Raw genomic sequence first — 56924 nt, 5'->3', positions numbered from 1 at the left:
GCGAGCCGCTGAAGGATCCGGCGACGCTCGGCGAAGGCACCGGCTTCGGGTTGCGCAAGGGCGACAAGGCGCTGCAGGCGAAGATCGTCGGCGCGCTCGACGCGCTGAAGAAGGACGGCACGCTGGGCGCGCTGTCGCAGAAGTACTTCAAGCGCGACATCGTCGCGAAGTAAGCACGGCCGCGCGCCGGCCGCGGGGCCGGCGCGCGTCGCATCGAATCTCGACGCTGGGCGGGGAAGCATGGATTTCGACGTCATCGTTCTGGGGGCCGGCATCGTCGGCGTGTCGTCGGCGCTGCATCTGCAGGATCGCGGGTTGCGCGTCGCGCTCGTCGACCGGCGCGCGCCCGGCGAGGAAACGAGCCACGGCAATGCCGGGTTGATCGAGCGCTCGTCGGTCGTGCCGTATGCGTTTCCGCGCCGGCTCGGCACGCTGCTGCGCTATGCGCGCAATCGCTCGGTCGATCTCTATTGGGACTATCGTGCGCTGCCCGCGTATGCGGGCTGGCTCGCGCGCTTCTGGCGCGAATCGTCGCCGCAGCGGCTCGCGGCCGCCGCGCGCGACATGCTGCCGCTCGTCGCGGCGAGCGTCGTCGAGCACGATGCGCTGCTCGCGCGCACCGACGCGCAGCCGCTCGTGCACGACGGCGGGTGGATCGAGGCATTCCGTTCGCCCGCGCTGTTCGACGCGGAAACGCGCGCGCAGCAGCGCGTGGCCGACGCGCACGGGCTGCGGATGACCGTGCTCGACAAGCGCGCGCTGCGCGAACGCGAGCCCGGCGTCGGCGACGCATTCTGCGGCGCGTTCCATTGGCAGGACCCGAAGACCGTGTCGAGCCCGGGCGGGCTGACCAAGGCCTACGCGCGGCTGTTCGAACGCGACGGCGGCACGTTCGTGCTCGGCGACGCGAAGACGCTCGCGCAGGTGGATGGCGGCTGGCGGGTCGACACCGAGCGTGGGGCGATTTCGGCGCGCTCGGCCGTGGTCGCGCTCGGGCCGTGGTCCGATCACGTGTTCGCGCCGCTCGGCTACCGGATTCCGCTGCGCGCGAAGCGCGGCTACCACATGCACTACCTGCCGACGCGCACGCTGCTGAACGTGCCGGTGTGCGATACCGAGGAAGGCTTCGTCGTCGCGCCGATGGAAGGCGGCCGCCTGCGGCTCACGACCGGCGTCGAGATCGCGCTGCGCGGTGCGCCGCCGACCGGCGTGCAGCTCGCGCGCGCCGAGCCGCTGGCGCGCGACGCGTTCGGCATCGGCGAACGGCTCGATCGCGAGCCGTGGCTCGGGATGCGGCCGTGCACGCCCGACATGCGTCCGGTGATCGGGCCCGCGCCGCGCCATCGCCATCTGTGGTTCGCGTTCGGCCATTGCCACCACGGGCTCACGCTCGGCCCCGCGACCGGGCGCCTGCTCGCCGAAATGATGACGGGCGCGCCGACCTATATCGATCCCCGTCCGTACCGGCCTGCGCGCTTCGGTTGAACCGGCGATGCGGCGATGCGGCGCAGGTCCGCGCCGCCGCCGCGCGCGATGCATCGCATTCTCCGGCCGCGACGCGGCCGCAACAATTTTTCATTTGGCTATCCGAATTATCAAAATCCGGGTAATCGGAAATGATCTGCGTAATCGCCGGGAAAGAAATCGCGAAATAAAGAAAATCAGCAAATTCGCGATTTATCGATGCATTTTCATTTCGCTGAAATGCACATTGGGTAGTCGGTCATGACGCTGCATGGCAGCGTCGCAGCCGCACGTTCCGGCATTACGTGAATGTACCGGAACACGTTACTACGGGGCTCGCAAACGTTACGTTACATCCGCGTTCCGCCTGCCTTTTTCATCAGACGATTCTGGCTCCGCAGCCCGTTTATTTCGCCTGAAATCCATAAAAAAGCGCTATTGCTTGGAAATAGGCTGGTGATTCAATCCGCTTTTTGAATTGGCACGCTTCGTGCAATCCGTCCCCATGCTTTATCAACGTAGTGCCAACCGAGATGGGGTAAATAAGAATGGGACAGAATTTCAAATTGACGGGTGTGGCGCTGTCGGTTGCGACGGTGTTCGGGGTACTGGCTTCGGGTTCCGCGCTGGCGGGGGCCCTCGATTCGCTGCCGATCCCGCAAGTGATCGTCAATCCGCCGACGAACAGCGTGTCGGTCGGGCTGGTCGCGACGGGCACGTCGCCGCTGGGCTCGGTCACCGTGACGGCAGGCGGCTCGGGCGCGATCCAGACGTCGCTCGGCAATCCAGGCCAGGTGCTGTCGGGCGCCGTGGGGGCGGCGACGGGCGCACTCGGCGGTGGCGGCGGCACGGTGCAGCCGCTGGCGCCGGTTCAAGGCGTCGTGAATCAGGTGACGAGTGCGCTGAGTGGCGGCAACCCGGCTGGCGCGCTAACCGGCGCATTGAATACGGCGACGGGGACGCTGAGCAATGCGGTTGGTACGGTTACGGGTGCACTGGGTAACGTCGGCGGCGGTGCGAATCCGCTGGCGCCGGTCCAGGGTGTCGTGAATCAAGTGACGGGTGCGGTCGGTGGCGGCAATCCAGCCAGTGTACTGACTGGCGCGCTTGGCACGGTGACGGGGGCGTTGGGTGGTGTCGGTGGTGGGGCGAATCCGTTGGCGCCGGTGCAAGGCGTCGTGAATCAAGTGACGGGCGCGCTCGGCGGCGACAACCCGGCAGGCGCACTGACCGGCGCGCTGAATACCGCGACGGGGACGCTGAGCAACGCCCTCGGCACCGCAACGGGCGCCCTGGGTGGTATCGGCGGCGGTGCGAATCCGCTGGCGCCGGTTCAGGGTGTGGTGAATCAAGTGACGGGCGCGCTCGGTGGCGGCAACCCGGCCAGTGCACTGACTGGCGCGCTTGGCACGGTGACGGGGGCGCTGGGTGGTGTCGGTGGCGGCTCGAATCCGTTGGCGCCGGTCCAAGGTGTCGTGAACCAGGTCACGGGCGCGCTCGGCAACGGCAACCCGGCAAGCGCATTGACCGGCGCCCTCGGCACGGTAACGGGCGCCCTAGGCAACATCGGCGGCGGCTCGAACCCGCTGGCACCGATCCAGAACGTCGTCGACCAGGTGACGGGCACGCTCGGCAGCGGCAACCCGGCCGGTTCGCTGAGCAACGCGGTCAACACGATCACGAGCACGCTCGGCAACGTCGGTGGTGCGGGGAGCCCGCTCGCGCCGGTGCAAGGCGTCGTCACGCAGCTCGCCGGCACGCTCGGCAACGACAATCCGGCCGGTGCACTGACGAACGCGCTGAACTCGGTGACGGGTGCCCTCGGCAACCTCGGCGGGTCGAACCCGCTCGCGCCGGTGCAGGGCGTCGTGAACCAGGTCGTCGGCACGCTGTCCGGCGCGGGAGGCGGCAGCCCGATCACGCCGATCACGAACCTCGTCAACGGCCTGCAGAACGCGCTGCCGACCGGCGGCAACGCTGCCGGCGTACTGAACGGTGCACTCGGCTCGGTGACGGGTGCGCTCGGCAACCTCGGCGGGTCGAATCCACTGGCGCCGGTGCAAGGCGTCGTCAACCAGGTCGTCGGCACGCTCGGCGGCAACAATCCGGCTGCGACGCTGAGCAACGCGGTCGGCACGGCCACGGGCGCACTCGGCAATGCAGTCGGCTCCGTCGCGGGCGCGCTCGGCGCGCTGGGCGGCACGAGCCCGCTGGCGCCGGTGCAGGGTGTCGTCAACCAGGTCGTCGGCACGCTCGGCAGCGGCAATCCGGCAGGTGCACTGACGGGCGCGCTGAACTCGGTGACGGGTGCCCTCGGCAACCTCGGCGGCACGAACCCGCTGGCGCCGGTGCAAGGCGTCGTCAACCAGGTCGTCGGCACGCTGACGGGCGCGGCGGGCAACAGCCCGATCGCACCGATCACGAACCTCGTGAATGGCCTGACTGGCGGCAGCAACCCGGCCGGCGCGCTGTCGGGTGCGGCCGGTTCGACGGCAGCGGCAGGCGGCAGCCTGCTCGGTTCGGGCTCGAACGCGGCCGGCGGCACGGCGGGCGCGGTCGGCTCGCTGTTGACGACGGGTGCCAACTCGACGGTGACGGTCGTCAATGCGGTCGGCACGTCGGCGGGCACGGCGCTCGGTTCCGCGCCGGGCCTGTCGGTGACGCCGCATTCGGGCAACGGCTCGCCGAACAACCCGCTCGCACCGGTGACGACGCTGCTGCAATCGCTGACCGGCGCACTGCCGAGATAACGAGCCGGAAACGCACGGCGGCGCCGTATCGGCCGCCATGCGAAACGGCCGTGCAACATGGGTCGCGCAACGCGGCATGACAGGGATGTCATGCCGCGTTGTCCTTTGGGTTTCCCGCTTTCTTTCGTCGTATGAATGGCCGATGCCGGGCCGCCGCCGATCGTCGCAGGGCGGCATGGAATAACCGGCCGCTTTCGTCCGTTTACATACCGAGTCCCGGCACGACCGGCCGGCGGGATAATGGTCTCGACGAAGCCGATCGTCCCGTCCGGCGCCGCCGTGTCGCGATGCCATGTCAAAAGGAGAACGGGAATGAAACGGATGCTTTTCGCCGCCGCGCTGATGGCGGCGATCGTGCGGCCGGCGGCCGCGGAACCGCCACAGGTCGGCGACGGGAAACTGGTCGACGAAGATCACATGACGCTGTACGTGTTCGATCGCGACGCGCCCGGCAAGAGCGCGTGCGACAGCGCGTGCGCGGCCAACTGGCCGCCCGCGATCGCCGACTCGTACGACAAGGCGTCGGGCGCGTGGAGCCTCGTCACGCGCAGCGACGGCAAGAAGCAATGGGCGTACCACGGGCGCCCGCTGTATCGCTGGAAGATGGACCACAAGGCCGGCGACGCGGGCGGCGACGGGATCGGCGGCATGTGGCACGTTGCACGTCCGTAACGGCGCGGCGACGCGCGACGCATCGATGAGCTACGAATCGGACCTGCTGGTGTGGCTGCCCCATCTCACGCGCTATGCGCGTGCGCTGACGGGCGACCGGGCCTGGGCGGACGATCTCGTGCAGGACACGCTCGAGCGTGCGCTGAACCGGCCGCCGCGCGACGGCGGCAACCTGCGTGCGTGGCTGCTGACGCTGCTGCGGCACCGCTTCATCGACCAGTTGCGGGCGCGGCACGAGATCGCGGTCGACGATGCGACGGCGCCGTGGCAGACGATGGCCGCGCCGTCCGGCGAGATCGGCGGGCTGGTGCTGCGCGACGTGCAGCGCGCGCTGTACCGGCTGCCCGTCGAACAGCGCGAGGTGCTGCTGCTGGTCGCGCTCGAGGAGTTGAGCTATCGCGACGCCGCGCAGGTGCTCGGCGTACCGGTGGGAACGGTGATGTCGCGGCTCGCGCGGGCGCGCGGGCAGATGCGCGCACTGCTGTCGGACGAGCCGTCGGCGCACGGCACGGCCGCGTTACGGGTAATCGGGAAGACATGATGGACGAACCGCACAAGCCTTCGAACGATCGGGACGACGATGCGTCGGCGCAACTGCTGTCCGCGTTGCTGGACGGCGAGCTGTCCGGGCACGAGCAGCGCGAGATGCTCGAGCGCCTGCAGTCCGATCCGAAGGAGGCCGAACGATTCGCGCATTACCGTGCCCAGCGCGACGCGCTGCAGGCGCTGTTTCCGTTGCCGGGCGCCGCGCCCGCGCTGTTCGTGCAGCGCCGCGCGCCGCGCCGGCGCGCTATCGCGTATGCGTTCGCGGGGCTGGCGGCCGGGCTGCTGATCGGCGTCGCGCTGCATGCGGGCTGGGCCGCGTTCGGCAGCGAACCGGCGTTCGCCGCGCGCGCCGATGTCGCGTATGCGGTGTACGCAGCCGATCGCGAGCATCCGGTCGAGGTCGGCGCGGGCGATCCCGAGCACCTTGCCGCGTGGCTGTCGGCGCGTGTCGGGCGGCCCGTGCGCGCGCCGTCGCTCGACGAATACGGCTACGCGCTGCTGGGCGGCCGCTTGCTGCCCGGCGACGCGGGGCCGGCCGCGCAGTTCATGTACCAGCGTGCGGACGGCAAGCGCGTGACGCTGTACATGACCGCGTACGACGCGCGGCGCCTCGCGCCGCGGGCGATGTCGGCCGACGGCCGCTACACGTATTTCTGGTCGGATCGCGGCATGGGCTATGCGCTGTCCGGCCGCGGCGACGAACGGCGCCTGCGCGAGCTCGCGATCGAAGCGTGCGGCGCGCTAGGCGGCTCGACCGACGCGTGGAAAGGATGACGTGCGCGGCGCCGGCAGGGAGCAGGCGATGAAGATGAAGAAGACGATGACGAAGGCACTCGTGCTGATGCCCATGCTCGCGGCACTCGCCGCGGGCGCCACGCTCGCGCGTGCCGACGGCGATGCGCCGGTGCGCGTGCCGGTGGACGCAGACGGCGTGCAGCGGGTGACGATCGTAGGCGGCAGCTATTTCTTCCGCCCGAGCCACGTGATCGTGCGCGCGCACGTGCCGGTCGAGCTGACCGTGTCGGCCGAGCCCGGCGTGGCGCCGCACAGTTTCGAAATCGATGCGCCGCAGGCCGGCATCGCGGTCCACACCGAACTGGCCACGACGCCGAAGAAACTGCGCTTCACACCGGCGCAGCCGGGCCGGTTCGCCTACTATTGCACGCATCGGCTGCTGTTTTTCAGGAGCCATCGCGAGCGCGGGATGGAAGGCGTGCTCGACGTCGAGGCGGCGCCGTGATCGCCGCGTTGCTGGCCGCGAGCCTGATAGGAGCGAGCATGACAGCCGATCCCGTGACCGTTGCGCAGGCACATTTCGACCACGTCCGCTCGTACCGCGCGACGATCCGCTCGTCGGCGCGGAGCGGCGAACACGCCGAAATCCGCTACGCGTACCTGAAACCGGGCTTCGTCCGGATGGATTTCGTGTCGCCTCATCACGGCGCGGTGCTCGCATACGATCCCGGCGACGGCAAGGTGCGGCTGCGCCCGTTCGGCGCACACGCGCCGCCCGCGTTGACGCTGTCGCCGTCCAATCCGCTCGTGCGCGACCGCAGCGGCCACCGGGTCGACCGGTCGGACGTCGGCGAACTGCTGCGCAACGTTCATGCGCTGCAGCAGGGCGGCGCGACGGTGACCGAAGGCGAGGAAGCCGTCGGCGGCCGGACCGCGCTGCGCGTGTCGGTCACGGGCGCGCCCGCGCATGCGGTCGGCGGCGTGCATCGCTACCGGCTATGGCTGGACGCCGAGGACGGCTTTCCGCTGAAGGTCGTCAGCTTCGCGAACGATGACGACGTGCCGCTCGAAACCGTGACGCTCGACGATATCGAGATCGACGTCGCGTTTCCCGAGCGCTTCTTCGTGCCCTGATCGGTGCGCTGATTCATTGCCCCTGACGCGCATGCCGGAGGCTGCATGGCGGAATACCGGTTCTCGACGACCTGGCGCGTGGACGCCCCGCTCGCGGCGGTCTGGGACGCGATCTACCAGGTCGACCGCTGGCCCGACTGGTGGAAGGGCGCCGTGCGCACCGTCGAGATCGAGCCGGGCGACGCGCGCGGCGTCGGTGCGCTGCACCGGTATACGTGGAAGGGCGCGCTGCCGTACCGGCTGACCTTCGACATGCGCGTACGGCGCGTCGAGCCCGGGCATGCGCTGGAAGGCCGCGCGAGCGGCGCGATCGAAGGCGACGGATGCTGGTCGTTCGCCGGCGACGGCGCATGCACCGTCGTGCGCTACGACTGGCACATCCGCACGCAACTGAAGTGGATGAACTGGCTGGAGCCGATCGCGCGCCCGTTGTTCAAATGGAATCACGACGTCGTGATGCGCGAAGGCGCGAAAGGGCTCGCGCGGCTGCTGGGCGCGGCGGTCGAGACGGAGGGCCGGACCTTCCGGCCGCTGTCGGGCGCGGGCTGCGCCGATACGTGACGACGTGTGACGGTGCGTGACGGCGATCCGCGCCGCTCAGCACGCGTACGCCATCACCGCATTTTCGACAACGAGCGCAACGTGTTCGCCGACTGCCGGACACCGGTGTCCCGGCCCGCGTACCCGCACGAACACGTTGGCATCGGCATCGATGCATCGGCGGGGAGGGTGCGCAAGGGGCGTCCGGCGTACGCGAAGGCGGCGCTGCAGCATGCCGGATCGGCGCCGGCGCAGTTTTTTTGATGCGATGTCGCCGGCCTCAGGAACTCCGTGCTTACCCGGTGTCCAAACGGGGCTGGATGGGATTCACGGGCCCCTCGGGCCCGCCGGTCGGGCCGGAAACGTTCGTCATGGTTTTGTTTCTAAAGGGTTTTTTGTTGTTTTCGAGCGTTTTTCCCGCTGCCGCGCCGTTCGAAAAATTCGTCCGGTTTCCCTTCTTGAATTTGTCAAAACCCGTCCATATAATTAGCACTCGCTGCACGAGAGTGCTAACAATTCTCTGCCGGGCGTTCCGCCGGGCAGATTCCCCAAGCGTTCTTCAATCTCAGTCAAGAGAGGAGTGAATATGAACCTTCGTCCTTTGCACGATCGCGTGATCGTCAAGCGTCTGGATCAAGAAACCAAGACCGCCTCGGGCATCGTCATCCCCGAAGCCGCTGCTGAAAAGCCGGATCAAGGCGAGATCCTCGCGGTCGGCCCGGGCAAGCGTGACGACAAGGGCGCCCCGATCGCGCTCGACGTGAAGGTCGGCGATCGCGTCCTGTTCGGCAAGTACGCAGGCCAGACCGTGAAGGTCGACGGCCAGGAACTGCTGGTCATGCGCGAAGAAGACATCATGGCCGTGGTCAACGCTAACTAAGCGTCCTTCGACGGTACATATTCCCAAGAATTCAAGGAGTTAGAAGATGGCAGCTAAAGACGTCGTATTCGGCGATTCCGCCCGTTCGAAGATGGTCGAAGGCGTGAACATTCTCGCCAACGCAGTCAAGGTCACGCTGGGTCCGAAGGGCCGCAACGTGGTGCTCGAGCGCAGCTTCGGCGGCCCGACGGTCACCAAGGACGGTGTGTCGGTCGCGAAGGAAATCGAGCTGAAGGACAAGCTCCAGAACATGGGCGCGCAAATGGTCAAGGAAGTTGCTTCCAAGACCAGCGACAACGCAGGCGACGGCACGACGACGGCAACCGTCCTCGCGCAATCGATCGTCCGCGAAGGCATGAAGTACGTCGCATCGGGCATGAACCCGATGGACCTGAAGCGCGGCATCGACAAGGCAGTCGCAGCGGCTGTCGAAGAGCTGAAGAAGATCAGCAAGCCGTGCACGACGAACAAGGAAATCGCACAGGTCGGCTCGATCTCGGCGAACAGCGATTCGTCGATCGGCGATCGCATCGCTGAAGCGATGGACAAGGTCGGCAAGGAAGGCGTGATCACCGTCGAAGACGGCAAGTCGCTGGCCGACGAACTCGACGTCGTCGAAGGCATGCAGTTCGACCGCGGCTACCTGTCGCCGTACTTCATCAACAACCCGGACAAGCAAGTCGCCGTCCTCGACAACCCGTTCGTGCTGCTGCACGACAAGAAGGTGTCGAACATCCGTGATCTGCTGCCGGTGCTCGAGCAAGTCGCGAAGGCTGGCCGTCCGCTGCTGATCATCGCTGAAGACGTCGAAGGCGAAGCGCTCGCAACGCTGGTCGTCAACAACATCCGCGGCATCCTGAAGACCGTCGCGGTCAAGGCACCGGGCTTCGGCGATCGTCGCAAGGCGATGCTGGAAGACATCGCGATCCTGACCGGCGGTCAGGTCGTCGCGGAAGAAACCGGCCTGACGCTCGAGAAGGCAACGCTGGCAGAACTGGGCCAGGCGAAGCGCATCGAAGTGGGCAAGGAAAACACGACGATCATCGACGGCGCAGGCGAAGCCGTGAACATCGAAGCACGCGTGAAGCAAGTGCGCGCGCAGATCGAAGAAGCGACGTCGGACTACGACCGTGAAAAGCTGCAAGAGCGCGTGGCCAAGCTGGCCGGCGGCGTGGCAGTGATCAAGGTCGGTGCTGCGACCGAAGTCGAAATGAAGGAAAAGAAGGCACGTGTCGAAGACGCACTGCACGCAACGCGCGCAGCTGTGGAAGAAGGCATCGTGGCAGGCGGCGGCGTCGCGCTGATCCGCGCTCGCACCGCGATCGCGGGCCTGACCGGCCTGAACGCCGACCAGAACGCCGGCATCAAGATCGTGCTGCGCGCAATGGAAGAGCCGCTGCGCCAGATCGTCACGAACGGCGGCGAAGAAGCCAGCGTCGTGGTGGCGGCAGTTGCTGCAGGCAAGGGCAACTACGGCTACAACGCAGCGACGGGCGAGTACGTCGACATGGTCGAAGCCGGCGTCGTCGACCCGACCAAGGTCACGCGCACCGCACTGCAGAACGCAGCTTCGGTTGCAGGCCTGCTGCTGACGACGGACGCAGCCGTTGCAGAACTGCCGAAGGAAGATGCACCGATGCCGGGCGGCATGCCGGGCGGCATGGGCGGCATGGGCATGGACATGTAATCGACTTCGGTCGATGGTGTCCGGAACGCGCAGCGATGCGCGTTCCAGCCAAAAGAAAAGACCCGCAGCGATGCGGGTCTTTTTTTATTTGCGCGCCGGATTCGCATGCGCGCGCCGGCCGGCGTTCACGCCCGCCGCGCGCGTTTCAATGCCGGTGCGACGTCCTCGGCACCGGTTCGACCTTCGTGGCCGGCGGCGTGTCCGCATCGTCGTTGCTGCGCGCCCAGAAGAACCGGTCGGGCAGGTATGCGCCCATGCCGGGCCGGAACGCGTCGCGCACGGCCTGGTACAGGTACTCCTGCGCCTCGCGGACCGCCTCGGGCGGCTCCTGGCCGTTCGCGAGCAGCGCCGCGATGGCCGCGCCGAGCGTATCGGTGATGCCCATCAGCCGGTGCGGCGAGCGATCCCACATGTCCTCGCGGAGCTGGCCTTCCTCGCCGTACAGCGTGTTGACGAGCCGGTGCGAGCCCGTCTCGGACGACAGGATGTACTCGCAGCCCTGCGACAGCAGGTGCGACACGGCCGCGTCGAGATTCGGCGCCTCGGCGTCGCCGTCCGGCTGCGCGAGCGCGATCAGCGTCGCGTAGTCGGCGACCAGCAGCGTCGTCTGAGGCGCCAGCAGGTCGGCGATCGATTCGCGCAGGTCGTCGGCCGCGAGCACGTGCTCGTCGTCGAGCGTGAAGTCCGGTGCGAGCACGAGCGGCACGCCGTCGTAGTCGGCGACGACCTCGGCGATCGCGCTGACGACTTCCGCGCGCGTCGCCGCGCCGATCTTGAACGCGGCGACCGGCATGTCCTCGAGCAGCATGCGCGCCTGGGCGGCGACGACGTCGGGGTCGAGGCCGGTCACTTCGTCGCAGGCGGCCGAGTCGCGCACGGTGTAGCCCGTCAGGACGGACACGCCGTGGCAGCCCATGCTCGCCAGGGTCATCAGATCGGCTTGGAGGCCGGAGCCGCCGGTGGGATCGGACAGGCCGAAGGTGAGGACGATCGGAGGGGCGTTGCTGGACATGTAAAAATGGGGCAAGAGAAAAACGGGAAAGCGACGGAGATGCGGACGGCGAGGCGAAATGGGCTTTTTCGGCCCTGTGTTGCCCGGCAGGCCGCACTTTTCAGCCATTATGCGGCGGAATCCGGCCCGCACGACGGATTTTTTAGCGCAGCGCAACGTAGTCGCCGGACTCCAGCGCGATTGCTAGGCAGTCCGGCCCCGACACGGTACCATCATGGCTCCCGAATTTACCGACTTTCCCGACGCGGCTTAAGATGGAATACAAGAGCTGGATGTGCCTGATTTGTGGCTGGATTTACGACGAAGAAGCCGGGCTGCCGGAAGAGGGCATTGCCCCCGGCACGCGCTGGGAAGACGTCCCGATCAACTGGACGTGTCCCGAATGCGGCGCCCGCAAGGAAGACTTCGAGATGGTCCAGATCTGACCGGACCTTCAGCCCACGGACACCCCGCTCCGGCCTCGCATCGGCCCGGCGCTCGCGCGCCGGGGTTCGTGCGAGCGGCTTGACGATGACAGGCGCGCGTGTCCATGACGTCCGATCCGGCGAACTTTCCCCTCCCTGACGCACTGCCCAATCCGCGCGGCGGGGCCGTGCGCGCGGCCGACGCGTGGCTTGCGGCGGCCGCCGACGCATTCGAGCGGCACGACGACGCGGCCGCGCCGCTGTCCGCTGCCGCGGCCGTGCTGGCGGAAGCCGGCTGGCTGCCGGCCGCGCGTTTCGCCGGGCAATTGTCGGCCGCCGTGCCGCTCGTCGCCGTCGAGCCGACTTCGGCCGGCTGGCGTGCCGCGCTGCGCGATTTCCGCGCGGCCGTCGGGCGCCACAACCTGCGCGAGCTCGCCTGCTCGCCGGTTCTTTTCGAGCATTTCCGTGCATTGCGCGCACAAAGCGCCGCCGACCTGCGCGCGAACACGCCGCTCGACGCGCTCGCGCTCGTCGGCCGCGCGGTGCCGCCGGCCACGCTGCGCGCGCTGCCCGATGCGTTCGCGACCCGGATACGCGCCCGCTACGAGCAGGCGCTGCTCGGCGTACTGCGCGCGCAGCACGCCGCGCCCGACGCGGCGCTCGACGAACTCGATGCGATGCAGGCCACGCTGGCCGATGATGGCCCGTACGATTTCTGGCGGCTCGCGGCCGCGTGCCTGCGCGCGCTGCGCGCGAGCGGCGCGCCCGAACTGAAGCGCTTTCTCGCGCGGACGAACCTGCTGCTCGGCGAGCAGGCACAGGGCCTGCGCAGCGCGCCGCCCGAACTCGTGCGCGAGACGGTTGCGCTGTTGTGGCGCGATTTCGCGCTGTTCGGCGCCGCGGCCGAGGACGTCGCGCTCGTCGACGTACTGCACGATTACGGGCTGACGGTCGACTGGCACGTCGCCGGCACGCCGGCGTCCGAAGCGCTGTGGGAGGCCGATGCCGCGCGGGCCGAGCACGACGCGGTCGCCGTCGCGCCGACCCGCGCGCTCGGCGTCGTGACCGTCAATGCACATGCGTATGAGGATTTCCTGCAGACCGCCGATGCGTCGATGGCCGACCTCGCGGCCGATCCGGCCGTGGCCGACACGCGTGCCGCGTGGCGCGCGTCCGGCGCCGCCTACCGGGTCGGTACGGCCGCGTGCGCGCTCGGGCTCGGCCACGCGGCGCTGCTGGCCGATACGCTCGGCCTCGCGTGGCGCCGTGCCGCGCACGGCGTACCGCTCGCCGGCGGCGGCCTCGACGCGCACGGTCACGCGTCCGACATGTTGCGCGCGGCGCTGCTGAAGATCGCGGCCGGCGTCGCGCCGCCGGACCTGACCGCGGCGTCCGAAGCGCTCGGTACGGCGCTCGGCCGGACCTGACGAACAAGGGGACGGACACGCGGTGGCGACCCTTGCCGCACGGGCCCTCAACACGCTGCCGACAGTGCCCGCGCGCGTGTTAGAGTGCCGTGTGATCCGCGCGCGCCGTTGCCAGCGTGGCGCGGCGTTGCTTGTTGATCGCGGCCCGGTCAGGTCGCGGCGTCTTTGCTAAAATTCAAACCATGTCAAAGCCTTCCGATCGCATCAATCTCACCAACCAGTTCCTGATCGCCATGCCGAACATGGCGGATCCGACGTTTTCGGGAACGGTGGTCTACCTTTGCGATCACAGCGAGCGCGGTGCGCTCGGCCTCGTCATCAACCGTCCCACCGACATCGACCTCGAATCGCTGTTCAACCGCATCGACCTGAAGCTCGACATCGAGCCGCTGCTGCACATTCCCGTGTACTTCGGCGGCCCGGTCCAGACCGAGCGCGGTTTCGTGCTGCACGAGCCGGTCGAGGGCGCGAGCTACAACTCGTCGATGTCCGTCGACGGCGGGCTGGAGATGACGACGTCGAAGGACGTGCTCGAGGCGGTCGCGACGGGCACCGGTCCGAAGCGCTTCCTGCTGACGCTCGGCCACGCAGGCTGGGGCGCAGGGCAGCTCGAGGAAGAAATTTCCCGCAACGGCTGGCTAACGGTCGCCGCCGATCCGCGCATCGTGTTCGACACGCCGGCCGAGGAGCGCTTCGAAGCCGCGCTCGGCCTGCTCGGCGTCAGCTCGTCGATGCTGTCCGGCGAAGCAGGGCACGCATGAGTGGCGCGAGCGCGCGCGATGCGACGCTCCTGGCGTTCGACTATGGCGAAAAGCGAATCGGGGTCGCGATCGGCAATGCGCTGACGCGCTCGGCCCGCGCGCTCGTCGTGATCCAGAACCTGAACCGCGAACACCGTTTCAAGGCGGTCGGCGACCTGCTGGCCGAATGGCGGCCGGACGCGCTCGTCGTCGGCCTGCCGATGCATCCGGACGGCACGCCGCACGACATGACGCAGCAGGCCAAGCGCTTCGGCAACCAGCTGAACGGCCGCTTCGGGCTGCCCGTCACGTGGGTCGACGAGCGCTATTCGTCGGTCGAGGCCGAGGCCGGGCTGCGCGAGCGCAACGTGCGCGGCCGCGCACGCGCCGAGATGCTCGATGCCGAGGCCGCGCGCGTCATCCTTCAACAGTATCTCGATCAATTGTCCGACCATGAGCACCATTGACGCCGAGGCGCTTTACCGCGCTCTGCTCGACCAGATCCGCGCCGCTTACGGCGCGGCTTTCGCCGAACCGGGCGGCCCGCGGCTCGCCGGCATCTACAGCGGCGGCGCGTGGCTCGCCGAACGCCTCGCGCGCGATCTCGGCGCGCCGGCGTTCGGCGTCGTGAACGTCGCGCTGCATCGCGACGACTACGCGAAGAAGGGGCTGCACAGCCAGGCCAGCCCGACGTCGCTGCCGTTCGATGTCAACGGCGCGCGCATCGTGCTCGTCGACGACGTGCTGTACACCGGGCGCACCGTGCGCGCGGCGCTCAACGAGCTGTTCGACTACGGCCGTCCGGCCGCGGTCGAGCTCGCGGTGCTCGCCGACCGCGGCGGCCGCGAGCTGCCGGTCGCCGCGCGCTTCGCGGGCGGTGCGCTCGACGTGCCGGCCGGCGCGACGCTCGTGCTCGCGCGCGACGATGCCGCGCAGTTCACGCTGCGCGTCGAGGCGCACGGCGCCTGAACGACACGCGAAACCGTATCCCGGGCCGCTGGTTTTCACCGCGGCCCGTTTGCATAGTTGGAATCACGCACACCATGACCACCGACACCACTGGCCGCACCGGCAATCCCGCGGCGGCCGCGAGCCCCGACCGGTTCCGCTACGGTTTCCTGAAGGGCAACCCGCAGCTCACGAAAAACGGCGAGCTGAAGCACCTGCTGTCGATCGAGGGCCTGCCGCGCTCGATCGTCAACCACATCCTCGATACGGCCGAGCAGTTCGTCAGCGTGACGGACCGTGAAGTGAAGAAGGTGCCGCTGCTGCGCGGCAAGTCCGTCTTCAACCTGTTCTTCGAGAACTCGACGCGCACGCGCACGACCTTCGAGATCGCCGCGACGCGCCTGTCGGCCGACGTGCTGAACCTGAACATCAATGCATCGTCGACGAGCAAGGGCGAATCGCTGCTCGACACGATCAACAACCTGTCGGCGATGCATGCCGACCTGTTCGTCGTGCGCCACGCGTCGAGCGGCGCGCCGTACCTGATCGCCGAGCACTGCGCGCCGCACGTGCACGTGATCAACGCCGGCGACGGCCGCCATGCGCACCCGACGCAGGGCCTGCTCGACATGTACACGATCCGTCATTACAAGCGCGACTTCACGAAGCTGCGCGTGGCGATCGTCGGCGACATCCTGCATTCGCGCGTCGCGCGCTCCGACATCCACGCGCTCACCACGCTCGGCGTGCCGGAAGTGCGTGCGATCGGCCCGCGCACGCTGCTGCCGGGCGGCCTCGAGCAGATGGGCGTGAAGGTGTACCACAACCTCGACGAAGGGCTGAAGGGCGTCGACGTGATCATCATGCTGCGCCTGCAGAACGAGCGGATGAGCGGCGCGCTGCTGCCATCCGCGCAGGAGTACTTCAAGACCTGGGGCCTGACGCCCGAGCGCCTCGCGCTCGCCGCGCCCGACGCGATCGTGATGCACCCGGGCCCGATGAACCGCGGCGTCGAGATCGATTCGCAGGTCGCCGACGGTCCGCAGTCGGTGATCCTCAACCAGGTCACGTTCGGCATCGCCGTGCGGATGGCGGTGATGGGCATCGTCGCCGGCAACAACGGCTGAGCCCGCTTTCGCGCATCCTTATTCACGCAATCAACGCATTTACAGACAGCGCATGAAGATTCATATCAAAGGCGGCACGCTGATCGACCCGGTCGCCGGCACCGAACGGCAGGCCGACGTATTCGTCGCGGCCGGCAAGATCGCAGCGATCGCCGAGGCGGGCGCGGCGGCGCCGGCCGATTTCAACGCCGCGAAGACCATCGACGCGTCGGGCCTGATCGTCGCGCCCGGCCTCGTCGACCTGTGCGCGCGGCTGCGCGAGCCCGGCTACGAGCACAAGGCGACGCTCGCATCCGAGATGGCCGCGGCCGTCGCGGGCGGCGTCACGACCCTCGTGTGCCCGCCGGACACCGATCCCGTGCTCGACGAGCCGGGCCTCGTCGAGATGCTCAAGTTCCGCGCGAGCAACCTGCGCCAGGCGAACGTCCATCCGCTCGGCGCGCTGACCGTCGGCCTCAAGGGCGAAGTGATCACCGAGATGGTCGCGCTGACCGAATCCGGCTGCGTCGGCTTCACGCATGCCAACGTGCCGGTGCGCGACACGCAGGTGCTGCTGCGCGCGTTGCAGTACGCGAGCACCTACGGCTACACCACGTGGCTGCGCCCGCTCGATGCGTTCATCGGCCGCGGCGGCGTTGCCGCGAGCGGCGCGCTCGCGTCGCGGCTCGGGCTGTCCGGCGTGCCGGTCGCGGCCGAGACGATCGCGCTGCACACGATCTTCGAACTGATGCGCGTGACCGGCGCGCGCGTGCACCTCGCGCGGCTGTCGTCGGCGGCCGGCCTCGCGCTCGTGCGTGAGGCGAAGGCCGAGGGGCTGCCCGTGACCTGCGATGTCGGCGTGAACCACCTGCACCTGATCGACGTCGACATCGGCTATTTCGATTCGCAGTTCCGGCTCGACCCGCCGCTGCGCAGCGAACGCGATCGCGAAGCGATCCGCGTGGCGCTTGCAGACGGCACGATCGACGCGATCTGCTCCGACCACACGCCCGTCGACGACGACGAGAAGCTGCTGCCGTTCGGCGAAGCGACGCCTGGTGCGACGGGGCTCGAGCTGCTGCTGTCGCTGACGCTGAAGTGGGCGGACGAGACGCGCACGCCGCTCGCGCAGGCGCTGCGCCGTATCACGTCCGCGCCGGCCGACGTGCTGAAGCTGCCGGCGGGCCGCCTGGCCGAAGGCGGCACGGCCGACCTGTGCGTGTTCGACCCGCGTGCGCACTGGCGCGTCGAGCCGCGTGCGCTGAAGAGCCAGGGCCACAACTCGCCGTTCCTCGGCTACGAACTGCCCGCCTGCGTGCGTACGACGCTCGTCGCCGGACAGATCGCGTTCGAGCGCCACTGAACCACGCCGGACCCTCGCCATGATTGCTCTTCGCAAGCTGCGTCTCGTCTTTCACCTGTTGCGCGGCATGGCGATCGTCGCGCTGCGTTTTTCGCACGTCACGCCCGCGCGCCGTGCCGAGATGACGCGCCGCTGGTCGCTCAAGATGCTGCGGATCTGCGGGATGCGCGTCGTCGTCCACAACGACGGCGCGCGGCTCGACGCGAGCGCGCTCGTGGTCGGCAACCACGTGTCGTGGCTCGACATCTATGCGGTCAATGCGTGGCGGCCGACGCCGTTCGTGTCGAAGGCCGAGGTGCGGCAGTGGCCGGTCGTCGGCTGGCTCGCCGAGAAGCTCGACACCGTGTTCCTGCAGCGCGAGAAGCGCACCGAGGCGATGCGGATCATGCACGAGATGGCCGAGCGCCTGCGCAACGGCGGGCTGATGTGCGTGTTTCCGGAAGGGACGACGTCCGACGGGCAGGACCTGCTGCCGTTCCATGCGAACCTGTTCCAGGCCGCGGTATCGGCCGGCTGCGCGGTGCAACCGATCTGCCTGATGTACGAGGACGCGCAGCGGCGGCAGTCGGTCGCGCCGGCCTACACGGGCGAGTTGTCGCTCGGCAAGTCGCTCGACATGGTGCTGCGCGGCGGCCCGCTCGTCGCGCATCTGTACGTGTGCGAACCGATCGCGCCGGGCGGCGACCGGCGGGCGACTTCCGCGGCGGCGCGCGACGCGATCGCGGCCGCGCTCGCGTCGCTGCAGGAGAAGGTCGGCAAGCCGTCGGCCGAGTCGCTCGCGGAGCTGGCGAAGCATGCGTATCCGGCGACCGAGCTCGGCGCCGGAGCGTCAGGCGATGGGGCGGCCGACGAGCCGGTGCCGGGGCGCGAGGGGTGAGGCGCTTTCTGGTCGGACGACTCAGCGCGTAATCATTCGCCGCCCGGCGCGCCGCACGCTTCGCACTGCACCTGCGTGACCGTGCGCTGCGCCGGATCGGCCGTCAGCCGCACGGCCGACAGCTGGTTCCCCCACACGCATCCCGAATCGAGCGCGACGACGTTCTCGCGCAGCATCAGGCCGAGCGCGGCCCAGTGTCCGAACACGACCGTCACGTCCTCCGTGCGGCGCCCCGACACGTCGAACCACGGCAGGTAGCCGGGCGGCGCGCTGGCGGGGCCGCCGTTCGCCTTGAATTCCATCGCGCCGTCGGGTGTGCAGAAGCGCAGGCGCGTGAACGCGTTGAACGCGACGCGCATGCGGTCGCGTTTCTTCAGGTTCGGGTTCCACTGGTTCGGCTCGTTGCCGTACAGGCCTTGCAGTGTTTCGCGCCAGTCGGGCGCACGCAGCGCGCGCTGGAGTTCGTCGGCGAGTTCGAGTGCCAGCGTGGCGTCCCATTGCGGCAGCACGCCCGCGTGTACGAGCAGCATCCCGTTCTCGGCATGCACGAACGGGCGGTGGCGGACCCAGTCGAGCAGCGCGTCGGCGTCCGGCGCGTCGAGGATCTCGCCGATGGTGTCGCCGGGGCGTTCGGTGCGCAGGCCGGCGGAGACGGCGAGCAGGTGGAGGTCGTGATTGCCGAGCACGGCCGTCACGCGCGGGCCGAGGTCGACCAGCGCGCGCAGCGCGGCGAGGGAGGCAGGCCCGCGGTTGACGACGTCGCCGGCGATCCAGAGCGGCGTGTCGGCGGCGGGCGAAAGCTGGTCGAGCAGCGACTGGAAAGCTGAATGACAGCCTTGGATGTCGCCGATGGCGATGGGGGGGCGGATCATGAAGAGGCGAATATTACAAGGCTCGGATGAAAGGGGATGGAAATCTTATATCTCTTTGATTGTGAAATTCTAATTCCCCTAAATGGTAGAGAAATGGCATGAAATTTCATGGCGAACCCGGGGCCGTAGCGCTGTATCAAGTTGTTAGCGGCATGGCCTTTGCGGTGACCGGCTCTCTATAATTGTCGCCTTCCCCAATAAAATTAGCATTTCATGACTTTGGAGACCATGTCGACCGGTTAAAATTCCCGGTTGGACGCGGCGGTCATATCGATTCGCTACGAATCTGATGCAGCAGGCACTTTGCGATGCCTGCCGCGCATTACTAAAGGGAGCCTCATGATCCTGGTTACGGGCGGCGCGGGTTTTATCGGTGCCAATTTTGTACTCGACTGGCTGCGCGCTTCCGACGAAGCCGTGCTCAACGTCGACAAGCTGACGTATGCGGGGAACCTCCGCACGCTGCAGTCGCTCGACGGGAACCCGAAGCATGTGTTTGCACGCGTCGACATCTGCGACCGTGACGCGCTTGATGCGCTGTTCGCCGAGAACAAGCCCCGTGCCGTGCTGCACTTCGCAGCGGAAAGCCACGTCGATCGCTCGATCCATGGTCCTGCGGACTTCGTGCAGACCAATGTGGTCGGCACGTTCACGCTGCTCGAGGCCACCCGTCAATACTGGAACGGCCTGAACGACGCTGACAAGGCGGCGTTCCGCTTCCTGCACGTGTCGACCGACGAGGTGTTCGGTTCGCTGTCGGCGACCGATCCGCAATTCTCCGAGACGACGCCGTACGCGCCGAACAGCCCGTATTCCGCGACGAAGGCGGGCTCCGACCATCTGGTGCGCGCGTACCACCACACGTACGGCCTGCCGACGCTGACGACGAACTGTTCGAACAACTACGGCCCGTACCAGTTCCCCGAGAAGCTGATCCCGCTGATGATTGCGAATGCACTCGCGGGCAAGCCGCTGCCGGTATATGGCGACGGCCAGAACGTGCGCGACTGGCTGTACGTCGGCGATCACTGCAGCGCGATTCGCGAAGTGCTCGCACGTGGCACCCCCGGCGAGACTTACAACGTCGGCGGCTGGAACGAGAAGAAGAACCTCGAAGTCGTGCATACGCTGTGCGATCTGCTCGACAACGCACGTCCGAAGGCGGCGGGTTCGTACCGCGACCAGATCACCTATGTGACGGATCGCCCCGGCCACGACCGCCGCTATGCGATCGATGCGCGCAAGCTCGAACGCGAACTTGGCTGGAAGCCCGCCGAAACGTTCGAAACCGGTCTGGCGAAGACGGTCGACTGGTATCTCGACAATCAGGTCTGGGCCGACGAAGTTGCGTCGGGCGAGTATCGCAAGTGGGTCGAGACCAATTACGCAAAACGCGCTTGAGGAGAGATGCAATGGCACGTAAAGGCATTATCCTCGCCGGCGGTTCCGGCACGCGGCTCTATCCGATCACGCACGTCGTGTCGAAGCAGCTGCTGCCGGTGTACGACAAGCCGATGATCTACTATCCGCTGTCGACGCTGATGGTCGCCGGCATCCGCGACGTGCTGATCATCTCGACACCGCAGGACACGCCGCGTTTCGAGGCGATGCTCGGCGACGGCAGTCAATGGGGCATGAACATTCAATATGCGGTGCAGCCGTCGCCGGACGGTCTCGCCCAGGCGTTCATCATCGGCAAGGATTTCGTCGGCAACGATCCGTCGGCGTTGATCCTCGGCGACAACATCTTCTACGGGCACGATCTCGCGAAGCAGCTCGAGCGGGCCAGCGCGAAGGATGCGGGCGCCACCGTGTTTGCGTATCACGTTCAGGATCCCGAGCGATATGGCGTCGTCGAGTTCGACCGCGAATTCCGTGCGATCTCGATCGAGGAGAAGCCGGCACGGCCGCGCTCGAGCTACGCGGTGACGGGGCTCTATTTCTACGACAGGCAGGTGTGCGACATCGCCGCCGACATCAAACCCTCGGCGCGTGGCGAACTCGAGATCACGGACGTCAATTCGCGCTATCTGGCGGCCGGCCAGCTCGACGTCGAAATCATGGGGCGCGGTTACGCGTGGCTCGACACGGGCACACACGATTCGCTGATCGAGGCGGCGACCTTCATCGCGACGCTGCAAAAGCGGCAGGGGCTGGTCGTCGCATGCCCTGAGGAAATCGCCTATCGCCAGCGCTGGATCGACGCGGAGCAGCTTCTGACGCTCGCGCGACCGCTTGCGAAGAACGGCTACGGAAAATACCTGCAACACATTCTCGAAGATCAAGTGGCATGGCCATCCAAGTAACCGAAACGGCGCTGCCGGAAATCAAGATCATCGAGCCGAAGGTGTTTGGCGACGCTCGCGGATACTTCTACGAGAGCTTCAACGCACGCGAATTCGACGAGATGGTCGCGCCGGGCGTGACGTTCGTGCAGGACAATCATTCGCGTTCGGCGAAGGGCGTGCTGCGCGGGCTGCATTACCAGATCCAGCATGCGCAGGGCAAGCTCGTGCGCGTGGTGGAAGGCGAGGTGCTGGACGTCGCGGTCGATATCCGGCGTGCGTCGCCGAATTTCGGCAAGTGGGTCGGTGTGCGGCTGTCTGAGCAGAACCATCGGCAACTCTGGGTGCCGCCGGGTTTCGCGCATGGTTTCGTGGTGCTGTCCGAGTCTGCGCAGTTCTTGTACAAGACGACCGATTACTGGTATCCCGAATACGAACGCAGCCTGCTGTGGAGCGACCCGACGGTGGGGATCGACTGGCAGCTCGACTGCGAACCGGTGCTTGCGGCAAAGGATGCTGCCGGCAAACCCCTGTCGGAGGCCGACGTCTATGAGTGACGCGAAGCGGATTCTCGTAACGGGTATTGGCGGTCAGGTCGGTTTCGAACTGGCGCGCTCGCTGCAGGGCCTTGGCAATGTCGTCGCGGTCGATCGCGCCACGCTCGACCTGGCCGATCCGGACCGGATTCGCGCTGTCGTGCGGGACGTGCGGCCCGCGCTGATCGTCAACCCTGCCGCGTACACGGCGGTCGACCAGGCCGAAAGCGACGAAGATATGGCGACGCGCATCAACGCCACCGCCCCCGGCGTGCTGGCGGAGGAGGCGAAAGCGCTTGGCGCCGCCCTGATCCATTATTCGACCGACTACGTGTTCGACGGTACGAAGGCATCGCCGTATGTGGAGACCGACGCGCCGGCACCGCAGAACGTCTACGGCCGATCGAAACTCGAGGGCGAGCGTGCGATCGCGGCGGTCGGTGGGGCCGCGATCGTGTTCCGTACGAGTTGGGTGTACGGCGCACGCGGGCGCAACTTCTTGTTGACGATGTTGCGGCTGGCGGCCGAACGCCGGGAGCTCAAGATCGTCGCCGACCAGATCGGTGCGCCGACGTGGGCGAACACGATTGCGACGATGACCGCGCATGTCGCCGCCCAGGCGTTCGCCGCGCACGATGCGGCCGCATGGTGGGCGGCGCGTTCCGGTGTTTACCACCTGACCGCCGGCGGCGAGACGTCGTGGCACGGTTTCGCGAGTGCGATCATCGAGCGCGCGTCGCTTGCAACGCGCCCATCGGTTCTCCCGATTCCGTCGTCGGATTACCCGACGCCGGCCAAGCGCCCCGCGAATTCGTGCCTGTCGAACGACAAGCTCGCGCGGACTTTCGGCCTTGCGGCTCCGGATTGGCGCGACGCACTGGAACTTTGCCTGGCCGGAATTCGGCAGGGCTGACGACGTGCCGCCGGCCGGCGGTTCCGGCATGCGGCATCATTGATTTGGTCGGTAACTTGGAATGACGACGCCAGCGGGCGACGTCTCGGATCATTTCGAGAATCGCCCCGTTACCGGTTGTGAAATAGAGAGGCTGTTGTGAATTTGCTACCCATCATCCTGTGCGGCGGTGCCGGATCCCGCCTGTGGCCCGTTTCCCGCGAAACGCATCCGAAGCCGTTCATCCGTCTCGCGGACGGCGAGAGCCTGCTGCAGAAGGCATTCCTGCGCGCGGCCGCGTTGCCGGGCGTGGATGAAGTGTTGACGGTCACCAACCGCGAACTGTTCTTCAAGACCGAGGACGAATACCGCGAAATCAATCGCGCGAAGCTGACGACCTCGTTCATTCTCGAGCCGTTCGGCCGCAACACGGCGGCGGCGATCGCGGCAGCGACGCTGCACGCAGTGCGGGCACACGGCGAGCAGGTGACGCTGCTCGTGTTGGCCGCCGATCACCTGATTTCCGATCAGGCGGCGTTCGTCGATGCGGTCGCGAAGGCGGCCGCATTGGCGGCGGCAGGTCGGATCGCGACGTTCGGCGTGACGCCCGACGTCCCGGAAACCGCGTACGGTTATATCGAAGCGGACGGCGACAAGGTCGTGCGATTCGTCGAAAAGCCGGATCTCGAGCGTGCGCGCGAGTATGTCGCGTCCGGCCGCTTCCTGTGGAATTCCGGCATGTTCTGTTTCACCGCCGGCACGATGCTGCGCGAACTCGACGCGCATTGCCCGGACGTGCTTCGCACGGTCAAGGCGTGCATCGACGCTTCGCCTTCGTCGGAAGGCAGCGGCGGCGCGCAGATCCGTCTCGAACCGAATACGTTCGGTGCGGTGCCGGACATTTCGGTCGACTATGCGGTGATGGAGAAATGCCGCGATGCGGCGGTGGTGCCGTGCAGCATCGGCTGGAGCGACGTTGGCTCGTGGACCGCGCTCGGCGATCTCGCGACGCCTGACGAGCACGGCAACCGCGTGCAGGGCGAGGCGCTGCTGATCGACGTGAAGGATACGTATGTGCAGAGCGACGACCGGCTGATCGGTGCGGTAGGCGTCGAGAACCTGATCGTCATCGATACGCCCGATGCGCTGCTTGTCGCCTCGCGCGATCGTGCACAGGACGTGAAGCATATCTATTCGGAGCTCAAGGCGACCGGCCACGAGGCATACAAGCTGCACCGTACGGTGCATCGTCCGTGGGGCACATACACCGTGCTGGAGGAGGGGCCGCGCTTCAAGATCAAGCGGATCGAGGTGAAGCCCGGTGCGAGCCTGAGCCTTCAGATGCACCACCACCGCAGCGAGCACTGGATCGTCGTGAGCGGGATGGCGAAGGTCGTCAACGGCGATCGCGAGTTCTACGTGTCGACGAACGAGTCGACCTATATTCCGGCCGGCCACAAGCACCGCCTCGAAAACCCGGGCGTCGTCGATCTCGTGATGATCGAGGTGCAGAGCGGCGAATATCTCGGCGAGGACGACATTGTTCGTTTCGAGGACAACTACGGACGTGCGTGACATGAATGCTACCTTCGTCAACGATGATGCCGAGCTCGGCAACCATACCGGCAGCGATGACCTGATCGTCGGCGTGATGGCGACACGCGTATGGGGCACGCTCGGATGGCACGACATCCGGCAACGTTACCGCCGTTCGGTGATCGGCCCGTTCTGGTTCACGCTGAGCACGATCGTGATGGTGGCGGTGCTGGGTGCGCTGTATTCTCAGCTGCTCAATCAGGAAATTTCCGACTACCTGCCGTATCTGTCGATCGGCCTCGTCGTGTGGGCCTATATCGCATCGGTGGCCAACGAAGGCTGTACGGCGTTCATCAGTGCAGCCTATCTGATCAAGCAGATCAGGTTGCCGTTGACCGTGCACGTCTGCCGCATCGCGTGGCGCAACTTCGTCATCCTGCTGCACAGCCTGCCGGTCGTGATCATCCTGTTCGTGATCTTCGGCCACATGCCGTCGTGGGAGTTTCTGCTCGTCCCGCTGGCGCTGGCCGTCCTGCTGCTGCACGGGGTATGGCTCGGCGTCACGCTCGGCATCCTGTGCGCGCGCTTTCGCGATATTCCGCCGATCGTGACGAACCTGATCCAGGTCGTGTTCTTCTTCACGCCGGTCATGTGGTCGCCGGAAATCCTGAAGAATCGTGCATGGGTTGCCGAGTACAACCCCCTCTATCATCTGATCGAGACGGTTCGGGCTCCGCTGACGGGGCGGCCGATCCTTTGGGAATCGTGGGCCTGGTCGATCGGCTTGCTGATCGTCGGGTTCGCGTTCGCCCAATACCTGATGAAGCGTTTCCGTAACCGTGTTCCTTACTGGCTTTGATTACCGTGAGTTCCTCATCGATTGTCGCTCGTAACGTATTCGTCGAATTCCCGATCTACGAGAATTCACACCGCTCGCTTAAAAAGGCGGTGCTGAACCTCACGACGGGCGGGCGGATCGGCCACGACGCAGGCCGTCACACGGTCGTCCGCGCCCTCGACGATCTGAACTTCACTTTTTCGGATGGAGAGCGTATCGGTCTGGTCGGCCATAACGGGTCCGGCAAGACGACGCTCCTGCGTACGCTGTCGGGCGTCTATGCGCCGGTGCGCGGCGACCTCAAGGTAACCGGCAAGATCGCGTCGCTGCTCGATGTATCGATGGGACTCGATCCCGACGCGACGGGCTTCGAGAACATCTATCTGCGCGGCATTCTCGATGGCCTGAAGCCGGCGCGCATCCGCAGCAAGATCGACGAGATCGCCGATTTCAGCGAGCTCGGCGATTACCTGAACCTGCCGGTGCGGACCTACTCGAGCGGGATGATGCTCCGGCTCGCGTTCGCCATCTCGACGAGCGTCGAGGCCGACATCCTGATCATGGACGAATGGCTGAGCGTCGGCGATGCGGAGTTCAGCCTGAAGGCCGCCGAGCGGCTGGAACATCTGGTCGGCAAGGCTTCGCTGCTCGTTGTCGCGTCGCACGATCCCCAGCTCATCGCACGCGTGTGCACGCGCAAGATCTCGATGGAGCATGGCAAGATCATTGCCGACGAGCCGGTCGCCGCACCGCCGCTCGAGTCGGATTTTCCCGCGATCGAACTGCCGCCGACCGGAGATTCGGCGGGACTGTTGCATTGAACGCGGCAGCCGTGCGGCGGGGATGCTCGCCCCGCTGCCGGCTGCGCGACAAGGCCCCCATACATTGCCGGCCTACCGGCATTCGCATCTGTCATGCACGGATGCCACGAGGTTGAATTTCCATGCGAGCTGATCATCCATTTCTTCGCCATTCAGGAGCCTTGTTCGGGCGGCAGCCGTTCCGCACGCTGAAGGGGTTCGCCGGCGGTTATATCGCCTACCCGATCGCGGAAGGCCGGGAAAAGCGCAGCGTGCGCCCCAAGATCGCCGAACTGCGTCAGTACTACGCGCTGCCGCTCGAGGCGCGACGCCGTATCGCGATCGATCGCCTCGTCGAGACGCTCGAATTCGCCGGCGCGCGCGTGCCGTATTACCGCGATCTGTTTGCTGAACGGCAGTTCGATCCGCAACGCGTGCGCCAGGACGTGCGCCATCTCGACGCGCTGCCGTATCTGACGAAGGACATCATTCGCGAGCAGGGCGACCGGCTGCTGTCGGCGCCGCTTGACAGCGTCCGGCATCATGTCTGCAAGACCGGCGGCTCGACCGGGCTGTCCTGCACGATCTTCTACGACCAGGAAGGCGCGGACTATTCGTCGGCCGTGACGTTCTATGCGCGTGAGCGCATCGGCAAGCTGCGTCATCGCTTCGAGCTGCATTTCGCGTGCCGTTTTCCCGACGACGTCGTGCCGGAATGGCCGTCGCGCGAGGATTTCAAGTGCTTCGCGATGAACCGCAGCAACATCTTCTTCGATCGCATCGACGACGCCGGGCTCGAGGAGATGTGGCGCACGCTGAAGAGCCGCAGGCCGTATCTCGCCCACTCGCATCCGTCGACCATGTACGCACTCGCATGCTATGTGCAGCGCAAGTACGGCGGCGGCAACGCGTTCGAGGTGTTCGAGTCGAGCGGCGAGCTGCTCGAACCGCATGCACGCGAGGTTATCGCGTCCGCGCTGCGCTGCCGCGTGATCGACCGCTATGGCCTCGCCGAGCTCGGCGTGATGGCGTACGAGCTCGAAGGCCATGAAGGCGGCTTTCGCGTGATGGATTCCGAAGGCTGGCCGGAAAGCCGTCTCGTCGACGGCGGCGCGGACGGCGCGCACGAACTCGTGTTTACCGGCTTTCGGAACCGGTTGATGCCGCTGATCCGTTACGCGACCGGCGACCTGGCCCGCGTGCAGGACGATCCGGTGCAAGGGTTCGTGCTGACCGACGTCGTCGGGCGGATTCACGACGTCGTACCGATCAACGGCATCGCGCATCCGACGCACCATATCCAGGACATGCTCGATCACCGTGTCGGCGGCATCCAGGAGTTCCAGATCGATCTGCGGACCTCCCCGCCGACGTTGCGGATCGTGCTGGAGCCGTGGGCCAACGCCGACGATACGACCGCGAAGCTGCGGCATTTCTGGGGTGATGCCTTTACGATTTCCTATGTCGGCCATGACGATCTCGTACGCGTCGGCCGGCGGGCCAAATTCCGCCACGTGGTGACCGCATGATTGGTGTCCTTTTCAATGAGGCTGCCGCGCAAGCGGGGCAACTCGTCCTCGCAGCGCTTCGGCGCTCCGTGACGTTGACGCAGGCGCGCCCGATCTCACGCGGCGCGCTGCGCGCCGCGGCCGACAGCGTGATCGTGGCCGTCGACATTCCCGATGCCTGGGGCGAAGACCTGTTGGCATGGCTGCGTGTGCAGCCGCGCAAGCTGCTCGTGTTCGGGCGGATGCCGACGGCGCTTGCCGCGCAACTCGGCTTGCGCGTGGACGCGGCGTTCGCCGGCGAACTGGCTGCGGCGAGCCGCAGCGAACCGGCGCCGACCGGAGACATGCGGGCGAGCCGGGCGGCAGTCGACTATACGGCCATCGCAGCGACGCTGGGCGGCGATGCGTGGCATCGCCCGTTCGAGCGTTTCGATTTCACCGACGAATGGAACAACCTCGGCAACGGCGCGATTCGCTGCGACGGATCGATCTGGTCGATCTCGCAACCCGCCCATGCCGGGGGCGGTGCGGAACTCGCGAGCGTGCGGATCGACGGCGTGTCGATCGGTTCGTATGCGGCGCTGTGGGACGGCGACGCCTCGAGCGTACTGTGGTTCAACCGCGCGGTCGGGCCGATCGATTCGTTCGAGTGGCGGATCGTCGAACGCTTTCTGTCGACGCATCGGGCAGACACGCTGCCGATTCATGCGGTACTGAGCGAGTTGCCGTGGGGGTATGACGCGGCAATCACGTCGCGTCTCGATTGCGATGAGGATGTCGAAGCATCGCGGCTGCTGTGGGACGCGTATCGGCGCATGAACGTACCGTTTTCGCTTGCCGTTCATACTCAGAACCTGCGCGACTCGAGGCACTATCCGATCCTTCGCGAACTGCTGGGCGACGGCGGCGCCGTGTTGTCGCATACCGCGACGCATGCGCCGAACTGGGGCGGCAGCTACGACGCCGCGCTCGCCGAGGGCCTGCAATCGGCCGAGTTGATTCGCGAGGTGACCGGCCAGGCGGTGCGCTACGCGGTGTCGCCGTTCCACCAGTCGCCGCCATACGCACTGCGTGCGCTTGCGGATGCCGGCTACGAAGGGTGCATCGGCGGCATCATCCGCAACGATCCGGAGTTCCTGATCGCGCGCGGCGGCGAGCTGGCGGGGTTGCCGGCCGGCTTCGTCGGCCACAGCCAGCAGTGCATGCTGCACGGCGATTGCATGCTTGCGACGGGCGATCCGCTCGCCGTCTACAAGCAGGCATTCGATCTTGCGTACCAGACGCGCACGCTCTTCGGCTATCTTGACCATCCGTTCTCCGAACGTTATCAATACGGCTGGCGTGACGAACCGCAGCGTATCGATGCGCACGAGCAGCTGGTCGCCTACATTCGTGCGAAGGCGCGCAACCCGCTCTTCATGACGGAAGAGAGTGCACTGGACTTTCTCGCGGCGCGCGCCGATGTCCGCATCCTGAAGGATGCCGGCGGCGTACGCGCATGCGTGCCGTCAGGCGCGCGCAGCCCGCTCGCGATGAGTGTCGAATGGCGCGGCGAGCATGTTGAACTCGTCCCGGGGATGATGTTGTCATGAAAGTGATGGTCGTTATGGGCACGCGCCCGGAGGCGATCAAGCTCGCTCCCGTGATCGCCGCGTTGCGCACCGAAGTGGAGACGGTCGTGTGTTCGAGCGGCCAGCACCGCGAGATGCTCGCGCAGGCATTGGGCTTTTTCGGCATCGCACCCGATCTCGAGCTCGATGTGATGCAGACGAGGCAGACGCTCAACGGGCTGTCGGCGCGTTTGCTGATGGGGCTCGACGCGGCGCTGGACGATATCCGGCCCGACTGGGTGCTCGTGCAGGGCGACACGACGACTGCAATGTGCGGCGGCCTTGCCGCGTTCCATCGCGGGATCGCGGTCGGGCACATCGAAGCGGGGCTCAGGACCGGTGATTTGGCGAGCCCGTTTCCGGAAGAGGCGAATCGCAGCCTGCTGGGCCGCATCTCGACGCTGCATTTTGCGCCGACCGATGCCGCCGCGCGCAACCTGATCGCCGAAGGCGTTCCGGAGTCGCGCGTGCTGGTCACGGGCAATACGGTCGTCGACGCGATTTCGCTCGTCCGCGATGGCTGGCAGGCGGGCGGCCTGGCTGCCACACTGCCGGAATGGATGCGTGACGGCCGTCCGCAGGTTCTCGTGACCTGCCATCGCCGTGAAAATTTCGGCGACGTGCTCGAGAGCATCTGCAAGATGCTGCGCGACCTGTGCGGTCGCTACGACGCGTACCGCTGGGTATTTCCCGTTCACCTGAATCCGGCCGTGCGCGAACCTGTCCATCGCGAACTGGCGGGCATTCCGAATCTCGCGCTGATCGAGCCTGTCGACTATCCGACGAGCCTGTATTTGATCAGCCGCAGTACGCTCGTCGTCAGCGATTCCGGCGGTATCCAGGAAGAGGCGCCGTCGTTTGGCGTGCCGGTCGTCGTCATGCGCAATCATACGGAGCGCCACGAGGGCGTCGATGCCGGTTTCGCGACGCTTGCCGGCCAGTCCGCGGAGCGGATCGAGCAGGCTGTCGTCGAGTGGCTCGATGATCCGATGCGGCGTGCGGAGCTGGCGGCACGCACGAATCCGTACGGCGACAGTCGCGCGTCGCAACGCATTCTCGCGAGTCTCCTGGGGCGTCAAGTCGAGGTCTTCCGTGGATGACCGTGTGCCGGACAGCCTGTTGCCGCGCGATTGCGTGATGTTTTCGACTGCGGACTGGGATGAGCCGTACTGGACGAACAAGCAGCACACGGCGAGTTTGCTTGCGTCGCGCGGATGGCGCGTGCTTTATGTCGAAAGCGTCGGATTCCGTTCGCCGAAAGTCGGCAGCGGGCGTGACTGGGCGCGCCTGTGGCGCCGGCTGTGGCGCGGCGTGCAATCGCTCGTGCTCGGGCCGCCGCGGCGCGCGCAGAACGTCTGGGTGCTGTCGCCGCTGATGATTCCCGCGAAACATCACTGGCCGCTCGTGCGTGCGTTGAACCAGTTCCTGCTGCGCGCGACGGTCAGCCGGTTCGCACGCAGCAAGCGTTTCGCGACGCCGGTTGTGTGGACCTATCATCCATTCATGCTCGACGCGATCCGCGGCCTGCAGCGCGGGCCGCTCGTCTACCATTGCGTGGACGATATCGGCGCGGTGCCGGGCGTCGATGTCGACGCATTCGGTCACGCCCAGCGCCTTCTGCTGGGCACGAGCGACGCGGTGTTCACGACGGCGCCTGCCTTGCAGTCGCAATGCGCACCGCACAATCCGAACACGCATTATTTCGGCAACGTCGTCGATGCCCTGCATTTCGGCACGGCGCTCGATGAAGGGCCGCTGCCGCCGGAGCTCGCGGCGATTCCCGAGCCGCGCCTCGTTTATCACGGCGTGCTGTCGGACTTCAAGATCGACATGCCGCTGCTGCTGGCTGTCGCGAAGGCCCGGCAAGAATGGCACTGGGTGATCATCGGCGAGGAGCGCGAAGGGCAGCGCAGCCCGTTGCTCGCGGAATTCGCGCGGCTGCCGAACGCGCACCTGCTCGGCTACCGGAATTACCGCGACCTGCCCGCCTATTTGCGCGGGATGCGCGTCGGCGTGCTGCCGACGCTGCTGAACGACTATACGCGCTCGATGTTCCCGATGAAGTTCTACGAATACCTCGCGGCCGGTCTGCCGGTCGTGTCGACACCGCTCGACTTCGCGCGAGAACCGCGCCCGGGGCTCGAAGTCGGCGGCGACCTGCCGTCGTTCGTCGCGGCGATCGAGCGCCAGCTCGCGCGCGGGAAGCTCGACCGGCGCGATGTCCAGGCCGCGGTCGGCGACAACACGTGGGACCGCCGGCTCGACAAGATGCTCGCGATCACGTTTGATGATGGGCGGAAGCCGTCGGCGCAGCGGCTCGTGGCGGCCAGGGAGCGCGCATGAACGTCGTGCACGTCTACCGAACCTATTTTCCGGATCCCCCGGGCGGGCTACAGGAGGCGATCCGCCAGATCGCGATGGCGTCGCGTCGCTACGGTGTCGAGCCGCGCATTTTCGCGCTGTCGCCGACGCCGGAGCCGACCTGTGTCGAACGCGACGAAGGGCGGGTCGTGAGAGCCCGTTCGTGGGCGGCGCCGGCGTCGTGCGATCTTGGCGGCATCGACGCGTTGCAGCGTTACCGCGAACTCGTCGATTGGGCGGACGTCGTACATTTCCACTTCCCGTGGCCCTTCGCTGACGTGCTGCATCTGCTCGGCCGTACGCGCAAGCCGGCCGTGATGACCTATCACTCGGACATCGTGCGGCAAAAGCTGCTCGGCGCCGTTTACGGCCCGTTGATGCGGCGCACGCTGAAGTCGATGTCGGCTGTCGTCGCGACGTCGCCTGCCTATGCGCGAACCAGCCCGGTGCTGACGTCGGACGTTTCCGCGCGGCAACTTCATACGATTCCGCTTGGCATTGCCGACTATCGCGATGCACCACGCGGGCTCACGCTTGATCAGGCGCGCCCGGAGCTGGCCGCGCTGGCCGGCAAGCCGTTCGTGCTCGCCCTCGGCGTGCTGCGCTACTACAAGGGTTTCCATACGTTGATCGATGCAGCGGCGCAGATCGGCGCGCCGATCGTGATCGCCGGCTCCGGTCCCGAACAGGCAAATCTGCATGCGCAGGCCGAACGACTCGGCGCGCACAACGTGATCTTCGCGGGGCAGGTGACCGATGACGAGAAGATCGCGTTGCTCGCGGAATGCCGGGCGCTCGTGCTGCCGTCGCACCTGCGCTCGGAAGCGTTCGGCATGGTGCTGGTCGAGGCGCAGATGTTCGGCAAGCCGACTGTCTGCTGCGAAATGGGTTCGGGCACGTCCTACGTGAACGAGGACGGCGTTACCGGATACGTGGTGGCGCCGGAACGGCCGGTGGCGCTGGCGGACGCGGTAGGCCGGCTGCTTGCCGACGACGAGTTGGCCGCCCGGATGGGCGATGCGGCGCGCACCCGGTACGAGCGGCTGTTTTCCGGCGACGCGCTGGGCCGGGCGTACGGCGCGCTATATGAACAGGTGTGCCGTTGACTGTGCCGGACGCATCTCCATGTGTCATTTCGGTGAATTGCCCAACGGCCCGGTCCGGTAAAATCGCCGGTCAGATCCACCATGGTGATTCGTGCCCCTTTTGTTGCGATTGAGACAAAGTCTATGAAGGTACTCTTTGCCACTTATCCGATGGCATTCCATACGCCCGGCGGCGGAGAGGTCCAGCTGCTTGCGTACCGCAAGCATCTGCCGGCGCATGGCGTCGACGTGACGTTGATGAATACGTGGGAGCCGCGGTTTCTCGAACACGATGTCGTGCATTTCTTTTCGTGCATCAGCGGTTCCTATCATCTGTGCCACTTCGTGAAGCGGCTCGGCTTGCCGCTCGTGATCTCGGCCAGCCTGTGGATTACCGAGGCGACCCGTCATCTGTATCCGGTCGACGAGATTCGCGCGCAGCTCGGCCTGGCCGACGTCATCGTCACGAATTCCGCCGTGGAAAGCGATACGCTGGCCGCCGTGCTGGACCTTCCGCGGGAACGGTTCGCGCACGTCTACAACGGCATCGACGAGTTGTTCCTGCGCTCGGTTCAGCCGGAGGCGTTTCGCCGGCACTTCGGCCTCGGCGGGAAATTCGTGCTCAATGTCGGCAACATCGAGCCGCGCAAGAACCAGCTCGCGCTCGTGCGGGCGATGAAGGCACTGCCCGACGTGAAGCTCGTGCTGGTCGGCGCGAAACGCGACGTCGCTTATGCCGACGCGGTACTGGAAGAGGGCGGAGAGCAGGTCATCTATCCCGGCGTGATGCCGCACGACGACCTGCTGCTGTCCGGTTATGCCGGATGCGATGCGTTTTGCCTGCCCAGCACGCTGGAGACGCCGGGTCTTGCCGCGCTCGAAGCGTCCGCGCAGCGCGCGCCATTGCTGATCACGTCGGAGGGGTCGTGCGCCGAATACTTCGGTGCACGGGCGGACTACGTCGCGCCGGACGCGATCGACACGATGAGCGCCAAGCTGCGCGCGCTCGTCGATGCGGGCCGCGACGCGCAACTGGCTGCGGCGCCCGGTTTCGATCCGGCCGCATTCACGTGGGCTCGCACGACGGGTGCGTTACGCGACATCTATCGTCAACTGGTATGAGCAACGCAACGGTCCGCGCTGCCGGCACGGACCGTTGTGTGCAGCATGGCAATGGGAATATATGAAACCTGACTTGTTCGCACCCGCTCGGGTGCAGTCGACACCGCACGTGATGATGGTTACGCACGTGTTGCCGTATCCGCCGGCGGCCGGCAACGAGATTCGCATCTACAAGATGCTGTCGTGGTTCCGTCAGCGCGGGTATGGGATCACGCTCGTGCTGAAGCCGCTTGGCGATGCCGAGGTGCCGAACGAATGCATCGTCGGTTTGCGCAGCGTCGTTGACCAGTTGCACGTTTTCGACAATCGTTTCGTGCCTGGTGCAACCACGCGTGCGGTGGATCCCGGGCTCGAGGATCCGGCGCTGGCGCAGATCCAGGACGGCTTCTGTCCGGCATGGTTCGTCGACGAAGTGGCGGCGATCGTCGCCGACCTGCAACCGGATGTCATGATCGCGCAATACGTGTTCATGAGCCGCATTCTCCAGTTGCCTGAATGCGCGGACATGCTCAAGGTCATCGATGCCCACGATCTGTTCTGCCGCAAGCAGGCGACCGTCGAGCAGTACGGTATCAAGAACTACGGCCTCAGCCTGACGGACGACCAGGAGCGCAAGTTGTTGCAGCGCGCCGACGTCGTGCTCGCCATCCAGCGTGTGGAGCAAGACGAAATCGCCGAGCTCGTTCCGTCGCGCAAGGTGCTGCTGACGAGTTTCGATCTGGTGCCGCAACAGGCGGACGCGGCCGCGGTCGTGCCGGGGCGCGTGCTGATCGTCGCGTCGGGCAACGAGTTCAACGTGCGCGGCACGCAGGACTTTCTCGACTATACGTGGCCGCTGGTCCGGCAGACTTGCCCGGACGCACGGCTGCGCGTCGTCGGCAAGGTATGTCGCGAGGTGACGTGCGACGATCCGACGGTGGCGTTGCTCGGCTTCGTCGAAAGCCTGGACACCGAATATGCGGAAGCCGCGGTGGTCGTAAATCCGTGCCGCGTCGGGACCGGCCTGAAGATCAAGACGATCGAGGCGCTCGCGTGGGGCAAGGCGCACGTCGCGTGGCCCTCGGCGGCGGATGGCCTGCGCGAGCTCGGTGACGTGCCGGCCGTGATCGCGACCGATGTGGTGACGTTCTCCGATGCGATCGCCGACATTCTTCGCTCGCACGAGCGGCGCCTCGCCATGCAGGCGGCGTCGCATGCATTCATTTACGAACACTTCCGTGCCGAGCGCGTGTATGGCGACCTGTGCGCCGCCATCGAAGCGCGCCGGCCCGTTGGCATCCAGGAGGTGCAGAATGGATAACAGGATCGCGATCATCATCACGCCGGAGGCCGGCATTCATGCGAGCACGGAACAGCTGGCCGCATGGCGCGCGCATGCGAGCCATGTCGTCGTGTTCGCGTACGCGGGCGATCGGGCTGCGCTGGACGCGGCTGTTGCCGCAGACTGCGAAGGCATTGCGGTCGACGACGCCGCCGGTTTTTACGCCGCACTGAATCGCGCGCTGTACCCGCTGATCGATGCGGACACCGACGTGCTGTTCGTCGGGCCGACCTACCGCTTCGATGCGCCGGCGCTGGATGCGCTGCGCGCGAGCGTCGCCGCCGATCCGTTGTACGGCTTTGCGCTGCCGCGTACGAACGTGGGAGGCTCTGCGCCCGTGCCGCGCATGCCGGGCGAACCGGCACTCGAGCATCCGGAGGCGTTCGACCGCTTTCTCGCAGCGCTGCCCGAGCGTCTCGGCGGCGGCATCGTGCAGGCTGCGCCGGTGCTCGTGCGCGCCGATATGCTGTACAACTTCGGTCGCCTCGAAGGCTCGACGTTCGACCTGTCCGATGCGCTCGCGACGCTATTCATCCGCGCCAATCGCCGCGGCTATAGCGCGGTCGTCTGCAATCGTGCGATGTTTTTTGCGCGCGAGTCGGGCGATTTCACGGGCGCCGTCGCGGCACCCGTCATCGAGCGCGCGTCCGATTTCTACCGTGCGCTCGGGCGTCTGGGCGAATTTCCGGAGCAGCGGCTGCAGAAGCTGCTGTGGCAAGCGGTCAGGCCGAAAACCGTGCGCCGTGTGCTGTTCGACATCCGCAACCTGGCGCCCGGCTATAACGGCACGGCGCAGCATATCCTGTCGCTGATGCGGCCGATCTGCGCGCTGGCGGCGGAGTATCACATCGAGCCGTGTTTCTGGGTGCTCCCGCAGTCGGCCGACTTCCATGCATTGCACGACATGCCGGACTGCACGCTGGTGTTCGAACTCGGCGAACACGACCTGTTCGATGCATGCGTGCGCCTGTCGCAGCCGTGGAGCTTCAGCGAACTGCGCGACCAGGCCTGGCGATCGATGGTCAACCTGTATCTGATCATGGATGCGATCGCGTGGGACTGCCACTACATCCGGATGCCGCACATCGACGGCGTATGGCGTACCGCTGCCGATCATTCGGACGGCTTCATCTATATCAGCCGCTATACGCGCCGTGCGTTCGAGGAGCGCTTCCCTGCCGCGCGCGACGTGCCGTCAGTGGTGTCGTATTGCTCGCTCGATCCGGCCGAATATTTCAAAGAGGAGCCCGGCGATGCGCCGGCCGTGGCGGAACCCTATGTTCTCGTGGTCGGTAACCAGTATTACCACAAGGGCCTGGCCGAAGCGGTCCGCGTGCTGGCTGCCGGTTTTCCCGAGACTCGCATCAAGGTGCTAGGCGAGACCGGCGAGCAGTTTCCGAACGTCGAACAACTGCCGTCCGGGAGGTTGTCGCACGAGGACGTCGATCGGTTGTTCCGCGATTGCGCGTGCCTCGTGTTCCCGTCCTACTACGAAGGCTTTGGCTTGCCGGTGCTCAATGCGCTCGCGTACGGCAAGCAGGTCATTGCACGCGACAGTGCGTTGATCGCGGAAATCCGGGAGCGGGTGAGTCCGGTCGACGGCATCGTGCCGTTCAAGCGCCGGACCGAACTGCTGCGCGCGGTTCGCGCCGTGCTTGATGATGCGGGCGCGCTCAGCGCGACGCGCACGCAGGCGCGACGGCCGCGGGAGATTCTCGGCTGGACCGAGGCCGCCCGCGAAGTCCTGGCGCTCGCCGCCGAGCGTATCGATGCAGCGAGCGTCGAGCGCAGTCTCGGGCGACTGGAGTTCTTCTACCGTGCAGGCCAGTTCGATGTTGAACGAGCCGGCTGGACGAACGCCGACCAGAACAAGGTCATATTCGAGGTGGAGCTGGAGGAATGAAGTTACTGACCCTTTTCGTGCGCTACGGCGACGCGGATTATCAGGGCGCATTCAAGCGTTTGTGTCAGATGTACCAGCGTGTCGGCGGCCTCGACTACGACGCACTGCTGATCGACACCGCGCTGCCGCCTGGCGTGCATGCGAAGCTTGGTTCGCAGGCGTTGCTGATCGGCGGCGACAACACGCGCCGTGAGTTCAGCGGCTGGGATACGGCGCTTGCATATCTCGGGTCCGCCGTCGATCGCTACGATCTCATTCATGTCGTGACGTCGGCGTTCGAGAACGAATACAACGGCTTCTATCCGTACATCAATTACGGCATGTTCGAGTTCGCGGCAAAGAATCGCCATGTCGTCCTCGCGCATGTCGACGCCTATCCGGCGCCTGCGCGCCTGCTGGGCCGGAGTTTCCAGACCTGGGGCTGCTCGAAGTTCCTGATCGCGGTGCCCGAGCGCATCCGTGCGCTGGGCACATTCGCGGCCCGTTTTCCGTCGGACCTGTTCTTCACGTCGTCGCGAACGGCGCCGTTCCGGCAGGATGCGCCGTTGTCGGAGAACTACCGCCAGTACCTGATCGACTGGCTGACCGGGGAAGGGTTGCCGCATGGCCAGTGGCATTCGGTGTTCGAGCTTTCGGACGAGAACCTGCAGCGTTTTCGTGCAAAGGCAATGTCGATCATCGACGAACACAGCCTGTCGATGCGGCTGCGTGAAAGCGGGGCGCAGATCGTCGACTACACGTGGCTGCATTCCCGCGGGTTGGGCCGCGACGGGACGAAGATTCCCGACGAATGCACGCAGGTTGTCGAGCGCAACCTGTATCTGTTCGGCAATCCGATCGTCGAGCCCGGCATCGACCTGACGAGCCATCGCGGAACCAATGGATTCCAGCGGATGTTCCATCTGCCGGGGCATCAGCCGTTCGGCCGGACCAGCGTAATCGACGCGCTGTGGCTGGGTAATGCCGTGCTGCGCCAGTATCTGGATCCCGCCCGGCCGCTGCACTGCGCGGCCATTCATCTGAATCAGGGCGTTGCGATCGACGACGAGCAGCGTGCGTGGCTTGCAGAACCGGACGACGATCTGCCGCAGGACGGCGCGTTGCCGCTGACGCGCGGGTTGCATGCGGTCTACCTCGCGCGCGACGATTTGCGTGAAGCATTCGATCTGAGCGACGCTGACGGCCGGCGCAGCCTGATTCGCTGGTGGTGCAACGACGGCAGTGTGAACCCGAATTACCGGGACTTCATTGCACCTTCCGTCTATCTGCAACCGAGCGAGGCGATCGAGCAGGACATGCCGATTCCGCTGACACGCGGTCTGTGCGCGCTGTGCGACGCACGCGAAGACTTGCGCGGCCAGATCGACCTGTCGACCCGGGAAGGGCGTCGCACGCTGGTCGCATGGTGGATCGGCGAAGGGCTGTGCGATGCGCGCTATCGCGGCTTCATACCGACGAAAATCTACGCCGAACCCGCACCGGGCATCATTCAGGATGCGTCGCTGCCGATTACGCGCGGCCTGCTGGCATTGCACGTTGCCCGCGAGGATCTGGCGCGCATAGACTTGACCACGCTGGCCGGTCGCGAGGCGCTCGTTTCATGGTGGATGCTCTACGGCCGCCTCGACCATGCGTTCAACAACTTCATGCCGGCATCCGCCTATGTGGAGCCGTCCGACGCAATCGAACAGGACATGCCGCTGCCCGTCACGCGCGGGTTGCTCGCGTTCGCGCGCGCGCGTTCCGATCTCGCCGGCATCGATCTGGCGACGCGGGCGGGACGGACGCGGCTGATTTCGTGGTGGATGCACGAGGGGCGCAAGAATCCAGCGATCGCAAAGCTGATTCCCGCCGACCTGTTTGACAAGGTCGATCCGGCCGTGCTGCAGGACACGAGCTTGCCGATCACGCGAGGAATGCGTGCGTTCCATCATTCGCGCGACGACCTTTCACAGTCAATGGATCTCGGCACGCCGGCCGGCCGGCGTGCGCTCGTCGGCTGGTGGATCGCCGAGGCGCTGCAGGACCCGGAGTTGAGCGGCTTCATGAATCGCGACGTCTGCGTCGCACCGGCCACTGATGTCGTTCAGGATACCTGCCTGCCGATCACGCGCGGGTTGCGCGCGCTGCATGCGGCGCGCGATGATCTCGCATCGATCAGCGATCTCGGTACGACCGAGGGCCGCGCGGCGCTCGTCGAATGGTGGATCGCGTTCGGCATGCACGACCCGCGATTCGCGCCGCTCGTTCCGGCGAGTGCCTACCTCGAGATCGATCAGTCGATCGAGCAGGATGCGCCGATGCCGATCACGCGGTTCATGCGGCAACTGGGCGCCCGCGACGGCGAAATCGATGTCGGGCGGCCGGCGGGGCGCCGTGCACTCACGCTGTGGTGGGCGCGTGCGCTCGTCGGCGGCCGTCTGCAATTGCCGTTCGTGCTGACGCGCGACATGCTGGGGATTGGGGATGATGTCGATCCTGCTGCGTGGAGCGACGTGCATCCGCTCGCCCAGGCACTGCATGAGGCTCGTGACGATCTGCGCGCCGCGTTCGACATCGAGAAGCCCGAAGCGCGTGCCGGACTCAATCAGTGGCTGATGGATTTCGGGCGCTTCGAAATCGGCTTGCCGCCGCCGGCGCAGGGTGCGCCGGTCATTCATGCCAGCAGGCATATTCCGTGGGAAGGCGCGTGGCGCAATGGCGGCGTCAACATCATCGGTTTCGGGCGCGGCGAACTCGGGATTGGCGAGGATGTCCGGATGGCGTCGCTCGCGCTCGCGAAGGTTGACTGCGATCAATGCGTGCCGCGCCTGCCGCTCGCGATCGGCGCCCGTCAGGGCGACCGGACGCTCGAATACCTCGAGGTCGACAAGCCGCTGTACCGGACGAACCTGATTTTCCTGCCACACTATGAGACGATCAGGCTGCTTGGCGCAACAGGCAACGCCATACTCGGCGGGCGATACAACATCGGTTGCTGGCAATGGGAATTGCCGCGCTATCCGGCAGGGCTGGAATCGGCGCTCGATACCGTGGACGAGCTGTGGTCCAGTACGCGCTTCACGGCCGACTCGATGCGCAGCGCGACCGACAAACCGGTCCACGTGATGCCGATGGCCGTGTCGCTTCCGCCGCTGACGCGCACGTATGCACGCGACATGTTCGGCATACCGCAACGCGTGTTCACGTTCCTGCATATCCTCGACGGCAATTCGAGCGTCTATCGCAAGAATCCGCTGGCGGTCGTGCGCGCCTTCCTGCAGGCTTTCCCGAGCCATGCGTCAGGCGTGCACCTCGTGCTCAAGACGATGAACATGGGGAAGTCCTCGCCGCAATGGGACGCGGTGCTCGAACTCGTGCACAACGATCCGCGCGTCACGATCATTTCGGAAGCGTTCGAACGGGAGCGCGTGATTGGCCTGCAGTCGGTATGCGACTGCTTCGTGTCGTTGCATCGCGCCGAAGGTTTCGGGCGCAACATCGCGGAAGCGATGCTGCTCGGCAAGCCGGTGATCGCGTCGGATTTTTCCGGCAACCGGGATTTCACGACCGACGCGACCGCCTTCGTGGTGGGCGGTGAGACGGTGCCCGTGCATCCCGGCGAGTACAGCTTCGGCGACGGGCAGTTCTGGTGGGACGCCGACGTCGCGGCTGCCGCGGAGTGCATGCTGCGCTGCGTCGAAGACGAGGCGGAACGCGATCGTCGCGCAGCCAATGGCAAGGCCTATATCATCGAACACTATGCGCCGGCCGCTGTCGGGCGCAATTACGTCGAGCGCCTGCGGACGCTCGGCCTGCTGGAATAAGGAATCGACATGCGTCTTTTCATCGCGGCTCCCGATATCTTCCCCGGCGATGCGGTAGGCAATCACTGTTTCGGCGTGGCGCGCGTGGCGCGCCGGCTCGGCTACGACGTCAGCCTGCATGCGCAGCACTACGCAGGCAACGTCGAGCCGATGGAAGCGCTGTTCGACACGATCACCGCGGATGACACGCTGTGGGTCAGTTACTCGATCCACGATCCGCTGCTCGAACGGTTGCTGGCATTGCCTGCGAAGAAGCTCTGCTATTTCCACGGCGTGACGTCGCCGGAACTGTTGCGCGAGTTCGAGCCGGTGACGGCCGATCTGTGCGAGAAGTCGATCGAGCAGTTTCCGCGCCTCGCCCGGTTCGGCTCGACGCTCGCGAATTCGCGGTTTACCGCAGGGTCGCTCGCGCCGCATATCGCGCCCGACGACGTGCGGATCCTGCCGCCGGTCGCGGCCGACATGGCAGTGTTCAGACATGTATCGCCGCCGCGTGCCGAACGTGCGGCCGGCGCGCCCTTCGTGCTGGTCGTCGTCGGCCGTGTTGTGCCGCACAAGCGGATAGAGGATGCGATCGAGATCGTCGCCAGCGTTCGCGAGCGCGGTATCGATGCGCGGCTGCAGGTGATCGGTACGGCGCCCAACGGCCAATACGCCGGCTTCCTGGTCGAGCGAGCGCAGGCGCTCGGCGTGGCGCCGTTCGTGGAGTTCGCGGGTATGGTCGACGATGCGAACCTGTTCGATCGTTTCGATCGCGCCGATGCGTTGTTGTCGGTGAGCCGGCACGAGGGGTTTTGCGTACCGGTGCTGGAGGCGATGCATCTCGGCCTCCCGTCGTTCGTGCTTGACGGAACGGCGGCAAGCGAGGTGGGGGCAGGCGCCGCGTTCATCTTCGGCTCATTGTCGGAAGCGGCAGATGCGATTGCTTCGGTCGCGGCCGACTCGGCGCTCGCCGCACGCGCGGCAGCGTCCGGCAAGCGTCGCGCCGCCGCGCTGCTGGACCAGACCAGCGACGAAGTTTTCCGTGCCATTCTGAGTTCGGCACGCTAATATTGCCGGCCATTTTTCGTTGGATATCAAAGTGTTGGATCCTCGCGTACTGATTACGACCTACCATCAGGCATTCCTCGTGCGTGGCGGTGGCGAGTACGAGATCTTCTCCGTTGCGGATAGCCTGAAGCAGCGCGGGATGATCGTCGATATCTACGGGCCCTATGCGCGCTCGATCGACGATTACGACGTCGTGCTGCATTTCTCGGTGCATGGAGGCGGGCTCGAATTGCTCGAAGCGGTCAAGGCTCGCGGCAAGCCGGTGGCGCTGTGGCCGAACCTGTGGGTACGCGATTCGGCCGAGGTTCCGGAGGCGCTCGTCAACCGGCACGTCAGCGTGGCTGACGCAGTCATCTTCAAGTCGGCTGCCGAGCAGCAGCACTTCGCGGAGCGATTTGGCCTGCCTGCCGACAAGGCGCGCCGGATCACGGTGGGAGCCGACGCGGCTTATCGTCGCCCGGCGCCGCAGGGGCTGTTCAAGAGTCTTTATGGTGTCGATCGCTACGCGATCTGGTTCGGCGTGATCGAGCCGAACAAGAACCAGCTTGCCGCCGTGCGTGTATTGCGCGAGAAGGGCATTCCGCTCGTGCTCGTCGGCCGCAGCCGCGACGAAGCTTACTATCAGGCATGTCGCGCGGCTGGCGGCGACAACGTGCGCTTCATCAAGGGGCTTCCGCAGAAGTCGGAAATCGTGCGTGCCGCACTGCAGGAGTCGCTGTTCTATGTCGAACTGTCGCATGAGCCGCCGGGCCTGTCTGCGATCGAGGCGGGCCTCGCGGGTTGTCGGCTGTTGCTGAGCGATTCCGACTGGTCGCGCGAGCATTTCGGCGATGCGGCGATCTATGCGGATCCGGCCGACGAAGCCGCCATTGCGCGGGGCGTCGACGCGGTGCTCGCGATGCCGTCCGAGAATCCGTCGCTGGTCGACGGACTCTCGCGATTCTGCCTGCCCGAAGCAATCGATCCGCTGATCGGCATCCTGCGGAGCATTGCGAAATGATGCTCTATCTGGTCAGGCACGGCCGTTCGCGGGCGAACGAAGCCGGTCTCGTGACTGGCACGCCGGCGGACGTGCTGAGCGACGAGGGACTTGCGCAAGGTGCGCGAACGGCAGCGTGGCTGGCCGACACGGGCATCGTTGCGGATCGTCATGTCGTCAGTCAGTGGAATCGTGCGCGCCAGACGGCCGACCTGTTGATTCCGCATGCGCGATGGGAGGTCGACGCGCGTGTCGGCGAAACCGACGCCGGCGACGTGGCGGATTGGACGCTCGAGCGCTTTCGTGCCGCCGAGCCGCGTTTTCACGATCACCCTGCCAATCGCTACCCGGGCGGCGAATCGCATCTTGAGCTGAACGAGCGTGTGCTGGGCTGGTTGCGAGCGCAACTGGAAGAGCCATGCGAGCGCTTGATGGTCGTCGCGCATTCGGGGCCGATCTCGTGTGTGTTGCAGCAGGTGACAGGTATCGGCATGGAGCGCTTCCCGGCGTTCCTGCCCGCGCATGCGAGCCTGTCGGTCGTCGATGTCCGGTTGCATGACGGCGAGCCGACAGGCCGTCTGCTCGGCTTTTCGCTCGGCCCCGTCTCGAATTTGCCGGCCACCATGCACGGCGCAGCCGGGCAGCGCGCATCATGATGAAAATCCTGGCTTTGCAGCGTGAATCGCATGTCGCGTTCGGCGTTCCGTCGCTGTCGGTCGCGGCGCGCATCACCGAAGTGCTCGAATTCATGGAGGCGCGCGGCGAGTTGTCGTTCACCGCGATTTCGGAAAACGACGAGTGCGCGCCCGCTGGCGTCGACTGGTGCGACGTGCTGATCCTGAGCAAGCACAGCTCCCGGCAGGCGGTCGAACTGGTCAAGCGCGCGCGCGCGCGTGGCGTGCGCGTCGTCTATGACGTCGACGACTGGATTTTTTCGTTTCCGCGTTACAGCGGCGGTCAGGGCAACAACACGAAGCTCGGCCTGATCCATGAACTGATCGGCCTGTCCGATGCGGTGACGGTCGCGAATACCACGCTCCTGCGCAAGATCCAGCCCATCGTGCCGCGCGCGATACTGGTTCCGAACGGGATGTGGGTCGAGAAATACGTGACGCCCGGCTGTGCCGCCGGCGAAGAAGCGTCGCCGCCGCGCATCGTATTCACCAACGCCGATTTTCTGAAGCTGCAGACGGCGAAGGATATGCTGTTGACGGCGCTGCAGGTGTTCTTTCTGCGTCACCCGGAGTATGTGCTCGACTTTTACGGCGATCCGTTTCCGGAGATGTTTTCGTTGCCGTTTCTGCATTTCACCAACCGGATGCCGTACGCGGACTACATGCACGCGCTCGTCTCCGGGCGCTACCAGTTCGCGATTACGCCGCTCGGCAGCAGCGAGGACGCCGAGGCGGCCGAGTTCAATGCATGCAAGAACCCGTTCAAGTACCTGAACTACGGAGCGGCGCAGGTGCCGGGAATCTACTCGAGTGCGCCGATCTACATCGACAGTGTGTCGGACGGCACGACGGGCCTGCTGGTCAGCAACGATTTCGACGGCTGGGTCGATGCGTTCGAACGACTCGCAGGCGATCGCGCGTTGCGTACGAGCATCCGGATGGCGGCGTTCGACGACGTGATGCGCCACCACCACGTCAGCGCGAGCGCCGACGTGCTGTCCGAAGTGATTTCAGGCAGCCTGCAATAACGGCTCCAATTCGAGCGATGGCGGACGACGCATGATTGCAGTGACGGGAGCGAATGGATTCGTGGGCCAGGCCGTGTTGAGGCGGCTGGCCGAATACGGGCATGATGCGGCCGGTATCGTGAGACGTGCGCAGCCTGCGCCGATCGCGCGGGAATGGGTATTCGACGCGACCGATTTCGCGGGCATCGATACCGCGTGGCCGGACTGGCTGCGTTGCGACGCCGTGATTCACCTGGCCGCGCGCGTGCACGTGATGGATGATCTCGATTCGGATCCGATGGCCGCCTATCGGCATACGAATGTCGACGGGACATTGCGTGTCGCCAAAGCTGCCCGGCGCGCGGGCGCGCGGCGTTTTGTATATGCGAGCAGCATCAAGGCGGTCGGCGAGAGCAGCCTTGGACGGGAACCGCTCGGCGAACGCGACGAACCGCGTCCGGACGACCCGTACGGACGCTCGAAGCTCGAGGCGGAGCACGCGCTGCGCGAGTTCGGTGCCCGCAGTGGCATGGAAATCGTGGTCGTGCGCCCGCCGCTCGTCTACGGCCCGGGCGTGCGTGCGAACTTCCTGCGCCTGATGGACGCGGTATCGAAGGGCGTGCCGCTTCCGCTCGGTGCGGTTCACGCGCGTCGCAGCCTGATCTTTGTCGACAATCTGGCTGACGCGCTCGTGCGGTGTGCGGTCGACACCGCCGCGGCGGGCGAGACCTTTCATGTCGCCGATGGTCGCGATCCCGGCGTCGCGGAGCTCGTACGGCTTATTGCGGCCGCGCTTCACGTGCGTCCGCACCTGATTCCGGTGCCTGCGGCGTGGTTGCGTGCCGCCGGGCGGCTGACAGGACGCTCCGCGCAAATCGACCGCCTCGCCGGCGAGTTGAGACTCGATACGACGCACATCCGGGACGTGCTGGGCTGGCACCCGCCGTTCGATCTCGAGGCCGGATTGCGCGAGACGGCCCGTTGGTATCGCGCCAGAAACTGAGCCCATGCAGATTGCCCCCTTTTTTTTAAGTGCGGCGACGCGCGCGATCATCGGCGCGGCCGCGTCGGCTTGCCTGAGCGCAGGCATCCTCTGGATCCTGCTGCGCTCGGGGCTCGCATGGTCGCTCGCGACCGACGTGCCGAACGATCGCTCGCTTCATACACGCCCGACGCCACGGGTCGGCGGCTGGGGCCTCGTGCCGGTCGTCTGCATCCTGGTGTGGTTCTTCTCGCCGCCACTGCGAGTCGTCGTGCTCGCGGCGGCCGGGCTGGCTCTGCTGTCGCAGATCGATGACCGGCGCGGGTTGCCGGCGCGCGTGCGATTTGCGGGTCACGTCGCCGCAGTTGTTGCGTTTCTATTCGCGTATCCGGCCGGGCTGCCGTGGTGGGCGCTCGTCGGGATTGGCTTCCTCATGGTCTGGTTGGTCAATCTCTACAATTTCATGGATGGTGCGGACGGGCTTGCGGGTGGCATGGCGCTGTTCGGTTTCGGCGGCTACGCGATCGTTGCGCTGACCGGGCCGCACCCGTCGGCCGATCTCGCCCTGTGCGCCGCCGCGATCTCCGGCGCGGCCGCCGGCTTCCTGTTGCTCAATTTCCATCCGGCCCGGATTTTTCTCGGTGACGCCGGCTCGATCACACTCGGCTTTCTCGCCGGGGCGTTCGGTTTCTACGGATGGCGCAGTGGTGCTTGGCCGATCTGGTTGCCCGCCCAGTTGTTTGCGCCGTTCATCGCGGATGCGTCCGTCACGCTTCTGAAACGCGTGTTGCGCGGCGAAAAGTTCTGGCAGGCGCATCGTGAGCATTACTATCAGCGGATGGTGCGCTCCGGCGTCGGTCATGCACGCACGGCGTGGTGCTGGTACGCGGTCATGGGAGCAGGCATAATCGTCGCCACGTGGGCGACGCGCCTGCCAGCGCAACGCCAATGGGCTGTCGTGCTGGCGTGGTACGGCGTTCTGGCTGCAATAGGGTGCGTCATCGACGCACGCTGGCGGCGCTTTCAAACAACCGTTTCAAAATAAATCGAGGTGTGACGCCGATGTTTCGCCGTAAAGCGTCATGGCTGTCGTTCAGTGCATTCCTGTTCGACCTGCTGGCTGTCGTGGCCTCGTGGCTGGTCGCCTATCTGGTCCGTTTCAACGGCGCTGTTCCTGCCGACTTCCTGCATGGTGCGCTCATGGCGCTGGGCTGGGTGTTGCCTGTCTACGCGCTGATGTTCCATGCGTTCGGCCTGTACCGCGGCCTCTGGGTGTTCGCCAGCCTGCCCGATCTGATGCGCATTTCGAAGGCGGTCGTCGTCGGAAGTCTCGTCGTCATGGTCGGGGCCGTGATGTTCCAGCCGCAGCCGATCATTCCGCGCTCGGTGCTGCTGCTGTCGCCGATCCTGCTGTTCCTCATCATGGGCGGCGCTCGAGCGCTCTATCGCGCGACGAAGGAGTTCTATCTTTACGGCGGCCTGGTCGGGCAGGGCAAGCCGGTGCTGGTGCTCGGCGCCGGCACCGCCGGTGCGAGTCTCGCGCGCGAACTGTCGCGCTCCGGCGAATGGCGCCTCGTCGGCCTGCTCGACGACGACGTCACGAAGCAGGGGCGTGAAATCTACGGCTACAAGGTGCTGGGCTCGTTCAACGACCTGAAGCACTGGACTGACGCAATGAAGGTCGAGTACGCGATCATCGCGATTCCGTCGGCCTCCGTCGAAACGCAGCGTCGCGTCGCGACGCTGTGCGTGCGGGCCGGCGTGAAGGCGATGGTGCTGCCTTCGCTGACCGCGCTGATGCCGGGGCAGGGCTTCCTGTCGCAGGTGCGGAACATCGATCTCGAGGATCTGCTCGGCCGCGATGCCGTGACGATCGACACGCCGCACGTCGAGGCGCTGCTGCGCGGCCGTGTCGTGATGGTGACGGGCGCGGGCGGCTCGATCGGCTCCGAGCTGTGCAGGCAGATCCTGCGTTTCGCGCCGGCACAGCTTGTCGCGTTCGACCTGTCCGAGTACGCGATGTACCGGCTCACCGAGGAACTGCGCGAGCGCTTCCCCGACCTGCCGGTCCTGCCGATCATCGGCGACGCGAAGGATTCGCTGCTGCTCGATCAGGTGATGTCGCGCCATGCGCCGCATATCGTGTTTCATGCGGCGGCCTACAAGCACGTGCCGCTGATGGAGGAGCACAACGCATGGCAGGCGCTGCGCAACAACGTGCTCGGCACGTATCGCGTGGCCCGCGCGGCGATCCGCCACGACGTGCGTCACTTCGTGCTGATCTCGACCGACAAGGCCGTCAATCCGACCAACGTGATGGGCGCGAGCAAGCGCCTGGCTGAAATGGCCTGCCAGGCGTTGCAGCAGACGAGCGGGCGCACGCACTTCGAGACCGTGCGCTTCGGCAACGTGCTCGGCAGCGCGGGCAGCGTGATCCCGAAGTTCCAGCAGCAGATCGCGAAGGGCGGCCCGGTGACGGTCACGCACCCGGAGATCACGCGTTTCTTCATGACGATCCCGGAAGCGTCGCAACTCGTGCTGCAGGCATCGAGCATGGGGCATGGCGGCGAGATTTTCATTCTCGACATGGGCGAGCCGGTGAAGATCGTCGATCTCGCGCGCGACCTGATCCGCCTGTACGGTTTCTCGGAAGAACAGATCCGTATCGAGTTCACCGGGCTGCGGCCCGGCGAGAAGCTCTACGAGGAACTGCTTGCGGACGACGAAGCGACGACGCGCACGCTGCATCCGAAACTGCGGATCGCGCGCGCACGGGAAGTGCCGGACAATCTCCTCGACGAACTGCTGCCGTGGCTGATGCAGCACCGCGTGCTGTCCGACGATGAAGTGCGGCGCGACCTGCGACGCTGGGTGCCGGAATACCACACGGCCGTTGCGCCGACGTTGCAGCGCGTATCGTCGGTGCGCGCGGTATCGAACGAGTGACGCGGCAGGGTCGTGAGCCGCACGGCCCGGCAACGACGAAAAGAAAAGCGCCCCGCGGGGCGCTTTTTTTCTGTCCGGACGCCGGCGTGGCGCTCAGTGGCTGCGCCGGTGCTTGCGTACCACCATCCACCGCGGCGCCCTGAACCGCACGATGCTGAGATAAAGCCACACATACGTCAGCGCGAACAGCACGACAAAAACGAACAGATGCACGGTATGCCGCCAGAACAGCGTCGCCGGTATCACCGCAACGAGGCACAGCAGCCACAGGTACGGCGACGTCAGCGAATTCCGCCGCGTCAGATCATGCGCGTGCTTCGTCCCGACCGCCCACCGCATCAGCCGCTTGTACACGAGCATATGAAGATGCACGCCGTCCGGAATCCCAGGCGACATCCCGCGGATGAATTTCTTCCGGTAGATCGAGAAGCACGTCTCGAAGATCGGATACATGAACAACAGCACCGGATACCAAGCGGACACTTCGCGATTGCGCATCACGAGCATGATCGCGAGTTCCGCGAGCATGAACCCGATGAAATACGCGCCGCCGTCGCCGAGGAAGATCAGCCCGGCGGGGAAATTCCACAGGAAGAAGCCGAGCACGGCGCCCATCATGATGATCGACGCGGACATCACGACCGGGTCGTTGACATGGAACGCGACATACGCGAGCGACGCGAACATCATGAAGCTGACCATCGACGCGAGCCCGTTGAAGCCGTCGATGATGTTGATCGCGTTGGCGAGCGCGGCGACCGCGAGCACCGTGACGAACGCCGAGATAGCCACGTAGCCGAGCAGGAAATCGAGCGGCGGCACGCTGATGCGCTTGACCGCGATACCCATCACCCCGAACGCGAGCGCGGCCGCGCCCATCGTGCACAGCAGCCGCGCACGCGGCGACACGCGCTTGGTCAGGTCCTCGACGAGCCCTGACAGGAACGCCGGCATTCCGCATGCGGCGATCCCGAGAATGCTGCCGGCGATCGTCGGATAGCGCCGCGACAGGATCAGCGCGGCAATGACGACCCCGGCGAGGATCCCGATGCCCCCAACGCGCGGCACGGGCCGCACGTGGAATTTCTGCACGCCGGCCAGGTCGCTGTCGACCGAGAATTTCTCGTGAAGGTGCGCGTAGCGCACGATGAACAGCGTGACGAGCAGGGAGACGATGAAACCGGACGCGAAGCTGAGCATGGGATCGCTCGAAAAATGGACAGCGGATTATACAAAACCGCGCGGGTTGCCCTCCTGCCATCGCCAGTGGTCGGCACACATTTCCTCGATGCCGAGCGTCGCGCGCCAGCCGATGATGTCGGCCGCGGCCTGCGGGTTCGCGTAGCACTCGGCGATGTCGCCCGGGCGGCGCGCGACGAGTTCGTACGGCACCGGGCGGCCCGATGCCTTCTCGAACGCGCGCACGACTTCGAGCACGCTGTAGCCCTGGCCCGTGCCGAGGTTCACGACGAAGCTCGCGTCGCGCTTCGCCAGCGCGTCGAGCGCGGCGATGTGCCCCTTCGCGAGATCGACGACGTGGATGTAGTCGCGCACGCCCGTGCCGTCCGGCGTCGGGTAGTCGGAGCCGAACACGCGCAGTTTTTCCAGCTTGCCGACCGCGACCTGCGCGACATACGGCATCAGGTTGTTCGGGATGCCGGCCGGATCCTCGCCGATCAGCCCGCTCGCATGCGCGCCGACCGGGTTGAAGTAGCGCAGCGTCGCGATGCGCCACGACGGGTCGGACACCTCGAGATCGCGCAGGATCTGCTCGGCGATCAGCTTCGACTGGCCGTACGGGTTGGTCGCGGACAGCGGGAACGATTCGTCGATCGGCGAGCGCTCGGGCACGCCGTATACGGTCGCGGACGAACTGAACACGAACTGCTTGACGTTGCGCTCGCGCATGACCTTGAGCACGGCGAGCAGGCCGCCGATGTTGTTCTGGTAGTACTCGAGCGGTTTCGCGACCGATTCGCCGACGGCCTTGAGCGCCGCGAAGTGGATCGTGCCGGTGATCGGGTGCGCGTCGAACACCTTCGCGAGCGCGGCTTCGTCGCACACGTCGACCTGGTGGAACGCGGGCGTCCTGCCCGTGATCTGCTCGATGCGCCGCACGGATTCGGCCTTGCTGTTGACGAGGTTGTCGACGATCACGACATCGTAGCCGTTGTCGAGCAGCTCGACGGCCGTGTGCGAGCCGATGTAGCCCGCACCGCCGGTGACGAGGATGGTGCCTTTAGCGGTCATGCTGATGCGCTCCTTCAGAGGGTGATGCCTGTCAACGAATGAATGGTCTGCCGGTAACGTTCGACGACCTGCTGCTCGTCGAATTCCGCCGCGACCTTCTGCCGGCCGCGCGCGCCCATCGCGTCGCGTCCGGCCGTTCCGAGTTCGATCATGCGGAGCAGTTGCTCCGCGAGGCTCGCGCTGTCGCGCACGCGGCACAGGAAGCCCGTTTCGCCGTCGGCGACGACGTCGCGGCAGCCCGGCACGTCGGTCGCGACGATCGGGCGGCCCATCGCCGAGGCTTCCATCAGCGTGCGCGGCACGCCTTCGCGGTACGACGGCAGCACGACGCAGTCGGCGGCCGCGATATGCGGGCGCACGTCGTGCGCTTCGCCCAGATACTCGACGATGCCTTCGCCGACCCACGCGTCGACATCCGCGCGGCCGATCGCGCTCGGATTGTCGACGCCGAGCGGCCCGAGCAGCTGGAAGCGCGCGTTCGGGTAGCGGGCCCGCACGATGCGCGCGGCCTCCACATATTCGCGCACGCCCTTGTCCCACAGCAGCCGGCCGATCAGGATGAAGACGGGCGCGTCGCCGCCGGGCAGCGGCACGGGCGCGAACTGTTCGAGGTCGACGCCTTCGCCGTGCAGCAGCCGCGCGCGGTCGGGATGCGCGAGCAGCTGCTCGTCGGTGAACGTTGCGAGATCGTCGCGGTTCAGGAACCAGACTTCACGCGGGAAGCGGAACGCGAAGCGGTACAGGCGTTTCGCGACGCTGGCCGCGCGGCTCTTCTGGATGAATACATAACCGAGCCCCGTCGTCACCGCGATCGACGGCACGCGCGCGAGCCATGCGGCGACCGAGCCGTAGATGTTCGGCTTGATCGTGTAATGGAACACGAGATCGGGCTTCAGCGCACGGTAGTGACGCACCAGCGCGGCGAGCGTGCCGAGATCTTCGCGCGGGCTCGTGCCTTTCGATGCGACCGTGAGCGCCACGTAGCGGCAGCCCATCTGCTCGAGCAGCGGCACCGTGCGGTCGTGCGGCGCGATCACGATGACCTCGGCGCCGCGCGCGACGAGCGCACGGATCAAACCGTGGCGGTACGTGTAGATCGCCCAGGCCGTGTTGCAGACGAGCGCGATGCGCAGCGGGGAGGTGGCGGACATGAAAAAAGAAAAAAATAAAGCGTCGAAAATGCCGAAGGGGCCGGATCCGCGCTCAAGCGGACGGCCGCGCGGCGAACAGCGTCTGCTTGATCCGCTGCAGCGTGCGGTACGGCGTCACGAAATGCAGCAGGTTCTTGGCGAGGCCGGCCCAGTCGTACGGGTTCAGCGCGTTGAAGTGGCTCAGCAGCAGCGACAGCGTCGACACCAGCTGGCGCCGGCGCTTGGTCGCGCTGATCCCGCCCTCGTTGAGTTCGTAATAAAGGCCGAGTTCCGGCAGGTTCGCGCAATCGTAGCGTTGCATTAACCGTAAAAAAAGATCGAGATCCTCGGCCGCGCGGTATTTCTCGCGATAGTTGCCGACCTCCAGCACGGCGTCGATGCGCAGCATCACCGACGGATGCACGAGCGGCGAGCGCAGGAAGCGCGTGCGGCGCAGCGTGCGCGGATCGGCGGGCGGCGTCAGCATGAAGCGCGGCTCGCCGGCGCGCGATACGACCTGCGTCCACATGCCGACGCAGGCCACGCGCGGATGGGCGCCCAGATACGCGCGCTGTTTCGCGAGGCGCTGCGGCGCGGCGAGATCGCCGGCGTCGATGCGCGCCGCATAACGAAAGCCGCGTGTCGCGAGCGCGTCGATGCCGGCTGCGAGCGCGCGCTCGATGCCGCCGTTGCGCGGCATGCGCAGTACCTCGATCGCGAGGCCGGGCAGGTCGGGCGCGACGATCGGCGGCGTGCTGCCGTCGTCGACGATCAGCACGTGCACGGGCGCGTCCTCGCGAAACGATGCGAGGGTCCGGACGACGTCGTCGTGCCCGTTGTAGGCCGGCATCAGCACGGCCACGTCGTCGAGCGGGGGCGGGCAATCGGATGACGTCATGTTTGCAGCTTGAAACGGATGTAATAAAAATTGACGGCGGCCGCGGTCAGGTAGCCGGCCGCCAGCCCGACGAGCGCGCCGTACAGGCCGAGCCGCGGGATCGCGAACAGGTTGACGAGCGCGGCGATCGCGAGCGCGAGCAGCCATTTCGACAGCAACACGAATTTTGCTTGATATTTGAGAACGATAAGATTGCCTATCGCCTCGATGCCGGCCGGCACGGACAGCCAGACGGCCCAGCGGAAGATGTCGACCGAGGCCTCGTAGCCGCGGCCGAACACCTTGCCGACGATCAGCGGGGCGGCCGCGTCGAGCACGAGCGCGCCGGCCGTCATCAGGCAGGCCGTCATCGCGATCAGCCGGACGATGTTGCGGCGCAGCCGCGCGACGTCCTGCACGCGGTAGACGAATGCGGGCGCGATCGTCTGCGCGAGCATCAGCGCGAGCGTGATCCAGTTCTCGTTGAGCTGCTGCGCGGCCGAGTAGCGGCCGAGATCGGCAAACGACACGTGGCGCTCGAGCATCAGGCGGTCGAGCTTCAGGAACAGGTACATGCAGATGAGGCCGAGCCAGAACACGGTGCCGGCCGTCGCAAAGTGCCTGAACAGCGGTTTATCGAACGTCCAGCCGAGCGCGCCGCCGTTACGATGCCGGTAGTAGAGCAGCAGCGCGAAGCCGATCGCGGCGGCCTCGAGCGCCCACAGCCACCCGAAGCGTGCGGGGCCGGCGGCTGCGCGGACCAGCAGCCAGACGAGCAGCGCCTTCGCCAGTGCGGTGATCATGCTGGTGACGAGCTGCGGCTTGCTGTAGGTCAGGCTTTGCAGCCACGCGTTGATCAGGCCGACGAACGGCTCGCGGAACACCATCGTGACGGCCAGGCCCGCGAGCATCGCGCCGACCAGCGGATCGAAGGCGCCCGCGGCGATCGCGACCCAGGTCGCGACGAGCGCGGCGGCCGAGACGGCGATGCGCAGCGCGAATGCGCTGCCGAGCACCGCGCCGAGCTGGCCGGGCGGGCGCTGGACGATGGTCGGAACGAGGATTTCCGCGCCGCACACCCAGGTGAGCGGCGCCAGTACCAGGAGGAGCGTATTCGCATACTGCCATTTGCCGAACACGTCCGGCCCGAAATAACGGGCCAGAAGACCGCTGATCGCGATCGCGACGCCGATCTGCGTGAGCCGTTCGAGCCCCAGCCAGACGAGGTTCGCGACGGCCTTCGCGACATCCGGGTTGCCGAAACGCTTCAGCATGCGCGGCGGCCGCATGTACGCGGGGCGGCCGGCAGGGCGCCCGGAGGCTGCGGGTTGGCGGCGGCGGGTCGGCTAGGCATTAAAATGGGCGACATGCGCGTCATCAAAACCCGCGATTATAAGTGGGATCGGGGCCGCTCCAGCCGTTCCGTTCCTTGTTTCGCAGGGGCCTGCCTGTATCATGCGCGGCGCCGGCGAGACGCGGCCAGACAATTTTCCATGCACGCAACCGAGAGAGAAGAGAATCGATGATCTCCCAATCCATCTTCAAGGCATATGACATTCGTGGCGTGGTCGGCAAGACGCTCGACGTCGACACGGCGCGCGGGATCGGCCGGGCATTCGGCAGCGAAGTGCGCGCCCAGGGCGGCGACGCGGTCGTCGTCGCGCGCGACGGCCGCCTGTCCGGGCCCGAACTCGTCGGCGCACTCGCCGACGGCCTGCGTGCGGCGGGCGTCGACGTCGTCGACGTCGGCATGGTGCCGACGCCGGTCGGTTATTTCGCGGCGAGCGTGCCGCTTGCGCTGAAGGGCGGCGAGCGCCGCATCGATTCGTGCATCGTCGTCACGGGCAGCCACAACCCGCCCGACTACAACGGCTTCAAGATGGTGCTGCGCGGCGCCGCGATCTACGGCGAGCAGATCCAGGCGCTGTACCGCCGCATCGTCGACGAGCGCTTCGAGACGGGCAGCGGCACCTACGAGCAGGTCGACGTCGCCGATCAGTACATCGCGCGCATCGTCGGCGACGTGAAGCTCGCGCGGCCGATCAAGCTCGTCGTCGACGCCGGCAACGGCGTCGCGGGCCCGCTCGCGACGCGCCTGTTCAAGGCGCTCGGCTGCGAACTCGTCGAGCGCTTCACCGACATCGACGGCACGTTCCCGAACCACCACCCCGATCCCGCGCACCCGGAAAACCTGCAGGACGTGATCCAGGCGCTGAAGGACACCGATGCCGAGCTCGGCTTCGCGTTCGACGGCGACGGCGACCGCCTCGGCGTCGTCACGAAGGACGGCCAGATCATCTATCCGGACCGCCAGCTGATGCTGTTCGCGGAAGAAGTGCTGTCGCGCAATCCGGGCGCGCAGATCATCTACGACGTGAAGTGCACGCGCAACCTCGCGCAGTGGGTGAAGTCGAAGGGCGGCGAGCCGCTGATGTGGAAGACGGGCCACTCGCTCGTGAAGGCGAAGCTGCGCGAGACGGGGGCGCCGCTCGCCGGCGAAATGAGCGGCCACGTGTTCTTCAAGGATCGCTGGTACGGCTTCGACGACGGCCTCTACACGGGCGCGCGCCTGCTCGAGATCCTCACGAAGACGGCCGATCCGAGCGCGCTGCTCAACGGGCTGCCGGACGCGATGAGCACGCCCGAACTGCAGCTGTGGCTCGAAGAGGGCGAGAACTTCCGCCTGATCGACAAGCTGCAGAAAGAGGCGAAGTTCGACGGCGCCGAGGAAGTCGTGACGATCGACGGCCTGCGTGTCGAGTACCCGGACGGCTTCGGCCTCGCGCGTTCGTCGAACACGACGCCGGTCGTCGTGATGCGTTTCGAGTCGGAGACGCAGGAAGGGCTCAAGCGCATCCAGGAGGACTTCCGCCGCGTGCTGACGGCCGCGAAGCCGGACGTCAAGCTGCCGTTCTGAGCGTCGGCGGCCTGCGGGCCGCCAACGGCGCGGCGGCCGATTTAGCGGTCGCGCCATCCCCGAAAAGCGGCGCACGCGACAGCGTGCGGCCGCTTTTTGTCTGTCTGCTCCCCCGGGCGAGATAAAATCGCTCCTTTATGTCTGTCGCCGGCTGTCAGCCGGCGTTTTTTCAGCGTGCAAAAGATCCTGATCGTGCGTGTGTCGTCGCTGGGCGACGTCGTGCACAACATGCCGGTGATCGCCGATATCCGGCGCCGCCACCCCGATGCGCAGATCGACTGGCTCGTCGAGGAAAGCTTCGTCGACCTCGTGCGGCTCGTCGACGGCGTGCGCGAGGTGCTGCCGTTCTCGCTGCGCCGCTGGCGCAAGAAGCCGTTCTCGGGCGCGACGTGGCGCGAGATCCGCGCATTCCGCCGGCGCCTCGCGGCCGAGCAGTACGACCTCGTGATCGACTGCCAGGGCCTCATCAAGACGGCCTGGGTCGCGAGCTGGGCGCGCGGCCCGCTCGTCGGGCTCGGCAACCGCACCGACGGCGCCGGCTACGAATGGCCGGTGCGTTTCTTCTACCGCAAGCGCGTGCCGATCGCGCCGCGCACGCACGTCGTCGAGCGCTCGCGGCAACTCGTCGCGGCCGCGCTGGGCGACCCGGCGCCGACGCCGGCCGATCCGGTCGACTTCGGCCTCGACACGCGCGCGGCGGCGCTCGCGGTGGCCGCGCTCGGCCTGAACCTGCCGGTGCCGTACGTGGTGTTCGTCCATGCGACGTCGCGCGCCGACAAGCAGTGGCCGGACGCCGCGTGGATCGAGCTCGGCCAGGCGCTCGTGCGGCGCGGCGCGTCGCTCGTGCTGCCGTGGGGCAACGACGCGGAGCGCGCGACGAGCGAGCGGCTCGCGAAGGAGTTCGGCGCGGCGGCGATCGTGCCGCCGAAGCTGTCGCTGCCGGCCGTGGTCGGGCTGATCGACGGCGCGGCCGCAACCGTCGGGGTTGATACAGGTCTGGTTCACATCGCGGCCGCGCTGAAGCGTCCGACGGTCGAACTGTACAATTTCGCGACGGCCTGGCGGACCGGCGGCTACTGGTCGCCGAACGTCGTCAATCTCGGCACCGCGGGGCAACCCCCGTCGATCGCGCAGGTGAAGTCGGCGCTCGCGGGCTTCGGTCTCCTGTAACGCCTGTCAATTACGCGAACCGATCATGAGCGAATCCCAGATCATCGAAGTCCCGTCCGCCGACTGGAGCGGACACAACCTGTCGGCACCGCGCGAGCAACTGCTGGCCGCGGTCGAGGAAGGCAAGGTGCTGTATTTCCCGCATCTGCGCTTCGCGATCGAAGGCGGCGAGGAAGCGCTGC

General features: G+C 66.4%; 53 protein-coding genes (2 of these 53 running past the window's edge). 46 read left to right on the top strand and 7 right to left on the bottom strand.

Annotation, left to right across the window (positions count from 1 at the left end):
* The 12 genes from ACM6JT_RS29930 to groL form a co-directional block, all read left to right on the top strand.
* Nucleotides 1-173: the end of an ABC transporter substrate-binding protein gene (locus tag ACM6JT_RS29930; RefSeq protein ID WP_105393772.1), read on the top strand. The gene continues 607 nt to the left of window position 1, outside the view; the window shows 173 of its 780 coding nt (coding positions 608-780); its start codon lies beyond the left edge, outside the window; its stop codon occupies nt 171-173.
* Nucleotides 174-240: 67 nt separating this feature from the next.
* Complete coding sequence (locus ACM6JT_RS29925) at nt 241-1485, top strand: NAD(P)/FAD-dependent oxidoreductase (RefSeq protein ID WP_414857811.1); 1245 nt, start codon at nt 241-243, stop codon at nt 1483-1485.
* A 527-nt stretch (nt 1486-2012) separates the two neighbouring features.
* The gene (locus ACM6JT_RS29920) at nt 2013-4214 is read left to right on the top strand and encodes a beta strand repeat-containing protein (RefSeq protein ID WP_414857810.1); all 2202 of its coding nucleotides are present in this window, start codon (nt 2013-2015) and stop codon (nt 4212-4214) included.
* A 312-nt stretch (nt 4215-4526) separates the two neighbouring features.
* Nucleotides 4527-4886, top strand: coding sequence for a hypothetical protein (locus ACM6JT_RS29915; protein ID WP_034182870.1), 360 nt, complete (start codon nt 4527-4529; stop codon nt 4884-4886).
* A gap of 25 nt (nt 4887-4911) precedes the next feature.
* Nucleotides 4912-5427: a sigma-70 family RNA polymerase sigma factor gene (locus ACM6JT_RS29910; RefSeq protein ID WP_072436428.1), complete on the top strand. Its 516-nt coding sequence runs from the start codon at nt 4912-4914 to the stop codon at nt 5425-5427.
* Entirely contained in the window at nt 5424-6206 is a 783-nt protein-coding gene (locus ACM6JT_RS29905; RefSeq protein WP_131947859.1) for an anti-sigma factor family protein, read from the top strand. The genes ACM6JT_RS29910 and ACM6JT_RS29905 overlap by 4 nt, the downstream gene beginning before the upstream one ends.
* A 28-nt stretch (nt 6207-6234) precedes the next feature.
* Nucleotides 6235-6672, top strand: a complete 438-nt coding sequence (locus tag ACM6JT_RS29900; RefSeq protein WP_034183421.1) for a quinol oxidase — start codon at nt 6235-6237, stop codon at nt 6670-6672.
* On the top strand, nt 6669-7301 hold the full coding sequence (locus tag ACM6JT_RS29895; RefSeq protein WP_105393280.1) for a LolA family protein: 633 nt from the start codon (nt 6669-6671) through the stop codon (nt 7299-7301). The genes ACM6JT_RS29900 and ACM6JT_RS29895 overlap by 4 nt, the downstream gene beginning before the upstream one ends.
* A 45-nt stretch (nt 7302-7346) precedes the next feature.
* A complete protein-coding gene (locus ACM6JT_RS29890; RefSeq protein ID WP_034182873.1) occupies nt 7347-7862 on the top strand; it encodes an SRPBCC family protein in 516 nt (171 codons plus the stop codon).
* Nucleotides 7863-7868: 6 nt separating this feature from the next.
* Nucleotides 7869-8105: a hypothetical protein gene (locus ACM6JT_RS29885; protein ID WP_175748755.1), complete on the top strand. Its 237-nt coding sequence runs from the start codon at nt 7869-7871 to the stop codon at nt 8103-8105.
* A gap of 322 nt (nt 8106-8427) precedes the next feature.
* Nucleotides 8428-8721 (top strand): co-chaperone GroES, encoded by a 294-nt coding sequence (locus tag ACM6JT_RS29880; protein ID WP_026044985.1) that lies wholly within the window; start codon nt 8428-8430, stop codon nt 8719-8721.
* Nucleotides 8722-8767: 46 nt separating this feature from the next.
* Nucleotides 8768-10408: a chaperonin GroEL gene (groL, locus tag ACM6JT_RS29875; protein WP_031402778.1), complete on the top strand. Its 1641-nt coding sequence runs from the start codon at nt 8768-8770 to the stop codon at nt 10406-10408.
* Nucleotides 10409-10553: 145 nt separating this feature from the next.
* Here groL and ACM6JT_RS29870 read toward each other — a convergent pair whose 3' ends face one another.
* Nucleotides 10554-11420 (bottom strand): hydroxymethylpyrimidine/phosphomethylpyrimidine kinase, encoded by an 867-nt coding sequence (locus tag ACM6JT_RS29870; protein ID WP_034182874.1) that lies wholly within the window; start codon nt 11418-11420, stop codon nt 10554-10556.
* Nucleotides 11421-11674: 254 nt separating this feature from the next.
* On the opposite strand from ACM6JT_RS29870, the gene ACM6JT_RS29865 reads away from it, so the two are divergent.
* The 8 genes from ACM6JT_RS29865 (at nt 11675) to ACM6JT_RS29830 (ending at nt 18285) form a co-directional block, all read left to right on the top strand.
* Entirely contained in the window at nt 11675-11845 is a 171-nt protein-coding gene (locus tag ACM6JT_RS29865) for a rubredoxin (RefSeq protein WP_004186709.1), read from the top strand.
* 104 nt (nt 11846-11949) lie between these two features.
* A complete protein-coding gene (locus ACM6JT_RS29860; protein WP_034182875.1) occupies nt 11950-13251 on the top strand; it encodes a hypothetical protein in 1302 nt (433 codons plus the stop codon).
* Nucleotides 13252-13433: 182 nt separating this feature from the next.
* The gene (locus tag ACM6JT_RS29855) at nt 13434-14012 is read left to right on the top strand and encodes a YqgE/AlgH family protein (RefSeq protein ID WP_006491354.1); all 579 of its coding nucleotides are present in this window, start codon (nt 13434-13436) and stop codon (nt 14010-14012) included.
* Nucleotides 14009-14458 (top strand): Holliday junction resolvase RuvX, encoded by a 450-nt coding sequence (gene ruvX, locus ACM6JT_RS29850; protein ID WP_027788201.1) that lies wholly within the window; start codon nt 14009-14011, stop codon nt 14456-14458. Before ACM6JT_RS29855 ends, ruvX begins: the two co-directional genes overlap by 4 nt.
* Nucleotides 14445-14960, top strand: coding sequence for a bifunctional pyr operon transcriptional regulator/uracil phosphoribosyltransferase PyrR (gene pyrR / locus ACM6JT_RS29845; protein WP_034182876.1), 516 nt, complete (start codon nt 14445-14447; stop codon nt 14958-14960). Before ruvX ends, pyrR begins: the two co-directional genes overlap by 14 nt.
* Before the next feature lie 74 nt (nt 14961-15034).
* Nucleotides 15035-16066, top strand: coding sequence for an aspartate carbamoyltransferase catalytic subunit (locus tag ACM6JT_RS29840; RefSeq protein WP_414857809.1), 1032 nt, complete (start codon nt 15035-15037; stop codon nt 16064-16066).
* Between the two features lie 52 nt (nt 16067-16118).
* Nucleotides 16119-17408, top strand: a complete 1290-nt coding sequence (locus ACM6JT_RS29835; protein WP_034182878.1) for a dihydroorotase — start codon at nt 16119-16121, stop codon at nt 17406-17408.
* A gap of 19 nt (nt 17409-17427) precedes the next feature.
* Nucleotides 17428-18285 (top strand): lysophospholipid acyltransferase family protein, encoded by an 858-nt coding sequence (locus tag ACM6JT_RS29830; RefSeq protein WP_034182879.1) that lies wholly within the window; start codon nt 17428-17430, stop codon nt 18283-18285.
* Nucleotides 18286-18317: 32 nt separating this feature from the next.
* On the opposite strand, the gene ACM6JT_RS29825 is transcribed toward ACM6JT_RS29830, so the two are convergent.
* Nucleotides 18318-19157, bottom strand: a complete 840-nt coding sequence (locus ACM6JT_RS29825; RefSeq protein WP_414857808.1) for a symmetrical bis(5'-nucleosyl)-tetraphosphatase — start codon at nt 19155-19157, stop codon at nt 18318-18320.
* Between the two features lie 339 nt (nt 19158-19496).
* Here ACM6JT_RS29825 and rfbB point away from each other — a divergent pair, with 339 nt between their 5' ends.
* From rfbB to ACM6JT_RS29710, 23 genes are all read left to right on the top strand, one after another.
* Complete coding sequence (gene rfbB / locus ACM6JT_RS29820) at nt 19497-20558, top strand: dTDP-glucose 4,6-dehydratase (protein ID WP_034182881.1); 1062 nt, start codon at nt 19497-19499, stop codon at nt 20556-20558.
* Between the two features lie 11 nt (nt 20559-20569).
* A complete protein-coding gene (rfbA, locus tag ACM6JT_RS29815) occupies nt 20570-21463 on the top strand; it encodes a glucose-1-phosphate thymidylyltransferase RfbA (protein ID WP_034182882.1) in 894 nt (297 codons plus the stop codon).
* Nucleotides 21448-21999 carry a dTDP-4-dehydrorhamnose 3,5-epimerase gene (rfbC, locus tag ACM6JT_RS29810; RefSeq protein ID WP_034182883.1) on the top strand — a complete coding sequence of 184 codons (552 nt, stop codon included), beginning with the start codon at nt 21448-21450 and terminating at the stop codon, nt 21997-21999. The genes rfbA and rfbC overlap by 16 nt, the downstream gene beginning before the upstream one ends.
* Nucleotides 21992-22891 (top strand): dTDP-4-dehydrorhamnose reductase, encoded by a 900-nt coding sequence (gene rfbD, locus ACM6JT_RS29805; protein WP_034182884.1) that lies wholly within the window; start codon nt 21992-21994, stop codon nt 22889-22891. The genes rfbC and rfbD overlap by 8 nt, the downstream gene beginning before the upstream one ends.
* A 138-nt stretch (nt 22892-23029) precedes the next feature.
* Nucleotides 23030-24445 carry a mannose-1-phosphate guanylyltransferase/mannose-6-phosphate isomerase gene (locus tag ACM6JT_RS29800; protein WP_034182885.1) on the top strand — a complete coding sequence of 472 codons (1416 nt, stop codon included), beginning with the start codon at nt 23030-23032 and terminating at the stop codon, nt 24443-24445.
* A 1-nt stretch (nt 24446) separates the two neighbouring features.
* Nucleotides 24447-25265 (top strand): ABC transporter permease, encoded by an 819-nt coding sequence (locus tag ACM6JT_RS29795; protein ID WP_034182886.1) that lies wholly within the window; start codon nt 24447-24449, stop codon nt 25263-25265.
* Nucleotides 25266-25270: 5 nt separating this feature from the next.
* Nucleotides 25271-26065 (top strand): ABC transporter ATP-binding protein, encoded by a 795-nt coding sequence (locus ACM6JT_RS29790; RefSeq protein WP_034183422.1) that lies wholly within the window; start codon nt 25271-25273, stop codon nt 26063-26065.
* 122 nt (nt 26066-26187) lie between these two features.
* Complete coding sequence (locus ACM6JT_RS29785) at nt 26188-27573, top strand: phenylacetate--CoA ligase family protein (protein ID WP_034182887.1); 1386 nt, start codon at nt 26188-26190, stop codon at nt 27571-27573.
* The gene (locus tag ACM6JT_RS29780) at nt 27570-29144 is read left to right on the top strand and encodes a polysaccharide deacetylase family protein (protein WP_034182888.1); all 1575 of its coding nucleotides are present in this window, start codon (nt 27570-27572) and stop codon (nt 29142-29144) included. The genes ACM6JT_RS29785 and ACM6JT_RS29780 overlap by 4 nt, the downstream gene beginning before the upstream one ends.
* Nucleotides 29141-30262, top strand: a complete 1122-nt coding sequence (wecB, locus tag ACM6JT_RS29775; RefSeq protein ID WP_034182889.1) for a non-hydrolyzing UDP-N-acetylglucosamine 2-epimerase — start codon at nt 29141-29143, stop codon at nt 30260-30262. Before ACM6JT_RS29780 ends, wecB begins: the two co-directional genes overlap by 4 nt.
* A gap of 37 nt (nt 30263-30299) precedes the next feature.
* Entirely contained in the window at nt 30300-31505 is a 1206-nt protein-coding gene (locus tag ACM6JT_RS29770) for a glycosyltransferase (protein WP_051983797.1), read from the top strand.
* The gene (locus ACM6JT_RS29765; RefSeq protein ID WP_034182890.1) at nt 31502-32629 is read left to right on the top strand and encodes a glycosyltransferase; all 1128 of its coding nucleotides are present in this window, start codon (nt 31502-31504) and stop codon (nt 32627-32629) included. Before ACM6JT_RS29770 ends, ACM6JT_RS29765 begins: the two co-directional genes overlap by 4 nt.
* A 123-nt stretch (nt 32630-32752) precedes the next feature.
* Nucleotides 32753-33730 carry a glycosyltransferase family 4 protein gene (locus ACM6JT_RS29760; RefSeq protein ID WP_034182891.1) on the top strand — a complete coding sequence of 326 codons (978 nt, stop codon included), beginning with the start codon at nt 32753-32755 and terminating at the stop codon, nt 33728-33730.
* A 73-nt stretch (nt 33731-33803) separates the two neighbouring features.
* Nucleotides 33804-35030, top strand: coding sequence for a glycosyltransferase (locus ACM6JT_RS29755; protein WP_407971225.1), 1227 nt, complete (start codon nt 33804-33806; stop codon nt 35028-35030).
* Nucleotides 35023-36954 (top strand): glycosyltransferase, encoded by a 1932-nt coding sequence (locus ACM6JT_RS29750; protein WP_414857807.1) that lies wholly within the window; start codon nt 35023-35025, stop codon nt 36952-36954. The genes ACM6JT_RS29755 and ACM6JT_RS29750 overlap by 8 nt, the downstream gene beginning before the upstream one ends.
* On the top strand, nt 36951-40760 hold the full coding sequence (locus ACM6JT_RS29745) for a glycosyltransferase family 4 protein (RefSeq protein ID WP_407971227.1): 3810 nt from the start codon (nt 36951-36953) through the stop codon (nt 40758-40760). The genes ACM6JT_RS29750 and ACM6JT_RS29745 overlap by 4 nt, the downstream gene beginning before the upstream one ends.
* Nucleotides 40761-40769: 9 nt before the next feature.
* Nucleotides 40770-41810: a glycosyltransferase gene (locus ACM6JT_RS29740; protein ID WP_034182893.1), complete on the top strand. Its 1041-nt coding sequence runs from the start codon at nt 40770-40772 to the stop codon at nt 41808-41810.
* A gap of 31 nt (nt 41811-41841) precedes the next feature.
* On the top strand, nt 41842-42810 hold the full coding sequence (locus tag ACM6JT_RS29735) for a glycosyltransferase (protein ID WP_414857806.1): 969 nt from the start codon (nt 41842-41844) through the stop codon (nt 42808-42810).
* The gene (locus tag ACM6JT_RS29730) at nt 42807-43445 is read left to right on the top strand and encodes a histidine phosphatase family protein (protein ID WP_414857805.1); all 639 of its coding nucleotides are present in this window, start codon (nt 42807-42809) and stop codon (nt 43443-43445) included. The genes ACM6JT_RS29735 and ACM6JT_RS29730 overlap by 4 nt, the downstream gene beginning before the upstream one ends.
* Nucleotides 43442-44491: a glycosyltransferase gene (locus ACM6JT_RS29725; RefSeq protein ID WP_034182894.1), complete on the top strand. Its 1050-nt coding sequence runs from the start codon at nt 43442-43444 to the stop codon at nt 44489-44491. The genes ACM6JT_RS29730 and ACM6JT_RS29725 overlap by 4 nt, the downstream gene beginning before the upstream one ends.
* 31 nt (nt 44492-44522) lie before the next feature.
* Nucleotides 44523-45473 carry an NAD-dependent epimerase/dehydratase family protein gene (locus tag ACM6JT_RS29720; protein ID WP_034182895.1) on the top strand — a complete coding sequence of 317 codons (951 nt, stop codon included), beginning with the start codon at nt 44523-44525 and terminating at the stop codon, nt 45471-45473.
* Between the two features lie 4 nt (nt 45474-45477).
* Nucleotides 45478-46497 (top strand): MraY family glycosyltransferase, encoded by a 1020-nt coding sequence (locus tag ACM6JT_RS29715; RefSeq protein ID WP_414857804.1) that lies wholly within the window; start codon nt 45478-45480, stop codon nt 46495-46497.
* A 17-nt stretch (nt 46498-46514) separates the two neighbouring features.
* On the top strand, nt 46515-48398 hold the full coding sequence (locus ACM6JT_RS29710; RefSeq protein WP_034182897.1) for a polysaccharide biosynthesis protein: 1884 nt from the start codon (nt 46515-46517) through the stop codon (nt 48396-48398).
* Between the two features lie 93 nt (nt 48399-48491).
* Here ACM6JT_RS29710 and ACM6JT_RS29705 read toward each other — a convergent pair whose 3' ends face one another.
* Genes ACM6JT_RS29705 through ACM6JT_RS29685 form a run of 5 tightly spaced genes read right to left on the bottom strand, consistent with a single transcriptional unit; the run spans nt 48492 to nt 53929 of the window.
* Nucleotides 48492-49598 carry an MraY family glycosyltransferase gene (locus tag ACM6JT_RS29705; protein WP_034182898.1) on the bottom strand — a complete coding sequence of 369 codons (1107 nt, stop codon included), beginning with the start codon at nt 49596-49598 and terminating at the stop codon, nt 48492-48494.
* 27 nt (nt 49599-49625) lie between these two features.
* On the bottom strand, nt 49626-50648 hold the full coding sequence (galE, locus tag ACM6JT_RS29700; protein WP_105393040.1) for a UDP-glucose 4-epimerase GalE: 1023 nt from the start codon (nt 50646-50648) through the stop codon (nt 49626-49628).
* A gap of 14 nt (nt 50649-50662) precedes the next feature.
* The gene (locus tag ACM6JT_RS29695) at nt 50663-51799 is read right to left on the bottom strand and encodes a glycosyltransferase family 4 protein (RefSeq protein WP_414857803.1); all 1137 of its coding nucleotides are present in this window, start codon (nt 51797-51799) and stop codon (nt 50663-50665) included.
* A gap of 52 nt (nt 51800-51851) precedes the next feature.
* The gene (locus tag ACM6JT_RS29690; protein WP_414857802.1) at nt 51852-52676 is read right to left on the bottom strand and encodes a glycosyltransferase; all 825 of its coding nucleotides are present in this window, start codon (nt 52674-52676) and stop codon (nt 51852-51854) included.
* Entirely contained in the window at nt 52673-53929 is a 1257-nt protein-coding gene (locus ACM6JT_RS29685) for an oligosaccharide flippase family protein (protein ID WP_414857801.1), read from the bottom strand. The genes ACM6JT_RS29690 and ACM6JT_RS29685 overlap by 4 nt, the downstream gene beginning before the upstream one ends.
* A gap of 248 nt (nt 53930-54177) precedes the next feature.
* On the opposite strand from ACM6JT_RS29685, the gene ACM6JT_RS29680 reads away from it, so the two are divergent.
* The 3 genes from ACM6JT_RS29680 to ACM6JT_RS29670 all read left to right on the top strand — a co-directional run.
* On the top strand, nt 54178-55572 hold the full coding sequence (locus tag ACM6JT_RS29680; protein WP_174420069.1) for a phosphomannomutase/phosphoglucomutase: 1395 nt from the start codon (nt 54178-54180) through the stop codon (nt 55570-55572).
* 174 nt (nt 55573-55746) lie between these two features.
* Nucleotides 55747-56742, top strand: a complete 996-nt coding sequence (waaC, locus tag ACM6JT_RS29675; RefSeq protein ID WP_034182903.1) for a lipopolysaccharide heptosyltransferase I — start codon at nt 55747-55749, stop codon at nt 56740-56742.
* Nucleotides 56743-56767: 25 nt separating this feature from the next.
* Nucleotides 56768-56924, top strand: the 5' portion of a protein-coding gene (locus ACM6JT_RS29670; RefSeq protein WP_034182904.1) for a Kdo hydroxylase family protein. The gene runs 728 nt beyond the window's last position; 157 of the gene's 885 nt are visible here — the first part of the coding sequence; the start codon lies at nt 56768-56770; its stop codon lies off the right edge, out of view.

It is taken from the genome of Burkholderia sp. IT-111MI5 (genome assembly GCF_949752865.1).
Taxonomy (GTDB): domain Bacteria; phylum Pseudomonadota; class Gammaproteobacteria; order Burkholderiales; family Burkholderiaceae; genus Burkholderia; species Burkholderia pyrrocinia_C.
The sequence above is the reverse complement of the archived record's forward strand: the minus strand, read 5'-3'. Positions and strand labels throughout refer to the sequence as shown.

Excerpts from the sequence above, each read along its gene's own strand:
- ACM6JT_RS29925 (WP_414857811.1), top strand. The coding sequence starts at position 241 with ATGGATTTCGACGTCATCGTTCTGGGGGCCGGCATCGTCGGCGTGTCG.
- ACM6JT_RS29920 (WP_414857810.1), top strand. The coding sequence starts at position 2,013 with ATGGGACAGAATTTCAAATTGACGGGTGTGGCGCTGTCGGTTGCGACG.
- ACM6JT_RS29915 (WP_034182870.1), top strand. The coding sequence starts at position 4,527 with ATGAAACGGATGCTTTTCGCCGCCGCGCTGATGGCGGCGATCGTGCGG.
- ACM6JT_RS29910 (WP_072436428.1), top strand. The coding sequence starts at position 4,912 with ATGAGCTACGAATCGGACCTGCTGGTGTGGCTGCCCCATCTCACGCGC.
- ACM6JT_RS29905 (WP_131947859.1), top strand. The coding sequence starts at position 5,424 with ATGATGGACGAACCGCACAAGCCTTCGAACGATCGGGACGACGATGCG.
- ACM6JT_RS29900 (WP_034183421.1), top strand. The coding sequence starts at position 6,235 with ATGAAGATGAAGAAGACGATGACGAAGGCACTCGTGCTGATGCCCATG.
- ACM6JT_RS29890 (WP_034182873.1), top strand. The coding sequence starts at position 7,347 with ATGGCGGAATACCGGTTCTCGACGACCTGGCGCGTGGACGCCCCGCTC.
- ACM6JT_RS29880 (WP_026044985.1), top strand. The coding sequence starts at position 8,428 with ATGAACCTTCGTCCTTTGCACGATCGCGTGATCGTCAAGCGTCTGGAT.
- groL (WP_031402778.1), top strand. The coding sequence starts at position 8,768 with ATGGCAGCTAAAGACGTCGTATTCGGCGATTCCGCCCGTTCGAAGATG.
- ACM6JT_RS29870 (WP_034182874.1), bottom strand. The coding sequence starts at position 11,420 with ATGTCCAGCAACGCCCCTCCGATCGTCCTCACCTTCGGCCTGTCCGAT.
- ACM6JT_RS29865 (WP_004186709.1), top strand. The coding sequence starts at position 11,675 with ATGGAATACAAGAGCTGGATGTGCCTGATTTGTGGCTGGATTTACGAC.
- ACM6JT_RS29860 (WP_034182875.1), top strand. The coding sequence starts at position 11,950 with ATGACGTCCGATCCGGCGAACTTTCCCCTCCCTGACGCACTGCCCAAT.
- ACM6JT_RS29855 (WP_006491354.1), top strand. The coding sequence starts at position 13,434 with ATGTCAAAGCCTTCCGATCGCATCAATCTCACCAACCAGTTCCTGATC.
- ruvX (WP_027788201.1), top strand. The coding sequence starts at position 14,009 with ATGAGTGGCGCGAGCGCGCGCGATGCGACGCTCCTGGCGTTCGACTAT.
- pyrR (WP_034182876.1), top strand. The coding sequence starts at position 14,445 with ATGAGCACCATTGACGCCGAGGCGCTTTACCGCGCTCTGCTCGACCAG.
- ACM6JT_RS29840 (WP_414857809.1), top strand. The coding sequence starts at position 15,035 with ATGACCACCGACACCACTGGCCGCACCGGCAATCCCGCGGCGGCCGCG.
- ACM6JT_RS29835 (WP_034182878.1), top strand. The coding sequence starts at position 16,119 with ATGAAGATTCATATCAAAGGCGGCACGCTGATCGACCCGGTCGCCGGC.
- ACM6JT_RS29830 (WP_034182879.1), top strand. The coding sequence starts at position 17,428 with ATGATTGCTCTTCGCAAGCTGCGTCTCGTCTTTCACCTGTTGCGCGGC.
- ACM6JT_RS29825 (WP_414857808.1), bottom strand. The coding sequence starts at position 19,157 with ATGATCCGCCCCCCCATCGCCATCGGCGACATCCAAGGCTGTCATTCA.
- rfbB (WP_034182881.1), top strand. The coding sequence starts at position 19,497 with ATGATCCTGGTTACGGGCGGCGCGGGTTTTATCGGTGCCAATTTTGTA.
- rfbA (WP_034182882.1), top strand. The coding sequence starts at position 20,570 with ATGGCACGTAAAGGCATTATCCTCGCCGGCGGTTCCGGCACGCGGCTC.
- rfbC (WP_034182883.1), top strand. The coding sequence starts at position 21,448 with ATGGCCATCCAAGTAACCGAAACGGCGCTGCCGGAAATCAAGATCATC.
- rfbD (WP_034182884.1), top strand. The coding sequence starts at position 21,992 with ATGAGTGACGCGAAGCGGATTCTCGTAACGGGTATTGGCGGTCAGGTC.
- ACM6JT_RS29795 (WP_034182886.1), top strand. The coding sequence starts at position 24,447 with ATGAATGCTACCTTCGTCAACGATGATGCCGAGCTCGGCAACCATACC.
- ACM6JT_RS29785 (WP_034182887.1), top strand. The coding sequence starts at position 26,188 with ATGCGAGCTGATCATCCATTTCTTCGCCATTCAGGAGCCTTGTTCGGG.
- ACM6JT_RS29780 (WP_034182888.1), top strand. The coding sequence starts at position 27,570 with ATGATTGGTGTCCTTTTCAATGAGGCTGCCGCGCAAGCGGGGCAACTC.
- wecB (WP_034182889.1), top strand. The coding sequence starts at position 29,141 with ATGAAAGTGATGGTCGTTATGGGCACGCGCCCGGAGGCGATCAAGCTC.
- ACM6JT_RS29770 (WP_051983797.1), top strand. The coding sequence starts at position 30,300 with ATGTTTTCGACTGCGGACTGGGATGAGCCGTACTGGACGAACAAGCAG.
- ACM6JT_RS29765 (WP_034182890.1), top strand. The coding sequence starts at position 31,502 with ATGAACGTCGTGCACGTCTACCGAACCTATTTTCCGGATCCCCCGGGC.
- ACM6JT_RS29760 (WP_034182891.1), top strand. The coding sequence starts at position 32,753 with ATGAAGGTACTCTTTGCCACTTATCCGATGGCATTCCATACGCCCGGC.
- ACM6JT_RS29750 (WP_414857807.1), top strand. The coding sequence starts at position 35,023 with ATGGATAACAGGATCGCGATCATCATCACGCCGGAGGCCGGCATTCAT.
- ACM6JT_RS29745 (WP_407971227.1), top strand. The coding sequence starts at position 36,951 with ATGAAGTTACTGACCCTTTTCGTGCGCTACGGCGACGCGGATTATCAG.
- ACM6JT_RS29740 (WP_034182893.1), top strand. The coding sequence starts at position 40,770 with ATGCGTCTTTTCATCGCGGCTCCCGATATCTTCCCCGGCGATGCGGTA.
- ACM6JT_RS29730 (WP_414857805.1), top strand. The coding sequence starts at position 42,807 with ATGATGCTCTATCTGGTCAGGCACGGCCGTTCGCGGGCGAACGAAGCC.
- ACM6JT_RS29725 (WP_034182894.1), top strand. The coding sequence starts at position 43,442 with ATGATGAAAATCCTGGCTTTGCAGCGTGAATCGCATGTCGCGTTCGGC.
- ACM6JT_RS29720 (WP_034182895.1), top strand. The coding sequence starts at position 44,523 with ATGATTGCAGTGACGGGAGCGAATGGATTCGTGGGCCAGGCCGTGTTG.
- ACM6JT_RS29715 (WP_414857804.1), top strand. The coding sequence starts at position 45,478 with ATGCAGATTGCCCCCTTTTTTTTAAGTGCGGCGACGCGCGCGATCATC.
- ACM6JT_RS29710 (WP_034182897.1), top strand. The coding sequence starts at position 46,515 with ATGTTTCGCCGTAAAGCGTCATGGCTGTCGTTCAGTGCATTCCTGTTC.
- ACM6JT_RS29705 (WP_034182898.1), bottom strand. The coding sequence starts at position 49,598 with ATGCTCAGCTTCGCGTCCGGTTTCATCGTCTCCCTGCTCGTCACGCTG.
- galE (WP_105393040.1), bottom strand. The coding sequence starts at position 50,648 with ATGACCGCTAAAGGCACCATCCTCGTCACCGGCGGTGCGGGCTACATC.
- ACM6JT_RS29695 (WP_414857803.1), bottom strand. The coding sequence starts at position 51,799 with ATGTCCGCCACCTCCCCGCTGCGCATCGCGCTCGTCTGCAACACGGCC.
- ACM6JT_RS29690 (WP_414857802.1), bottom strand. The coding sequence starts at position 52,676 with ATGACGTCATCCGATTGCCCGCCCCCGCTCGACGACGTGGCCGTGCTG.
- ACM6JT_RS29685 (WP_414857801.1), bottom strand. The coding sequence starts at position 53,929 with ATGCTGAAGCGTTTCGGCAACCCGGATGTCGCGAAGGCCGTCGCGAAC.
- ACM6JT_RS29680 (WP_174420069.1), top strand. The coding sequence starts at position 54,178 with ATGATCTCCCAATCCATCTTCAAGGCATATGACATTCGTGGCGTGGTC.